General features: G+C 65.8%; 47 protein-coding genes, 1 tRNA gene and 1 riboswitch (1 of these 49 only partly in view). Of the genes, 21 read left to right on the top strand and 27 right to left on the bottom strand.

What is annotated here, in order from left to right:
* The first annotated feature begins 275 nt into the window (after nt 1-275).
* From QSV46_RS20170 to QSV46_RS20160, 3 genes are all read left to right on the top strand, one after another.
* The gene (locus QSV46_RS20170; RefSeq protein ID WP_314955205.1) at nt 276-1,343 is read left to right on the top strand and encodes an acyltransferase family protein; all 1,068 of its coding nucleotides are present in this window, start codon (nt 276-278) and stop codon (nt 1,341-1,343) included.
* Between the two features lie 92 nt (nt 1,344-1,435).
* Nucleotides 1,436-4,498: a DNA polymerase I gene (polA, locus tag QSV46_RS20165; protein ID WP_314955201.1), complete on the top strand. Its 3,063-nt coding sequence runs from the start codon at nt 1,436-1,438 to the stop codon at nt 4,496-4,498.
* A gap of 148 nt (nt 4,499-4,646) precedes the next feature.
* Nucleotides 4,647-5,282 carry a LysE family translocator gene (locus QSV46_RS20160; protein WP_314955199.1) on the top strand — a complete coding sequence of 212 codons (636 nt, stop codon included), beginning with the start codon at nt 4,647-4,649 and terminating at the stop codon, nt 5,280-5,282.
* Nucleotides 5,283-5,445: 163 nt separating this feature from the next.
* Here QSV46_RS20160 and QSV46_RS20155 read toward each other — a convergent pair whose 3' ends face one another.
* Nucleotides 5,446-6,072, bottom strand: a complete 627-nt coding sequence (locus QSV46_RS20155) for a glutathione S-transferase family protein (RefSeq protein ID WP_314955197.1) — start codon at nt 6,070-6,072, stop codon at nt 5,446-5,448.
* A 218-nt stretch (nt 6,073-6,290) separates the two neighbouring features.
* Between QSV46_RS20155 and pyrE the strand changes: the two genes are divergently transcribed.
* Together pyrE and QSV46_RS20145 are read left to right on the top strand one after the other, a co-directional pair.
* Entirely contained in the window at nt 6,291-6,854 is a 564-nt protein-coding gene (pyrE, locus tag QSV46_RS20150; RefSeq protein ID WP_314955195.1) for an orotate phosphoribosyltransferase, read from the top strand.
* Between the two features lie 257 nt (nt 6,855-7,111).
* The gene (locus QSV46_RS20145) at nt 7,112-7,894 is read left to right on the top strand and encodes a DUF2865 domain-containing protein (RefSeq protein ID WP_314955192.1); all 783 of its coding nucleotides are present in this window, start codon (nt 7,112-7,114) and stop codon (nt 7,892-7,894) included.
* Nucleotides 7,895-8,027: 133 nt separating this feature from the next.
* Here QSV46_RS20145 and QSV46_RS20140 read toward each other — a convergent pair whose 3' ends face one another.
* The 5 genes from QSV46_RS20140 to QSV46_RS20120 all read right to left on the bottom strand — a co-directional run bounded on the left by QSV46_RS20140 (nt 8,028) and on the right by QSV46_RS20120 (nt 14,400).
* Nucleotides 8,028-8,459, bottom strand: a complete 432-nt coding sequence (locus QSV46_RS20140) for a hypothetical protein (RefSeq protein WP_314955189.1) — start codon at nt 8,457-8,459, stop codon at nt 8,028-8,030.
* Nucleotides 8,460-8,578: 119 nt separating this feature from the next.
* Nucleotides 8,579-9,277, bottom strand: coding sequence for a ligase-associated DNA damage response endonuclease PdeM (pdeM, locus tag QSV46_RS20135; protein WP_314955187.1), 699 nt, complete (start codon nt 9,275-9,277; stop codon nt 8,579-8,581).
* Between the two features lie 123 nt (nt 9,278-9,400).
* Nucleotides 9,401-11,965 (bottom strand): ligase-associated DNA damage response DEXH box helicase, encoded by a 2,565-nt coding sequence (locus QSV46_RS20130; protein WP_314955184.1) that lies wholly within the window; start codon nt 11,963-11,965, stop codon nt 9,401-9,403.
* A gap of 163 nt (nt 11,966-12,128) precedes the next feature.
* A complete protein-coding gene (locus QSV46_RS20125) occupies nt 12,129-13,358 on the bottom strand; it encodes an ABC transporter substrate-binding protein (protein ID WP_314955181.1) in 1,230 nt (409 codons plus the stop codon).
* A gap of 115 nt (nt 13,359-13,473) precedes the next feature.
* Complete coding sequence (locus QSV46_RS20120) at nt 13,474-14,400, bottom strand: class I SAM-dependent DNA methyltransferase (RefSeq protein WP_314955178.1); 927 nt, start codon at nt 14,398-14,400, stop codon at nt 13,474-13,476.
* Nucleotides 14,401-14,533: 133 nt separating this feature from the next.
* Between QSV46_RS20120 and QSV46_RS20115 the strand changes: the two genes are divergently transcribed.
* The 5 genes from QSV46_RS20115 to QSV46_RS20095 all read left to right on the top strand — a co-directional run bounded on the left by QSV46_RS20115 (nt 14,534) and on the right by QSV46_RS20095 (nt 19,737).
* On the top strand, nt 14,534-15,571 hold the full coding sequence (locus QSV46_RS20115; RefSeq protein WP_314955240.1) for a ligase-associated DNA damage response exonuclease: 1,038 nt from the start codon (nt 14,534-14,536) through the stop codon (nt 15,569-15,571).
* Nucleotides 15,568-17,226, top strand: a complete 1,659-nt coding sequence (locus tag QSV46_RS20110; protein WP_314955175.1) for a cisplatin damage response ATP-dependent DNA ligase — start codon at nt 15,568-15,570, stop codon at nt 17,224-17,226. Before QSV46_RS20115 ends, QSV46_RS20110 begins: the two co-directional genes overlap by 4 nt.
* Before the next feature lie 124 nt (nt 17,227-17,350).
* Complete coding sequence (locus QSV46_RS20105; RefSeq protein ID WP_314955172.1) at nt 17,351-17,653, top strand: DUF6460 domain-containing protein; 303 nt, start codon at nt 17,351-17,353, stop codon at nt 17,651-17,653.
* Nucleotides 17,654-17,675: 22 nt separating this feature from the next.
* The gene (locus tag QSV46_RS20100; protein WP_314955169.1) at nt 17,676-18,410 is read left to right on the top strand and encodes an MBL fold metallo-hydrolase; all 735 of its coding nucleotides are present in this window, start codon (nt 17,676-17,678) and stop codon (nt 18,408-18,410) included.
* 1 nt (nt 18,411) lies between these two features.
* Entirely contained in the window at nt 18,412-19,737 is a 1,326-nt protein-coding gene (locus QSV46_RS20095) for an MATE family efflux transporter (RefSeq protein ID WP_314955166.1), read from the top strand.
* Nucleotides 19,738-19,862: 125 nt separating this feature from the next.
* Here QSV46_RS20095 and QSV46_RS20090 read toward each other — a convergent pair whose 3' ends face one another.
* Together QSV46_RS20090 and QSV46_RS20085 are read right to left on the bottom strand one after the other, a co-directional pair.
* A complete protein-coding gene (locus QSV46_RS20090; protein ID WP_314955163.1) occupies nt 19,863-20,960 on the bottom strand; it encodes a quinone-dependent dihydroorotate dehydrogenase in 1,098 nt (365 codons plus the stop codon).
* Nucleotides 20,957-21,301, bottom strand: a complete 345-nt coding sequence (locus QSV46_RS20085) for a DUF952 domain-containing protein (protein ID WP_314955161.1) — start codon at nt 21,299-21,301, stop codon at nt 20,957-20,959. The genes QSV46_RS20090 and QSV46_RS20085 overlap by 4 nt, the downstream gene beginning before the upstream one ends.
* A 293-nt stretch (nt 21,302-21,594) precedes the next feature.
* Here QSV46_RS20085 and QSV46_RS20080 point away from each other — a divergent pair, with 293 nt between their 5' ends.
* The gene (locus QSV46_RS20080; RefSeq protein WP_314955160.1) at nt 21,595-22,248 is read left to right on the top strand and encodes a helix-turn-helix transcriptional regulator; all 654 of its coding nucleotides are present in this window, start codon (nt 21,595-21,597) and stop codon (nt 22,246-22,248) included.
* 124 nt (nt 22,249-22,372) lie between these two features.
* Here QSV46_RS20080 and QSV46_RS20075 read toward each other — a convergent pair whose 3' ends face one another.
* The 5 genes from QSV46_RS20075 to QSV46_RS20055 all read right to left on the bottom strand — a co-directional run bounded on the left by QSV46_RS20075 (nt 22,373) and on the right by QSV46_RS20055 (nt 26,785).
* The gene (locus QSV46_RS20075; protein WP_314955158.1) at nt 22,373-24,016 is read right to left on the bottom strand and encodes a lysine--tRNA ligase; all 1,644 of its coding nucleotides are present in this window, start codon (nt 24,014-24,016) and stop codon (nt 22,373-22,375) included.
* Nucleotides 24,017-24,167: 151 nt separating this feature from the next.
* The gene (locus QSV46_RS20070; protein WP_314955156.1) at nt 24,168-25,103 is read right to left on the bottom strand and encodes a transporter substrate-binding domain-containing protein; all 936 of its coding nucleotides are present in this window, start codon (nt 25,101-25,103) and stop codon (nt 24,168-24,170) included.
* Nucleotides 25,104-25,346: 243 nt separating this feature from the next.
* Nucleotides 25,347-25,937, bottom strand: coding sequence for an SCO family protein (locus tag QSV46_RS20065; RefSeq protein ID WP_314955153.1), 591 nt, complete (start codon nt 25,935-25,937; stop codon nt 25,347-25,349).
* Nucleotides 25,938-25,961: 24 nt separating this feature from the next.
* Nucleotides 25,962-26,156 carry a hypothetical protein gene (locus tag QSV46_RS20060; protein WP_314955150.1) on the bottom strand — a complete coding sequence of 65 codons (195 nt, stop codon included), beginning with the start codon at nt 26,154-26,156 and terminating at the stop codon, nt 25,962-25,964.
* Between the two features lie 107 nt (nt 26,157-26,263).
* Complete coding sequence (locus QSV46_RS20055; RefSeq protein WP_314955148.1) at nt 26,264-26,785, bottom strand: hypothetical protein; 522 nt, start codon at nt 26,783-26,785, stop codon at nt 26,264-26,266.
* A 248-nt stretch (nt 26,786-27,033) separates the two neighbouring features.
* Between QSV46_RS20055 and QSV46_RS20050 the strand changes: the two genes are divergently transcribed.
* The 4 genes from QSV46_RS20050 (at nt 27,034) to QSV46_RS20035 (ending at nt 30,605) form a co-directional block, all read left to right on the top strand.
* Entirely contained in the window at nt 27,034-28,692 is a 1,659-nt protein-coding gene (locus QSV46_RS20050; RefSeq protein ID WP_314955146.1) for an FAD-binding dehydrogenase, read from the top strand.
* 3 nt (nt 28,693-28,695) lie between these two features.
* Nucleotides 28,696-29,613, top strand: coding sequence for an alpha/beta hydrolase family esterase (locus QSV46_RS20045; protein ID WP_314955143.1), 918 nt, complete (start codon nt 28,696-28,698; stop codon nt 29,611-29,613).
* Nucleotides 29,614-29,727: 114 nt separating this feature from the next.
* The gene (locus QSV46_RS20040; RefSeq protein WP_314955140.1) at nt 29,728-30,078 is read left to right on the top strand and encodes a RidA family protein; all 351 of its coding nucleotides are present in this window, start codon (nt 29,728-29,730) and stop codon (nt 30,076-30,078) included.
* A 161-nt stretch (nt 30,079-30,239) separates the two neighbouring features.
* Nucleotides 30,240-30,605: a nuclear transport factor 2 family protein gene (locus QSV46_RS20035; RefSeq protein ID WP_314955137.1), complete on the top strand. Its 366-nt coding sequence runs from the start codon at nt 30,240-30,242 to the stop codon at nt 30,603-30,605.
* 175 nt (nt 30,606-30,780) lie between these two features.
* Here the strand turns inward: QSV46_RS20035 and QSV46_RS20030 are convergent, their stop codons facing one another.
* From QSV46_RS20030 to QSV46_RS19980, 11 genes are all read right to left on the bottom strand, one after another.
* Nucleotides 30,781-31,629, bottom strand: a complete 849-nt coding sequence (locus QSV46_RS20030) for an amidohydrolase family protein (RefSeq protein WP_314955134.1) — start codon at nt 31,627-31,629, stop codon at nt 30,781-30,783.
* A gap of 2 nt (nt 31,630-31,631) precedes the next feature.
* A complete protein-coding gene (locus QSV46_RS20025; RefSeq protein WP_314955131.1) occupies nt 31,632-32,609 on the bottom strand; it encodes an aldo/keto reductase in 978 nt (325 codons plus the stop codon).
* A gap of 92 nt (nt 32,610-32,701) precedes the next feature.
* Nucleotides 32,702-33,634, bottom strand: coding sequence for a sugar-binding protein (locus tag QSV46_RS20020; RefSeq protein ID WP_026312292.1), 933 nt, complete (start codon nt 33,632-33,634; stop codon nt 32,702-32,704).
* Nucleotides 33,635-33,729: 95 nt separating this feature from the next.
* Entirely contained in the window at nt 33,730-34,800 is a 1,071-nt protein-coding gene (locus QSV46_RS20015; RefSeq protein WP_314955125.1) for an ABC transporter permease, read from the bottom strand.
* A gap of 11 nt (nt 34,801-34,811) precedes the next feature.
* Nucleotides 34,812-35,570, bottom strand: a complete 759-nt coding sequence (locus QSV46_RS20010) for an ATP-binding cassette domain-containing protein (protein ID WP_314955122.1) — start codon at nt 35,568-35,570, stop codon at nt 34,812-34,814.
* Nucleotides 35,571-35,582: 12 nt separating this feature from the next.
* Nucleotides 35,583-36,905 (bottom strand): xylose isomerase, encoded by a 1,323-nt coding sequence (gene xylA, locus QSV46_RS20005; RefSeq protein ID WP_314955120.1) that lies wholly within the window; start codon nt 36,903-36,905, stop codon nt 35,583-35,585.
* Complete coding sequence (gene xylB / locus QSV46_RS20000) at nt 36,906-38,360, bottom strand: xylulokinase (RefSeq protein WP_314955117.1); 1,455 nt, start codon at nt 38,358-38,360, stop codon at nt 36,906-36,908. It lies immediately after the preceding gene.
* 82 nt (nt 38,361-38,442) lie between these two features.
* The gene (locus QSV46_RS19995; RefSeq protein ID WP_314955115.1) at nt 38,443-39,486 is read right to left on the bottom strand and encodes a LacI family DNA-binding transcriptional regulator; all 1,044 of its coding nucleotides are present in this window, start codon (nt 39,484-39,486) and stop codon (nt 38,443-38,445) included.
* 89 nt (nt 39,487-39,575) lie between these two features.
* Nucleotides 39,576-40,040, bottom strand: coding sequence for a GNAT family N-acetyltransferase (locus tag QSV46_RS19990; RefSeq protein WP_314955112.1), 465 nt, complete (start codon nt 40,038-40,040; stop codon nt 39,576-39,578).
* A gap of 10 nt (nt 40,041-40,050) precedes the next feature.
* Nucleotides 40,051-40,632 carry an XRE family transcriptional regulator gene (locus QSV46_RS19985; RefSeq protein ID WP_314955109.1) on the bottom strand — a complete coding sequence of 194 codons (582 nt, stop codon included), beginning with the start codon at nt 40,630-40,632 and terminating at the stop codon, nt 40,051-40,053.
* Between the two features lie 222 nt (nt 40,633-40,854).
* Nucleotides 40,855-40,928 (bottom strand) — tRNA-Gly (locus tag QSV46_RS19980).
* Nucleotides 40,929-41,100: 172 nt separating this feature from the next.
* On the opposite strand from QSV46_RS19980, the gene QSV46_RS19975 reads away from it, so the two are divergent.
* The 5 genes from QSV46_RS19975 (at nt 41,101) to QSV46_RS19955 (ending at nt 44,065) form a co-directional block, all read left to right on the top strand.
* On the top strand, nt 41,101-41,679 hold the full coding sequence (locus tag QSV46_RS19975) for a methylated-DNA--[protein]-cysteine S-methyltransferase (RefSeq protein WP_314955106.1): 579 nt from the start codon (nt 41,101-41,103) through the stop codon (nt 41,677-41,679).
* A 9-nt stretch (nt 41,680-41,688) separates the two neighbouring features.
* Nucleotides 41,689-42,528, top strand: a complete 840-nt coding sequence (locus tag QSV46_RS19970) for an AraC family transcriptional regulator (protein WP_314955103.1) — start codon at nt 41,689-41,691, stop codon at nt 42,526-42,528.
* A 55-nt stretch (nt 42,529-42,583) separates the two neighbouring features.
* Entirely contained in the window at nt 42,584-42,943 is a 360-nt protein-coding gene (locus QSV46_RS19965; protein ID WP_314955100.1) for a VOC family protein, read from the top strand.
* 140 nt (nt 42,944-43,083) lie between these two features.
* Nucleotides 43,084-43,485 (top strand): SRPBCC family protein, encoded by a 402-nt coding sequence (locus QSV46_RS19960; protein WP_314955098.1) that lies wholly within the window; start codon nt 43,084-43,086, stop codon nt 43,483-43,485.
* A gap of 100 nt (nt 43,486-43,585) precedes the next feature.
* On the top strand, nt 43,586-44,065 hold the full coding sequence (locus tag QSV46_RS19955; protein ID WP_314955096.1) for a hypothetical protein: 480 nt from the start codon (nt 43,586-43,588) through the stop codon (nt 44,063-44,065).
* On the opposite strand, the gene QSV46_RS19950 is transcribed toward QSV46_RS19955, so the two are convergent.
* From QSV46_RS19950 to QSV46_RS19940, 3 genes are all read right to left on the bottom strand, one after another.
* Nucleotides 44,062-45,507 (bottom strand): MATE family efflux transporter, encoded by a 1,446-nt coding sequence (locus tag QSV46_RS19950; protein ID WP_314955093.1) that lies wholly within the window; start codon nt 45,505-45,507, stop codon nt 44,062-44,064. The two genes, QSV46_RS19955 and QSV46_RS19950, sit on opposite strands and share 4 nt — an antisense overlap.
* Nucleotides 45,508-45,676: 169 nt before the next feature.
* Nucleotides 45,677-46,729, bottom strand: coding sequence for a hypothetical protein (locus tag QSV46_RS19945; RefSeq protein WP_314955091.1), 1,053 nt, complete (start codon nt 46,727-46,729; stop codon nt 45,677-45,679).
* 195 nt (nt 46,730-46,924) lie between these two features.
* Nucleotides 46,925-48,061 carry a 2'-deoxycytidine 5'-triphosphate deaminase gene (locus tag QSV46_RS19940; RefSeq protein WP_409997183.1) on the bottom strand — a complete coding sequence of 379 codons (1,137 nt, stop codon included), beginning with the start codon at nt 48,059-48,061 and terminating at the stop codon, nt 46,925-46,927.
* Between the two features lie 79 nt (nt 48,062-48,140).
* A riboswitch (SAM riboswitch) is annotated at nt 48,141-48,220 on the top strand.
* Nucleotides 48,221-48,289: 69 nt separating this feature from the next.
* On the opposite strand from QSV46_RS19940, the gene QSV46_RS19935 reads away from it, so the two are divergent.
* Nucleotides 48,290-48,893: the 5' portion of an O-succinylhomoserine sulfhydrylase gene (locus QSV46_RS19935; RefSeq protein WP_314955086.1), read on the top strand. The gene runs 593 nt beyond the window's last position; 604 of the gene's 1,197 nt are visible here — the first part of the coding sequence; the start codon lies at nt 48,290-48,292; its stop codon lies off the right edge, out of view.

The following is a 48,893-nucleotide window of genomic DNA, read 5'->3' as shown; positions in this document are numbered from 1 at the left end:
TGACCGAAATCCGCAAAGCAGGCTCCGGACACCAGTCCCACATAGCCCGTTCCGATCATCGCGATTCGCATGAGAAACCCTGTTCAGCTTGGTTAACGAAACCCCAATGCGGGGCGGTTTAGCACTTTCCCGAGGCGAGGGAACAGTCCGCGCGCCAAAAACCGGCACGCGAATTGAACCGGTAAAGAAGTCGGAAACCACTGGGCTCCACACTGCTCCAGGATGGCTCCAACGCCAGCCAGAGCCGGGCGGAACACGCCTCGAAACGGGACACCATGGCACCATCAGGCACAATTGCCGCGAGCGGGGGCTCCAATGCCTCGGCTGCCGCGCGCGTCGACTGGGTCGACTACGCCAAGGGCATCTGCATCGTCATGGTCGTGATGATGCATTCGGTGCTGGGGGTCGAGCTCGCCGCCGGCCAGACCGGCTTCATGCACGTGCTGGTGGCCTTCGCAAAGCCGTTCCGGATGCCGGACTTCTTCCTGATTTCGGGGCTGTTCCTGCCGCTGGTGATCGACCGGGACTGGCGAACCTATCTCGACCGCAAGGTGGTGCATTTCGCCTATTTCTATGTCGTCTGGGTGACAATCCAGTTCGGCTTCAAGGCGCCCGCCTTCGCGGCGGAGACGGGCTGGCGCGACGTTGGCCTGCTGTATCTGGAATCCTTCATCGAGCCGTTCGGCACGCTGTGGTTCATCTACCTGCTGCCGGTCTTCTTCGTCGTCACGAAACTGACACGCAAGATCCCGCCGCTGGCGATCTGGCTCGTCGCGGCCGCGCTGGAGACCGCGAGCATCGCGACCGGCTGGACCGTGATCGACGAATTCTGCGCGCGCTTCGTCTACTTCTATTCAGGCTATCTGTTCGCACCTTACGTGTTCGGGCTGTCGGATCGCGCACGCAGCCATCCCGCGCTGGCAGTCGTGGCGCTCGCGGCCTGGGCGCTCGTGAATGCCGGCCTGGTCGTGATTGGCGCCAGCGAATGGAAGATCGTCTCGCTCGCGCTCGGCTTCGCCGGCGCGTGCGCCATCATCACCATGGCCACGCTGCTCGCGCGCGCGCAGTGGTTGAACTTTTTCCGTTTCTGCGGCGAGCATTCGATCGTGATCTATCTCGCCTTTTTCCTGCCGATGGCGACCACACGGACACTGCTGCTGCGCACGGGCATCATTCCCGACATCGGCACAATATCGCTGATCGTCACCATTTTCGGCGTGATCGGAGCGCTCGCGATCTGGCAGCTGGCGCTGCGGCTCGGCGGCAATTTCCTGTTCGAGCGGCCCGATGCATTTTGGATCGCGCCGAAGAAGGCGGGGCCGGTGTTGCAGGCGGCGGAATAGTGGGGAATCACAGCGGGGGATAGCTGCGCCACCACCCCAAAAATCCGCCTGCCTAGGCTGTCAAAACCCGCAAAAATTCATACATTGCGGCCATGCCCAAAACCGCGCCCAAGACATCCCCGAAGACCACCGCCGCAGCCGACACCAAATCCGCTGCTGACAAGCCTGCTGCCAAACCAGTCGCGGCGAAGGCAGCCGGCAAGGGCGACCATGTCTTCCTGGTCGACGGTTCCTCCTACATCTTCCGCGCCTATCACGCGCTGCCGCCGCTGAACCGCAAGTCCGACGGTCTTCAGGTCAACGCCGTGCTCGGCTTCTGCAACATGCTGTGGAAGCTGCTCCGCGAGATGCCCGAGGACAACCGGCCGACGCACCTTGCGATCATCTTCGACAAGTCGGAGATCACCTTCCGCAACAAGATCTATCCCGAGTACAAGGCGCACCGCCCGCCGGCGCCGGACGATCTGATCCCGCAATTCGCGCTGATCCGCGAGGCGGTGCGCGCCTTCGACCTGCCCTGCCTGGAACAAGTGGGCTTCGAGGCCGACGATCTGATCGCAACCTACGTGCGGCAGGCCTGCGAGCGCGGCGCGACCGCGACCATCGTATCCTCCGACAAGGACCTGATGCAGCTCGTCACCGACTGCGTCACCATGTACGACACCATGAAGGACCGCCGCATCGGCATCCCGGAGGTGATCGAGAAGTTCGGCGTGCCGCCGAACAAGGTCGTCGAGGTGCAGGCTTTGGCCGGAGATTCCACCGACAACGTGCCTGGTGTGCCCGGCATCGGCGTGAAGACCGCGGCGCAGCTGATCATCGAATATGGCGATCTCGACCAATTGTTGTTCCGCGCCGGCGAAATCAAGCAGCCGAAGCGGCGCGAGGCGCTGCTCGAGAACGCGGAGAAGGCGCGCATCTCGCGGCAGCTCGTCCTGCTCGACGACAAGGTCGACCTCGAGGTCCCGCTGGACGATCTCGCCGTCCACGAGCCCGACGCGCGCAAGCTGATCGCCTTCCTGAAGGCGATGGAGTTCACGACGCTGACGCGGCGCGTCGCGGACCATTCGCAGATCGATCCGGCCAACGTCGATGCCGATCCCGGCTATGCAAGAGGTGCCAGCGTGTTCTCGCCGCTGCCGCCCTCGGACGTCGTACCCGCGCCGGGCACCGGCACAGCGGCGCAAGCTGCGCCGGGTGGGCGCAACGCATCGGCGGGCAAGGAGGACAAGGCCGCGAGCCTCAAGGGCGCGCCGATCTCGCTTGCCGCCGCGCGCGAGGAAGCGCTGCGCAAGCTTTCGGTTGATCGGAGCAAGTATCAGGCGATCAAGACGCTGAAGGAGCTCGACGCATTCATCGCCCGCATCCACGATGCGGGTCAGGTTGCGATCGAGATCAGGGCGAACTCGATCGATCCGATGCAGGCCGATCTCTGCGGCATCGCGCTGGCGGTGGCGCCGAACGAGGCCTGTTACGTGCCGCTGGCGCACAAGCAGTCCGGCGGCGGCGCCGGCCTGTTCGACGCCGGCCTTGCGGCCGATCAGGTCAAGCATGCCGAGGCGATCGAGGCGCTGCGGCCGGTGCTGGAATCACCAGGCATTCTCAAGATCGGCTTCGACGTCAAATTCACCGCCGTGATGCTGGCGCAGCACGGCATCACCCTGCGCAACAGCGACGATGCGCAACTGATTTCCTACGTGCTCGATGCCGGCCGCGGCTCGCATGCGCTGGAGCAGCTGTGCGAGCGCTGGTTTGGCCACGCCATGCTGAAGGAGAGCGAGCTGCTCGGCAGCGGCAAGGGCAAGATCACCTTCGACCAGGTGCCGATCGACAAGGCGACGCCGCTGTCGGCGGAAGGCGCCGACGTGACCTTGCGCATCTGGCGCGTGCTGAAGCCGCGGCTCGTCGCCGAGCACATGACCACCGTTTACGAGACACTGGAGCGGCCGCTGGTGTCGGTGCTCGCGCGCATGGAGCGGCGCGGCATCTCGATCGACCGCCAGGTGTTATCGCGCCTGTCCGGCGACTTCGCCCAGACCGCCGCGCGCGTCGAGGCCGAGATCCAGCAGATTGCGGGCGAGCCGGTCAATGTCGGCAGCCCGAAGCAGATCGGCGACATCCTGTTCGGCAAGATGGGACTGCCGGGCGGCACCAAGACCAAGACCGGCGCGTGGTCGACCACCGCGCAGGTGCTCGACGAGCTCGCCGAGCAGGGCCACGACCTCCCGAAGAAGATCCTGGAGTGGCGCCAGGTCTCGAAGCTGAAATCGACCTACACCGACGCGCTGCCGACCTATGTCAATCCGCAGACCCATCGCGTCCACACCACCTACGCGCTGGCCGCGACCACAACGGGGCGGCTCTCGTCGAACGAGCCGAATCTGCAGAACATCCCGGTACGCACCGAGGACGGCCGCAAGATCCGCCGCGCCTTCATCGCAACGCCCGGGCACAAGCTCGTCTCCGCCGACTATTCGCAGATCGAGCTGCGGCTGCTCGCCGAGATCGCCGATATCCCGGTTCTGAAGCAGGCGTTCAAGGACGAGCTCGACATTCACGCCATGACAGCGTCCGAAATGTTCGGCGTGCCGATCAAGGGCATGCCGAGCGAAATCCGCCGCCGTGCCAAGGCGATCAATTTCGGCATCATCTACGGCATCTCGGCGTTCGGGCTTGCCAACCAGCTTGGTATCGCGCGCGAGGAGGCATCCGCCTACATCAAGAAATATTTCGAGCGCTTCCCGGGCATTCGCGCCTACATGGACGAGACCCGCGATTTCTGCCGGAACCACGGCTACGTCACCACGCTGTTCGGCCGGAAAATGTACTATCCCGACATCAAGGCTTCGAACGCTTCGGTGCGCGCCTTCAACGAGCGCGCCGCGATCAACGCGCGGCTGCAAGGCACCGCGGCCGACATCATCCGCCGCGCCATGACGCGGGTGGAGGACGCGCTGGCGGAGAAGCAGCTCTCGGCGCAGATGCTGCTGCAGGTGCATGACGAATTGATCTTCGAGGTGCCCGACGCGGAGGTCGAGGCGACGCTCCCGGTCGTGCAGCATGTGATGCAGGACGCGCCGTTCCCGGCCGTGCTGCTCTCGGTGCCGCTGCACGTCGACGCGCGCGCGGCGAACAACTGGGACGAGGCGCATTGAGCTGCCTCTTCACCTCTCCCCGTAAGAATGGGGCGAGGGAGCGCACCGGGCGCGGGGCGGCGAATCGAATTGTCCTCGGTACAATTGCGCGATAGCCCTCCAGCAGCTCGCATATTAAATCATCGCGTCTCCCGCACTCGGTTCGTCCATGCCCCACACCTCCGCCCTGCTCGGCTTCGCCCTCGTCTGCCTCGGCCTCGTGCTCACGCCCGGGCCGAACATGATCTATCTGATCTCGCGCTCGATCACGCAGGGCCCGGTGGCGGGCATCGTCTCGCTCGGCGGCGTGGCGCTGGGATTCGTGTTCTACATGCTGTGCGCGGCGTTCGGCATCACCGCGCTGCTGCTGGCCATTCCCTTTGCCTATGACGCGTTGCGCCTGGCCGGCGCGGCTTATCTGTTGTGGCTCGCCTGGCAGGCGGTGAAGCCGGGCGGGCGTTCGCCGTTCCAGGTAAAGACGCTCGCGATCGACAGCCCGCGCAAATTGTTCGCGATGGGGTTCGTCACCAACCTGCTCAACCCGAAGATCGCGATGCTGTATCTGGCGCTGCTGCCGCAGTTCATCGATCCCGCCGCCGGCAGCGTGCTGACGCAGTCGGTGGTGCTCGGCGCAATCCAGATCGCGATCAGCGTCAGCGTCAACGCCATGATCGCGCTCGCGGCCGGATCGATCGCGCTGTTCCTGGCGAGCCGGCCGAGCTGGATGCTGGTGCAGCGCTGGCTGATGGGGACGGTGCTGGCCGGGCTCGCGGTGCGGATGGCGGTGGAAGCGAAGAAGGTGTAGCGGACGCCGCCAAGCACACCCCGTCCGTGTCCCGGACGCGCTGCTGCGCAGAGCCGGGACCCAGAAAACCAGGAACGAGATCGGAGAGGCATGGGCCCCGGCTCTGCAGTGCACTGCTTGCGCGCTGCACTGCGTCCGGGGCACGCGATGCGAACCTAAGAGACTAATCCAGCTTCGCCTCCATGCCGCGCTTCACCGCGGGCCGCGCCATCAGGGCTTCGTACCAGCGCTTGACGTTGGGGAAGTCGGCCAGCTCAACCTTGTGGCGAGGGTGGCGCCAAGCCCAGCCCAGGATGGCAAAATCGGCCACCGAGAGGTCGCCGGCGACGAAGTCGTGGTCCGCCAGCCGGCGGTCGAGCACGCCGTAGAGCCGGCGGGTCTCGGCCATGAAGCGCTTCAGGCCGTAGGCGCGGTCCTGCTCGTTCTCCAGCGCGATGAAATGATGCACCTGGCCGGGCATCGGCCCGAAGCCGCCCATCTGCCACATCAGCCATTCGTAGACGGGAATGCGGCCCGCCAGCGATTTCGGCAGGAATTTGCCGGTCTTTTCGCCGAGGTAAAGCAGGATCGCGCCGGATTCGAAGATGCTGACGGGCTTGCCGTCGGGCCCCTCGGGGTCGACGATCGCGGGGATCTTGTTGTTCGGCGAGAGCTTGAGGAACCCTGGCGCCATCTGCTCGCCCTTGGTGATGTTCACCGGGACCACCTTGTAAGGCAGCCCCATTTCCTCCAGTGCGACCGAAATCTTGCGGCCGTTCGGCGTGTTCCAGGTGTGCAGCTCGATGGTCATGCCTTGTTTTCCTTCCCCCAAGACGCTTGGGTGCCAGTCGCTTGGGTGCCAGACGCTTGGGTGCCCGGCCTGGGCCCTCCACTACTCCAGAAGGTTGCACCCCCACAACCGGTGGAGCGGGATGGCCGATCCCTGTTGACGGGGGACGCCCCCTCTGGAATGTCGCGTCCGTCGCGGATAGATTCCGCCTTCACCAAAAATGCTCCCGAGGGACCGCCGTGTCGAAATCTGCCTCCCGCGCCCGCCTGTTCGAAATCATCCGCCGGCGCTCCTTCGGCCGCGGCGAGGTGACGCTCGCGTCGGGCCGCAAGAGCGATTTCTACTTCAACCTCAAGCCGACCATGCTCGACCCCGAGGGCGCGACCCTGCTCGCCGAGCTGACCTATGAGGCGCTGAAGGACGACAATCTCGATTTCGTCGGCGGGCTCGAGATGGGCGCGGTGCCGCTGGCCGGCGCGCTGGCGCAAATCTCCTGGATCAAGGGCCATCCGATCGCCGCGTTCTTCGTGCGCAAGAAGCCGAAGGAGCACGGCGCCAAGCTCGCGATCGAGGGCCTGCCCAAGGGCGAGACGCTTGCCGGCAAGCGCGTCGTGATCGTCGAGGACGTCACCACCACAGGCGGCTCGGCGATGAAGGCAGTGGGATCGGTGCGCGAGACCGGCGCCGAAGTGGTGCTGGTGCTGACCATGGTCGACCGCGAGGAAGGCGCCACCGACACGTTCGGCGCGGCCGGCCTGCCGTTCCGCTCGCTGTACAAGGCCTCGGAATTTTTGAAGGCGTAGGGCGGCGAAAGATTTCTCCGCCGTCATGCCCGGGCTTGACCCGGGCATCCACGTCTTTGCGCACGAAAGTTCGTGGATGGCCGGGACAAGCCCGGCCATGACGGTTTCGTCATTCAGGCCCCTCAACCGCTCATTTACCATCCCGCTCTATGGTGAATCATTCGCTGAGACCTGAGGGTCCCGGCCCGGTTCAGTAGCGTCGGGTGGAGTAAGCGTTGCGTACAGTCATGTCCCATGCGCGCCGGCGGCGTCGCGCGATGCTTGTGGCCGTCACCCTGGCAGCACCGCTGCTTGCGGCTCCGACCCCGGTTTCGGCCGAGGGCCTGTTCGACTTCTTCTTCGGCGGCATGCAGCAGCAGCGGCCGCAGCGTGGGGTGCCGCAGCAGGCGAGCTCCTATGCCGATCCCTTCACCGGCCAGCAGAACGCCGCAACACCGCAATATGTGCCGCCGACTCGTTCGGCCGCAGCCGGCGGCTCCGGGCCGGCCTTCTGCGTGCGCAGCTGCGACGGCAAATATTTTCCGTTGATGCGCGGCCTCGCCTCACCTGCGCAGATGTGTCAGGCCTTCTGTCCCGCCAGCGCGACGAAGGTCTATTTCGGCTCCTCGATCGACGGCGCCGCGTCGCAGACCGGCGAGCGCTACGCCGACAGCGAGAACGCGTTCGCCTATCGCAAGGCGCTGCGCGCCGACTGCACCTGCAACGGCCGCGAGCCGGTCGGCCTTGCCCCGGTCGACCTCGCGCTGGATTCCTCGCTGAAAGCCGGCGACGTGATCGCGACCACCGACGGCCTCGTCGCCTATACCGGCATCCGCGTCGGTAACGATCAGGCTGCCGACTTCACCCCGGTCGTCTCCTATCCCGGTCTCACCGCGCAGGTCCGCGCGCGGCTCGGCGAGATGAAGGTAGCCCCGGTGCGGGCGGAGACGGTCGCAACAGATGCTCCGGCCTCGGCCGAGATCGTGCGTGAGGCGCTGCCTGATGTGACGGTGCCAAAGACGACGGCGCAGAAGCCGGCGAAGCGGGCGGGATTGGATTAGCCCGGTCTCGTGTCCCGGACGCGGCACGGCATGAAATGACGCGACGCTGAGCCGGGACCCAGAATGCCGCAAAGACGGGCCCCGGCTCTTCAGCGCATCGCTGACGCATTGCGCTTTGTCCGGGCACGGGCGGCTACCTCCCGATAATCACCCCGATCACGTTCGGCGCCGCCAGATATTTCTCCTCGATCTCGGCGCGTGCGGCGGCGCGGTTTTCCGCCGTGAGCAGGCCGCGCTTCTCGGCCAGGATCATCCAGCAAAAGCCCCACCAGTCGGTCAGCATGCCCGTCTCGCCGATCAGGTCATAGCCCTGCTCCGCCGCGAAGATGCGCGCTTGCGCCTCGTCGAGCGTATCGAGGAACAGATGGTCCTCGGCCGAGAACAGATCGTCGCTGATGTCGTCGATGGTGTAGCCCCAGATCGACTGGCATACCGCGTTGAACTCGCGGTCGAACTGGTCGTCATCGACCCTCTGGCGCCGCGCCGCCTGATGCAGCCGCGACAGCGAGCGCGCGAAATCGGCGATCCGGGTGAGCGCGAATTGATCGAAGGCAATGGTGGACATGTAGTCCTCGCAAAGTCTGATAGACGCTAGATATGGTGTCGGCAGCGCGCCGAATCACAATGATATATCAAAGACTTGCTAAAGTGTTCTAAATTTGTTCCGAAGCGATGCCGGGATTTTCAGTAACAGCGCGACGCCGCAATGGCGTGGACGCGGCGGTCACCGAGCAGATGGGCAACAAAGCCGTCCCTCGGGAAGATTTTCGCGAAGGCGGCGTCGCGGATGCTGAGGCCGCCGGCATAGGCACCGAAGGCGGGCATCACGGCGCGCATGCCGTCACTGGCAAAGCAGCGGCGCTCCATCGAACGGCCGCGCGCGGAGACGCGGGCCTTGGGATGGAGATGGCCGGCGATCTCGCCATGCGCGCCGGTCGGCTCATGGCGGAAGGTGATCGGGCCGATTGCGACCTCGTCGGCGATGGTGCCGCCGAGATCGCGCGGCAGCATCGGATCGTGATTGCCCGAGATCCAGATCCAGTCGCGGCCGCTCTGGAGCGCGGCGACGGCATCGCGATCGTCCGGCGACAAGCGCTCGTGCGCGGTGCGATCGTGAAAACTGTCGCCGAGCGCGATGACGGTGCGAGGATCATGGCGGGAGATGACAGCAGCAAGACGGCTGAGCGTTGCCAGCGTATCGTAAGGCGGCAGCAGAACGCCGCGCGTGGCGAAGCTCGAGCCCTTTTCCAGATGCAGGTCGGAGAGGACGAGCAGGCGCTGCTCGTCCCAGAACAGGGCACCGGAAAGATCGGCGTAGAGCGAAATACCTGCGACGTCGACGCAGCGCGTCGTCGTCACCGAAAATGCCACTTGCTCCGTCATGGCCGGGCTTGTCCCGGCCATCCACGTTCTTGCCGCAGCAAGAAAGACGTGGATGCCCGGGTCAAGCCCGGGCATGACGATGAGGAGAGATTTACGCCGCAAAACTTCATTCTTGTTGGCTGTCTACGACATCGCCTCTTTGACGAGCTCGTCGGCCGCTTCCGCCAAAAGCTCGTCTGCTGCTTCGCCATAGACTGACTCGCGGCCGATTTCCAGCATCACGGGCACGGCGAGCGGGGAGACGCGGTCGAGTTCCCGGTGCGTGATGCGGCCCTGGATGCGCGTGAGCATGTCGCTGAGCCGGCGCAGATCGAGCAGGCCGGTGGCAGCATCCGCTCGCGCGGCGCGAAGCAGGACATGATCGGCCTGGTGCTTGCGCAGCACATCGTAGACCAGATCGGTCGAGAACAGCACCTGGCGGCGGCTCTTCTCTTCGCCGGTATGCCGCCGCGCGATCAGGCCGGAGATGATGGCGCAGTTGCGGAACGTGCGCTTCATCAAGGCGGATTCGGCGAGCCAGGCTTCGAGGTCGTCGCCGAGCATGTCGGGGTCGAACAGCGCGTCGAGGTCGATCCTGCCGTCGCGGATCATGAAGGACAGGTCGCCGAGCGCCCAGACCGCGATCGCATATTCGTTGGCGACGAAGCCGAGCGGCCGGGCGCGCATCCGCTCCAGCCGGCGCGTCAAGAGCATGCCGAGCGTCTGATGCGCGAGGCGTCCTTCGAAGGGATAGCAGACGAGATAATGCTTGTTGGCGCGTGGAAAGCTTTCGACCAGCAGTTCACGCACCGCGGGCACGTGCGAGGCGTCCCTTTGCTGGGACAGCCAGTCGCGCACCTGCTCCGGCAAGCCACCCCATGCGCGCCCGTCGTCGAGCAGACGGCGCACGCGCTCGGCAAGATAGGTCGAGAGCGGGAACTTGCCGCCCATATAGGACGGCACTTTCGGATCCTTGTCATGCGCGCGCGAGACGTAGACCTGATCCTCGACCAATGTTTCGTAGCGCACCACCTCGCCGCTGAACACGAACGTGTCGCCGGGCGAAAGGCCCTCGATGAAGGCCTCCTCGATCTCGCCAAGCAATCGGCCGCCGCGCGCGATCACGCCTGTCGAACCCGCACCTCCGCCGCGCGAGCGCACCAGCCGCACCTTCAGCATGTCGTCCTCGACGATGGTGCCGACATTCATGCGGTAGCTCTGCCGCACCTTGGGATTGGCGACGCGCCAGCGGCCTTCCTTGTCCTGCTTGATGCGGGCGAAGCGCTCATACGTCTTCAGTGCGTAGCCGCCGGAGGCGACAAAATCGACGACGTCGTCGAAATCCCGGCGCGACAGATCCGCGTAAGGCGCAGCGGTGCGGATCTCGCCATAGAGTTCGTCGCTCAAGAAGGGCTCACCGCAGGCGCAACCCAGCACATGCTGGGCCAGCACGTCGAGCGCACCGGTGCGCAAAGGCGGCGTATCCTGCGCGTTTTCGGCAATGGCATCGATGGCCACACGGCACTCCAGCACCTCGAAGCGGTTGGCCGGCACCAGCACCGCGCGCGAGGCTTCGTCGAGACGGTGGTTGGCGCGGCCGATGCGCTGCATCAGGCGCGAGGAGCCTTTTGGCGCGCCGATATTGACGACGAGATCGACGTCGCCCCAGTCGACGCCGAGATCGAGCGAGGAGGTGCAGACCACGCCGCGCAGTCTGCCCGCCGACATCGCATCCTCGACCTTGCGGCGCTGCGCGACATCGAGCGAGCCGTGATGCAGCGCGATGGCCAGGTTGTCATCGTTCATGCTCCAAAGGTTCTGGAACAGCATCTCGGCCTGGCTGCGGGTGTTGACGAAGACGAGCGTGGTCTTGTTGGCCTTGATCAGCTCGTAGATCTCGGGAAGCGCATGGCGCGCGCTGTGGCCGGCCCAGGGCAAGCGTTCGCGCGTATCCAGCATCTCCACCAGCGGCGGCGCGGCGCCGCCGGCGATGACGATGTCGGCGGATTTGGCCTTGTCCCTGGGTTGCGGCACCAGAAAGCGCGCCAGCGATTCCGGCTCGGCCACCGTCGCGGACAACCCGATCGCGCGCATCTGCGGCGCCAGCCGCCAGAGCCGCGCGAGGCCGAGCGAGAGCAGATCACCGCGCTTGGAGGTCACCAGCGCGTGCAGCTCGTCGAGCACGATGCGTTTCAGGGAGGAGAACAGGAACGGCGCGTCGTCGGAGGACAGCAGCAGTGCGAGTTGCTCAGGCGTCGTCAGCAGGATATCCGGCGGATAGCGCCGCTGGCGCTGCCGCCGGGACACCGGCGTGTCGCCGGTGCGGGTCTCGATCTTGATCGGCAGCCCCATCTCGGCGACCGGCCGCTCCAGATTGCGCGCGATATCGACGGCGAGCGCCTTCAGCGGTGAGATGTAGAGCGTGTGCAGGCCGCCGGTGCGCTGGAGGCTGCGGCCGGTGGAGACGACCGTCTTTGCCTGAGCCGTGGGCGCCGCGCTCAGCTCGATCAGCGTCGGCAAGAATCCCGCCAGCGTCTTGCCGGCGCCGGTCGGCGCGATCAGAAGCGCGCTGGCGTCCTCGCGCGCCTTCTCCAGCAGCGCCAATTGATGCGCGCGCGGCGACCAGCCGCGGGCCGAAAACCACCCCTGGAAACGGTCGGGCAGCAGCGCGGCGGGCTCGGCCGGGGATTTGAAGATGCGGGGCGGCACGGCATCACAGGTAAGCCGTGGGGGTGGGTTCGTCGAGGGGGTGGGAGGTCCCGTAGGGTGGGCAAAGCGGAGCGTGCCGTGCCCACCATCTATCCCGGGCCGCGAAGGTGGTGGGCACGCTTCGCTTTACCCACCCTACGGCTTTCGCGATTGCGGAGAGAGCCTACTCCGACATCGGCTTGTCGGAGATGTCCCAGTCCTTGCCGGTGAAGGTGGAGATGAAGAGCGTCTTCATCGGCGTGTAGTCCTCGGGCGTGTAGCTGTAATTCACGCCGTCCAGGAAATAGGGCGAGTGGAAGCCGTTGAGGTTCGAGGCCTGCTTCAGCACGTTGGCACGGGTGAGGTCGTCGCCGCAGCGGCGCAGGATCTCGCCCATGGTCGCGGCCTGGCCATAACCGGCGAAGGCAATGGTATTGTCGGGGTCGATCGCCGGCGTGTACTTCTTGCGCAGCTCCTCGAACGCCATCACGTCCGGATCCTTCTCCCATTTGGGCAGGCCGACCTCCTTGTTGTAGCGGATCGCGACGATGCCGGTGGCGTTCTCGAGCCCGGCGGCGTTGAGGATCGAGCGCCCCGTCGAGCCCGCCGATAGCAGTTGCAGCGGCTTCCAACCGAGCTCGGCCACTTTCCGGATCGACTGCGACGATGCCTTGCCGGTCGAGATGTTGTAGAAGACGTCGGCACCCGACTTCGAGAGGTTGATGAGCTGGGAATCGACGGTCGGCTCGGTGAGATCGTAGGTCTGCTCCATGATCACCTGGGCGGTGCCGCCGGCATCCGCCAGCACCTTCTTGAACGGACCCAGAAAGTCGCGGCCAAAATCATCGTTCTGATAGAGAATGCCGATCCTGGCGTTCGGCTTCGCGCTGACGACGTGCCGCGCCAGGATGCGCGCCTCGGTCGGATAGAGCGGCAGGCCCGCCATCGTCCATTTGAACTCTTTCGGGTTGTTCCACTTGGACGCGCCGGTGTTGAGCAAAAGCTGCGGCACCCCCTTCGTGTTCAGGTATTTGTGCACGGCGGTCTGCGGGGCGGTGCCGAGCGAGCCGTAGAGCGCCAGCACCTCCTCCTGCTCGACCAGCCTGCGCGTGGCCTCGACGCATTTCGGCGCGCTGTAGGCATCGTCCATGGTGAGGAATTTGACCTTGCGTCCGTTGATGCCGCCCTTCTCGTTCAGCATCTGGAAATAGGCCTCGCCGATGCGCCCGAGCACGCCATAGAGCGAGCCCGGGCCGGAATGCGGCACGGTCTGCCCGATCTTGATCTCGGTGTCGCTGGCGCCGGCATCGTATTTCTTCTCCGCAGCCCAGACATAGGGCGCGGGCAAAGTGGACGCGGCGATGGTGGCGAGCGCGCCGGCGCTGAAATCGCGCCGCGATGGATTGTTGGTCATTATTTGTCTCTCCCTGGTGCGCGCATTGTGCTGGCATCGCCGCGCGGCTCGCAAGTGAGAAGTCACGGCTTTGCGACGCAATGACGCTCAAATCGCAGGGTATTAGCGCCTAGACTCAAGTTTTCTCCGCGACCACGACGAGGCCGCGCACCGGCTCGTTATTCTCGATGCGCGGAGATGCCGGCTCCAGTGTCAGCAGCTTGAGGCCGGCGCTGGCAATGGCCCCGCGGACATATTCCGCGGCATGGGCATAGCGCAGGCCTTCGCCTAAAACGATGCCGCTGCCGTCATGCGTCTCCAGCGTGAAGGCGAGCACGCCGCCGGATGCGAGCACGCGCTTTGCCTCGGTCAATACCGGCGCGAGATCGGAGAGATAGACGAACGCGTCCGCGGCGACGACGAGGTTCGCGCATCCGTCGCCCTTGCCGCGCAGGCCCTCGATCATGTCGGCCACTTCGAGCTCGGCATAGAGACCGGTGGCGCGCGCCTCCTTGATCATGCCGGACGACAGATCGATGCCGATGCAATGATCGACCTGCTTTGCGAAGGCGGCAGCCGCAAGCCCGGTACCGCAGCCGAGATCGATGGCGCGCTTGAACAGGGCCGGCTTCCTCGCGGCGACGCGCGCGGCGAGCACCGCCTTGAAGATCAGCGATGGCGCGCGATAATCGAGATCGTTGACCAGTACGTGCTCGAAGCGCGGTGCGTATTGATCGAACAGCGCCTGCACATAGGCCTTGGGCATTTCGGACAATTGCTCGTCGCCGAGGCGAATCAGATGCAGGTGAGCGCCGTGCTGGTCCCCCGGATCGCACCGGCGCGCTTCGCGAAACGCCGCGATCGCCTGGTCGCGCTCGCCGAGCTGGCTGCGGATTTCGCCGAGCGTGAACCAGGCGGAGGTGAAGTTCGGTGCAAGCTCGATCGCCTGCTCCATGAGGTCGGCAGCTGCCGGCAGATCACCCTTGAGCTGGAGGTCGCGCGCGAACTCGAAGCGGCGGTCGGCCATGAGATCGCCGGAGGAGTGGAACAGACGCAGGGGCATTCGGAACCGGTTCGTTATTGCCGGGCTTGACCCGGCAATCCGTCAAAAAAAGGAACTGTTTAAGGGGATGGATGCGCGGGTCAAGCCCGCGCATGACGGGTGACTATCGGGCACCGGTGCCTATATGAAAACCATGCGTCCGCAAGACATCCTGCTGCCAGTTGCTGCCGGCCTGTGCTGCAAGCCCGGCGGCTTCCACATCGACCCCGTCCGTCCCGTGGAGCGGGCCGTGATCACCCACGGCCATTCCGATCACGCCCGCGCCGGCCACGGCGCGGTGCTGGCGACGCAGGAAACGCTGGACATGATGCGGCTGCGCTATGGCGACAACTTCGCCGGCTCGACGCAGGCGATCAGCTATGGCGAGGAGATCCGGCTCGGCGACGTCACGGTCAAGTTTCACCCGGCCGGTCACGTGCTGGGCTCGGCGCAGATCGCCGTGACCTGCAAAGACACCTGCATCGTCGCCTCCGGCGACTACAAGGACGCGCCCGATCCGACCTGCACGCCGTTCGAGCTCGTGCCCTGCGACGTCTTCATCACCGAGGCGACGTTCGGCCTGCCGGTGTTTCGGCACGGCGATGCCGCCGACGAGGTCAAGAAGCTGCTGGCATCGGTGGCGCTGTTTCCGGAGCGCGCGCATCTGGTCGGCGCCTATTCCCTCGGCAAGGCGCAGCGCGTGATCGCGCTGCTGCGCCAGGCCGGCTATGGCGCGCCGGTCTATCTGCATGGCGCGATGGAGACGATCACCGAGTACTATCAGAGCCGCGGCATCGACCTCGGCGAGCTCAGGCCGGTGAAGGGCGTGAAGAAGGCGGCGCTCGCCGGCACCATCACGCTGGCGCCGCCGTCGGCCACCTCAGACCTCTGGACAAGGCGCTTTCCCGATCCGGTCACCGCCTTTGCTTCGGGCTGGATGCGCGTGCGCGCCCGCGCCCGGCAGCGCGGCATCGAGCTGCCGCTGGTGATCTCCGACCACGCCGATTGGGATGGCCTCACCGCGACGATCGCGGCGACCGGCGCCGGCGAGATCTGGGTCACCCACGGCCAGGAGGACGCGCTGGTGCATTGGTGCAAGAGCCGCGGCTTGCGGGCACGGCCGCTCGATCTGGTCGGCTATGGCGACGAGGAGGAGAGCGAGACGCCGATTCAAGACGAGGCCGAAGCATGAACCGCTTCGCCGAGCTGCTGGATCGCCTCGCCTACGAGCCCGGCCGCAACAACAAGCTGCGGCTGATCACCGGCTATTTCCGCGAGGTCGGCGATCCCGACCGCGGCTACGCGCTGGCGGCGCTCACCGGCGCGCTCAGCTTCAAGCACGCAAAGCCCGCGCTGATCCGCGACCTGATCGCGGCGCGAACTGATCCGGTGCTGTTCGGGTTGAGCTACGATTACGTCGGCGATCTCTCCGAGACGGTGGCGCTGATGTGGCCGAAGGCGGTGGGGGTCCACAACAATCCACCACCGCCAACGCTGACCGAAGTCGTCATCACGCTGCGCACGCTTGGCAAGACCGAGCTGCCAAAACAGCTCGCACGCTGGCTCGACGAGCTCGGCGAGACCGGCCGCTGGGCGCTGCTGAAGCTCGTCACCGGGAGCTTGCGCATCGGCATCTCCGCGCGGCTGGCCAAGACCGCAGCCGCCGCGCTTGGCGACAAGGACCCGCACGAGATCGAGCTGATCTGGCCCGGTCTCGCGCCGCCCTATCTCGACCTGTTCGCCTGGCTGGAAGGCCGCGGCGAAAAGCCGGTCAATCGCGACCCGGCGCCGTTCCGTCCCGTGATGCTGGCGCATGCGATCGAGGACACCGATTTCGCCGCGCTGGATCCGGCCGATTACATCGCCGAGTGGAAATGGGACGGCATCCGCGTGCAGGCGGTGGCGGGACGCGACGACCGCGGACACATCACGGCGCGGCTCTATTCACGCACCGGCGAGGATATCACGGGAAGCTTTCCGGACCTCGTGCCATCGCTGCGGCTGCCGGGCGCGATCGACGGCGAGCTTCTGATCCTGCGCGAGGGTCGCGTGCAAAGCTTCAACGTGCTGCAGCAACGGCTCAACCGCAAGATCGTCTCGCCGAAGCTGATCAAGGAATTTCCGATCCACCTGCGCGCCTACGATCTGCTCGGCGACGATGCGAACGATCTGCGCGAGCTGCCGTTCGCGGAGCGGCGCGAGCGGCTGGAAGTCTTCATCGCAAAGCTCGACGATCCCCGCATCGACCTGTCGCCGACCGTCCCCTTCGCCAGCTGGGAGGCGCTGACCGCCGCGCGCGCCGAGCCCGCGAGTGCCGGCGCGGGCGAAGATGCCGACGCCGTCGAAGGCGTCATGCTGAAGCGGCGCGATGCGCCCTATCTGCCGGGACGGCCGAAGGGGCAGTGGTGGAAGTGGAAGCGCGATCCGCACATCATCGACGCCGTGCTGATGTATGCGCAGCGCGGCCACGGCAAACGCTCGTCCTATTACTCCGATTACACCTTTGGCGTCTGGACGGAAGGCGATGCCGGCGACGAGCTGGTGCCGGTCGGAAAAGCCTATTTCGGCTTCACCGACGAGGAGCTCCTGCTGATCGACCGCTTCGTCCGCCGCAATACCACCGAGAAATTCGGGCCCGTGCGCCATGTCGTGCACGAGCGCGACAAGGGGCTGGTGCTGGAAGTGGCGTTCGAGGGCCTGCAACGCTCGCCGCGGCACAAATCCGGCGTCGCGATGCGCTTTCCCCGCATCAGCCGGCTGCGCTGGGACAAGCCGCCGCGCGAGGCCGACCGGCTGGAAACGCTGGAAAAGATGCTGAAGACGGAAGCGGCGGAGATCGAGGCGTGAATTGCCGCCACAAAAGCGGCGTGCCCCGAATTAAACTCCCGTAACCCGATTGACGCCCCGTTGCGGGTTCCCCATCTGCCTCGCCGTGCCCTATAATGGGGTCGAATCCGCCAAGGAGTTTGAAATGGTCCAAGACGTCAGAGATTTGCCGGCCGGCCGCAACGACGGGCTGAACCGCTTTCTCGGCGGCTCTCCGCTGGCGGTCGCGTTTCGCCTGGTCCTGCTCTCGATCCTGGTCGGCGTCGTCCTGGCCACGATCGGCTTCGATCCCTGGAATATCCTCTACAGCATTCGCCTGCTGTTCCAGCGCATCTGGGATCTCGGCTTCGACACCGTCAACTGGCTGTGGCGGTACTTCCTGCTCGGCGCGGTGATCGTGATCCCGATCTGGCTGTTGATGCGCGTCTTCGGCGCGCCGCGCCGCTAGGACCCTTACGGAGTCGCAGCCGATGCAATTGCGCTTTGTCGGCTGCGGCGACGCCTTCGGTTCCGGCGGCAGGCTCAACACCTGCTTCCACATTTCGGGGCGCGAAGCCAATTTCCTGATCGATTGCGGAGCGTCGGCCCTGCCGGCGCTGAAACGGCTGGAGATCGACCGTAACGACATCGATCTCATCCTCATCACGCATTTCCACGGCGACCATTTTGCCGGCCTGCCGTTTTTCCTGCTCGACGCGCAGTTCTCGCGGCGGACGCGGCCGCTCACGATTGCCGGCCCGCAAGATATCGAAATGCGGCTTGCCAACGTGATGGAAGCACTGTTCGAGCATTCCTCGAAGACCAGGCAGCGCTTTGAGCTGAACGTCGTCGAGCTTACGCCCGGGCAAAGCCGAGGCTTCGGCGTGGTGAATGTGACGCCCTACCCGGTCGTGCACGGCGAATCCGGCGGACCCTTCCTTGCCTATCGCGTCGCGGCCGAGGGCCGCACGCTCGCCTACAGCGCCGATACCGAATGGACGGAGACGCTCATTCCGCTGGCGCATGGCGCGGACCTTTTCATTGCGGAAGCCTATATGTACGAGAGGGTGGTCAAGAACCATCTCAGCCTGACGACTTTGGAACAGCATTTGCCCGCCATCGGCGCCAAGCGGCTTGTCCTCACCCATATGAGCGACGACGTGCTGTCGCGCCTCGACGACGTCGACCATCTCGCCGCCGAAGACGGCATGGTGCTCGTGTTCTGACATGCACGCGCCAATTCCCCTCAAGATTGGCTCCCGCCAGGTGTTCGCCATCGCAGGTCCCGCGATGGTCGCGAACCTCACCACGCCGCTGATCGGCGTGGTCTCGACCACGGCGATCGGCCGGCTCGACGATGCCGCCCTGCTCGGCGGCGTCGCGATGGCCTCGGTCGTCTTCGATTGCCTGTTCTGGCTGTTCGGCTTCCTGCGCATGAGCACGCTCGCCTTCACCGCGCAGGCGCTCGGCGCCGGCGAGACACGTGAGCAGACCGTGATCCTGGTGCGCGGCTTCATCGTCGCCGGCTTGATCGGGGCCGCACTGATCGTGCTGCAATTGCCGCTCGCCGCCGCGCTGTTCCACCTGATGGGCGGCAGCGAAGGCGTCACGGGCGCCGCAAAAACCTATTTCATGATCCGGATCTGGTCGTCGCCGTTCGCGCTCGCCAATTACGTTATCCTCGGCTGGCTGATCGGCCAGGGCCGCGCCAATCCGGCGTTGTTGCTCCAGGTCGTCATCAACCTCGTCAATATGGTGGCGACCATCATGCTGGTGCTGGTCTACGACACCGGCATCGCGGGTGCAGCGATCGCAGCGCTGCTGTCGGAAGCCGTCGGGTTCGGTCTCGGCCTGATCGTCTGCCGCCGATATGCCGACGGTGGCTTCGCCGTGCCGTACGCAGCGCTGTTCGACCGGGCCAAGCTGATGCGGCTGCTGTCGGTGAACTCCGACATCCTGATCCGCACCGCGGCGCTGATCGCCACATTCCTGTTCTTCACGGCCAAGGGTGCGCGCGCCGGCGACGTGACGCTGGCGGCGAATTCCGTGCTGAACAATTTTCTCCTGGTCAGCGCGTTCTTTCTCGACGGTCTCGCCAACGCGGCACAGCAGCTCTGCGGCCGCGCCGTTGGTGGCCGCGATGCCAGGGGGTTTGCGGATTCCACAAGGCTGGTTCTGCTCTGGGGCCTCGGCTTCGCGCTGATGGTCGCGGTGCTGTTCGCCCTCTCCGGTCCCAACCTGATCGACTTCATGACGGCCAACGACGCCGTCCGCCGCGCCGCGCGCGAATTCCTGCCGTTCATCGTGCTGGCACCTATCCCCGGCGTGTTCGCCTTCGGCTTTGACGGCATCTATATCGGCGCGACCTGGGCGCGCGAGATGCGTAATCTGATGCTGGTCTCACTTGCGATCTTCCTCGCCGCCTGGTGGTCGCTGCAATCGTTTGGCAATGCCGGACTGTGGAGCGCGCTGATCGTCTCCTACCTGTCGCGCGGCGGCCTGCAGGGCGCGCGCTATCCGGCGCTGTACAGGGCGACCTTCCCGAAATCGTAGCTCTCGTGTCCCGGACGCGCTGCAGCGTGAAACGCTGCTGCGCAGAGCCGGGACCCAGCAGGCATGGGTCCCGGATCAGCAGCGCACCGCTACGCGCTGCGCTGCATCCGGGGCACGAGACCGCCTCACATCCCCGGCCAGTCTTCCGCCGTGAGCGTCGCAGCATCGGCACCGACGATTTCTGACAGCGAATCGCGCCCCGTGCGGAGCAGCGTCGAGGTGAGGTCGCGCTTGATCTCGTCGACCAAGCCGAGGCCCTTGTAGACCAGCGACGAATAGAGCTGGACCAGGCTTGCACCCGCGCGGATCTTCGTCAGCGCCGCGCCGCCGGAGTCCACGCCACCCACGCCGATCAGCGGGAATGCACCCTCGACGCGCACATAGGTCTCCGCGACCATGCGCGTCGACAGGCGGAACAGCGGCCGGCCGGACAGGCCGCCCCCTTCCTTCGCGCGCGTCTCCTCGCGCAGCGTGCTCGGCCGCGCGATGGTCGTGTTCGACACGATCATGCCGTCGACCCGGCGCGAGCGCGCCACCTGCACGACGTCGTCGAGCTGGGCGAGGCTCAGATCCGGCGCGATCTTCAGCAGCACCGGCGTGTCGCCGGCCTTCTGCCGCACCCGCTCGCGCGCGTCGATCACGCGTGCGAGGAGATCGTCGAGCAGCGCGCCTTCCTGCAGATTGCGCAGGCCCGGCGTGTTCGGCGAGGAGACGTTGACGGTGAAATAGCTCGCGACCGGCGCGAAGATCTCGATCAGCTTGACGTAGTCGCCAACGCGATCCGGTGAATCCTTGTTGGCACCGACATTGACGCCGACGATGCCGCCATGCTGTGCGCGCGCCGCGAGCCGGCGCAGCGCGATGTCCGCGCCGTCATTGTTGAAGCCCATGCGGTTGATGACGGCCTCGTCGCGCTCGAGCCGGAACAGCCGCGGCCGCGGATTGCCGCTTTGCGGCAGCGGCGTCACCGAGCCGATCTCGACGAAGCCGAAGCCGAGCCGGAGCAGTGCATCCGGCACCTCCGCGCTCTTGTCGAAGCCCGCGGCCATGCCGATCGGATTGGTAAAATTGAGCCCGAAGGCGCGCACCGCGAGCTTGGGATCGTCAGCGCGCGGCTTGACCGGCGGCAGGAAGCGCAGCCCCTGGATCGCCAGACGATGCGCGTCCTCCGGATCGAGCCAGCGCAGCACCGGCAGCGAAAGAGCGTCGAAGGCGCGGATCACGGGGCAAGCTCCGGAACGTCGTGGCCGCCGTCGGAGCGCATGTTGAGGTTCGTCACCGCGATCACCGCGCCGAGATCGAGCTCACTATAAAGGTGCGGAAACAGCTCGTCATTGCGCGAACGCTCCCAGCGCAATTCGCTGCCGAGCGCATCGCCGTCGACCTCGACCAGGAACAGCGCACGCTGCCCGGAATAATGCTTGCGCAAGGTCTCTGGAACCTGGGCGGCGGTCGAGAAATGGATGAAACCGTCGCGCGAATCGTCTTCACTGCCCCGGTAGACACCCTGCCGTTCCGCCTCGCGCCAGGCCGAGGCCGGACAGATTTTGTAGATCTTGACCACCGCTTCCGCAGCCCTGTTTGCTCGTTGAGTCTTTTGGGTTTTTTCGTCTCGTGCGGGTCCTCGAAACCCGGGCGCGACCGTAAAGGCCACCTCCTCCGAACTCAAGACTTAGAGCCATTTCCGTTGCGATGAAATCGGAACGGAGCTCCAAATTCTTGTTTTGGCGGGTTTTCTCGACGCGGACCGGTATCCGCTTGGCTTGCAAGCGCTTGTGCCCCGCCCCCTTGCGCGGAAAACAGAAAGCCGGTTGATTTGAGGATAGTTTTCCTGAGTTGCGACGGGCTGGACCTCCCATGGTCAAGCAGGCCAAAGCGCAGAGAATCCTGTCTCACGGCCAGATCTGGGTTGCGCTGGATCGGCTGGCGGCGCGTGCCGGCCTGTCGCCATCCGGCCTTGCCAAGCGCGCCGGGCTCGACCCCACCACCTTCAACAAGTCCAAGCGCGTCACCGCCGACGGCCGCGAACGCTGGCCCTCGACCGAATCGATCGCAAAAGCGCTGGCGGCGGCCGGCGCCTCGATGGACGCTTTTGCCAGACTGATCGACGACGATTCCGGCGACAGCCGCTCTGTGCCGCTGCTCGAGCTGGCCGAGGCCGGCACGAGCGGCGCTTTCGACGAAGCCGGCTTTCCGTCCGGCAGGGGCTGGACCGAATTTAAGCTTCCGGCTGCCGAGGACAGCCGCAGCTTCGCGCTGGAGATCTCCAGCGATGCGCTTGCGCCGGTTTATCGCGACGGCGACATCATCCTGGTCTCGCCCGGCACGCCGATCCGCAAAGGTGATCGCGTGGTGGTCAAGACCCGGGCCGGCGACGTGACCGTCGCGACGCTGAAGCGCCGCTCGGCCAGGGCACTGCAGTTGCAACCGCTCGATCCGTCGCAGGCCGAGCGGACGACGGCGGCAAGCGACGTCGCCTGGATCGCGCGGATCGTGTGGACGAGCCAGTGAGCTTGTTCCACTGTCATTCCCCGCGAAAGCGGGGAATCCAGTACGCCGCGGCCTATCGACTTTACAAGGGCTGCCCTCTCGAACACGGGATCACCGCCTTCGCGTGATAACAGCGAGAATGCGGCTACGCGCTCCGCGCCAGCGCGCCGTCGATCATGTTCACCGCGTTCTGCACGCCATAGACGGCAACGAACGAGCCGAAGCGCGGGCCCTTCTCCTGGCCGAGCAGGACCTGGTAGAGCATGTTGAACCAGTCGAGCGTGACGCCGGGACGGCCGTCCTTGCCCTTCTTGACCTGGTCGAGGAACGGCTCGCGGCGGCCGATCTCGTAGACGACGTTCTGGATATCCTCCGCGGAAGCCTCCTGCGGAAGCTGCGACAGCGCATCGCGCAGATCCTGCAACGCGGCGCGCTCAACCTCGGTCGGTTCGCGGAACTGCTTCGTCGGCGCGACGAAGTCGCGATAATAGTTGATGGCGTAGCCGACCATCGCATCCAACTTCGGATGCGTCTGCGGGCTCACGCCGGGACGATAGCGGCCGATAAATCCCCACAGCGTCTCGGCATTTTCCGCGTTCGACGACGACACCAGCGTGAGCAGCAGTTGGAAGGTGACGGGCATGTCGCCTTTCGGCGGATGGCCGCTATGGACGTGCCAGACCGGATTACCGAGCTGCTGCTTGGCATCCTGCTTCGAAAAGCCGTCGATGAACTGCTGGTAGTCGTCGACATTGCGCGGGATGACGTCGAAATAGAGCCGCTTGGCCGCCTTCGGCTCGCGGTACATGAACAGCGACAGCGATTCCGGCGAGGCGTAGCGCAGCCACTCGTCGATGGTAAGGCCGTTGCCCTTCGACTTCGAGATCTTCTGCCCCTTCTCGTCGAGGAAGAGCTCGTAGTTGAAGCCTTCGGGCGGCGTGGCGCCGAGTGCCCTGGCAATCGCGCCGGACAGCTTCACGGAGTCGATCAGGTCCTTGCCGGCCATCTCATAGTCGACGCCGAGCGCGACCCAGCGCATCGCCCAGTCGGCCTTCCACTGGCACTTGACGTTGCCGCCGGTGACGGGCGTCTCGACTTCCTGGTTCGTATCCGGGTCGACATAGGTCACCGTGCCCGCCGCGACGTCGCGCCGGATCATCGGCACCTGAAGCACGACACCGGTGGTCTTGCTGATCGGCAGGAACGGCGAATAGGTCACGCGGCGATCGGGGCCGAGCGTCGGCAGGATGATCGCCATCACCTTGTCGTAGGCGGCGAGCATCTTGAGCAGCGTCGCGTCGAAGCGACCTGACGTGTAGTAGTCGGTCGAGCTCGCGAACTCGTAGTCGAAGCCGAAATGATCGAGGAAGGCGCGCAGGCGCGCATTGTTGTGCGCGCCGAACGACGGGTAGTCGTTCGAGAACGGATCCGGCACCCGCGTCAGTGGCTTGCCGAGATGCGCGGCCAGCATCTCCTTGTTGGGGACGTTGTCGGGCACTTTCCGAAACCCGTCCATGTCGTCGGAGAACGCCAGCAGGCGTGTCTTGATCCTGTCCTCGGTCAGCACGCGGAAGGCATGGCGCACCATCGAGGTGCGCGCGACCTCGCCGAACGTGCCGATATGCGGCAGGCCTGACGGACCGTAGCCGGTCTCGAACAGCACCTCGTCCTTCGGGCTTTTCTTCAGCCGCGCGACAATGGCCTTCGCCTGCTCGAACGGCCAGGCGTTGGATTGTTCGGCGAGGATGCGAAGATCGCTCGGGCTCATGCTGGGATCGATAACGGACATCAAGGGGCCTCCGGGGCGCGGAAAATAGCGATTTCCGGGCAGAATGCAAAAATGGGCTTGATCGTCATTCCGGGGCGATGCGCCAGCATCGAACCCGGAATCTCGAGATTCCGGGTTCGCGCTTCGCGCGCCCCGGAATGACAATCGATGGCTAAAACGGGCTCACCGAAAAATACCGCAGCCACAGATCGGTGTAGCGGCCTTTTTCCCAGACGCGGAACATCGCCCAGTTCAGGGCCTGGCGCAGCACGTCGTTGCCCTTGCGCACGGCGATGCCGATGCCCTCGCCGAAGAAGCGGCTCTCGACAAAGGGACCGCCGGAGAAGGCACAGCAATCCCCGGAATCGGTACCGTTGATCCAGAACGCCAGCGAGATGGCGTCGCCGAAGATGAAATCGACCTCGCCCTTGCGCAAGCCGCTACGCATGGCGTCGTCATTGGGATAGGGGTGCAACTCGGCGTCGGTGAACATCGCCTTCAGATAGGCCTCGTGCGCGGAGCCGGCGATGACGCCGACTTTCTTGCCTTCGAGATATTCGGGGCGGATCTCCGGCATCACCGCGTCCTTGCGCGAGGCAAAGCGCGCCGGCACGCGGTAATAGGGATCGGTGAAATCGACGCGGGCGCGGAGCTGCGGGCTCACCGCCATCGAGGCGATGATGGCATCGCCCCGGTTGGAGGAGAGCGCGTCGACCAGCGTCTCGAAGCGGCGCATCTGCACCGTGCAGGTCACCTTGATCTCCTCGCAGAGCGCGCGGGCGAAATCGACGTTGAAGCCGGCCGGATTGCCGTCGGCACCGGTGTAGTTGAACGGCGGATAGTCGGTCTCGGTCAGGAAACGGACCACGGTCAGGCGCGACAGGTCCGGCCGCTCCGGCCGCCGCCGCGGGTCCCAGAAACCAGGCACAGCCTGAGGGGCCGCTTGGGGTGCGACCTGAGGTGTGGCTTGGGGCGCCGCGGGAGGCTGCTTGGCCGGCACCTGCGCCTCCGCGGCGGGCAAGCCTGCGAGCAGGCAGACGCCGACGACCAGCCCCGTCAGCAAGCCACGGCCAGATTTGAACGATTTCGCCTGTTGCGATGGAGCCATCGGCCGGAAATGAACGAATTTCGTTGGGATCGGAGGGCCTTATAGACCATCCCGCCGGGAACGCGAGCGGGGATTGTGACTACGCGGTCGTCATGCCCGGGCTTGTCCCGCCTGCGCGGCCGAAGCCGCTTCGGCGAGGCGAAGGCCCGGGCATCCACGTGCTCCGTCCCGCACTCCAAGACGTGGATGGCCGGGTCAGCCCGGCCATGACGATGTGGATGCGGCTTCGTCTGGACGAGGCTTTCAGAGATACCGCTTCAAATCTGCCGCGGCCTCTTCCGGGGTCCGCTTCAGGTTGAACGGCGAGACGAAGCGGCCGTCGCGGTCCATCAGGTAGATCAGCGCCGTGTGGTCCATGGTGTAGTCGCCGTCCTTGGTCGGAACCTTCTTGGCATAGACCCGGTAGGAGGTGATCACCTTGGCAATCTCGGCGGGATCGCCGCTGAGGCCTTCCAGATGCGGGTCGAAGCTCGACAGATAGTCCTTCATGGTCGCGGGCGTATCGCGCTCGGGATCGACCGAGATGAAGACGGCATTGACCTTGTCGGCATCCTTGCCCATCGCGCGCAGCACTTCCGAGATCTCGAACAGCGAGGTCGGGCAGACGTCGGGGCAATGGGTGTAGCCGAAGAATATCAGGGTCGGCTTGCCCTTGAGATTGTTGTCGGTGACGGCCTTGCCGTTCTGGTCGGTGAGCTGGAACGGCCCGCCGATCGAGGCGGGCTGCGCCACCTTGCTGACCCCGCCCATGGCCCAGAACATGATCAGGAGCCCGACGACGAGACTTGCAGCAAACGCGGTTGCGATCACCAGCGGACGGGCGGCGGAGCTCATGGGCGAAAAACTTCCTGTCGCGGGTCAGAAGCAGGCGGCAAAGCCGGTCCTGATCATTTCGAAGAACACCTGGCTGCCGTAGTGGAACCACAACGCCAGCGCGCCGAGCACGACAAGTCCGCCGGCACCTGCGCCAGCCAACAGCAGCACGGACGGCGTCCGGGCGGCAGTGGGCGAATTGTCCTGTAACTGATAGGCCGGATGCACTGGTTGAGCCATGGCAATGACCAGGGAGAAGACCCCGGTTCCCAGGCATTCAGATAGGCTTTGGCCCGCCCCCGGGCAAGGCGCCGCCGGCGGACCAGAAGATCGTCAGGCCGAGAATGTCAGCGCAGGAGCTGGCCCCGGGCGGATTCGAGCTGGTCCGCTGGCGGGAGAGGCCGGCGCGACGGCTTGATCGCCGAGGCTTGCGCGTCCAGGTAGCAGGGCTTGTACATGGCCTGGAGCTGCCTGCCCTTCAGGAACAGCATGTGCGGGGTGAGGCCGCCGCGCTGCATGATCCAGCGTTTCACCTGCGACGGATACATCGCGTAGAGCATCTGGGTCGCTTCGGCATTGGTGACGGCCCGGCCGTTGCTCCCGAAATCCCAGGCGGCGTGGAAGCCGAGCGTGGCGTGCGAGGTCACGCAGATGCGGTCGCGCGGAATCGCGCCAAGGACAATGGTGCAGGCGGAAGCGCACAGGCCGTCGATGATGACGGTTTCGCCCGACTGGCGCAGATCCTGGTACTTGTCGACGTAGGTTCCAATCCGGCCGCCGCGGTCATCCGCAATTCGAACCACCGCGTGAGAAGCCCCCATGCAAGCGATCAGAAGAACCGCCGCAAGCAACCCCGTCAGAACCTTCATTGTCCCCCGCCCCAGTCGAACTCGAATCTGCGTGTCAGGTGGTGATGCACAGCCAGCGTCTGTCGTAACCAAGGTTTTGTCTAGGCAGGCCGGCTCGCTCAAAACAAATTCAAATCCAGTGTTGCGCCCGCGCTGCACTCGGCCAGTCTCTATCCCAAAGTGGAACAAGTTAACGATGTCTTGCGCGCTCACTCTTGATCTCAGCTACAACCGCTGGCTTCAATCCGGGCAACTACCGGGGGAAACTCATGGCTGAGCAGGCGGACGTCATCGTCGTCGGCGCCGGACTATCGGGACTTGTGGCCGCAACCGAGATCGCCGACGCCGGCAAGCGCGTGATCGTGGTCGACCAGGAGGGTGAGCAGTCGCTTGGCGGCCAGGCGTTCTGGTCGTTCGGCGGGTTGTTCCTGGTCGATTCGCCGGAGCAGCGCCGGCTCGGCATCAAGGATTCCTTCGACCTTGCCATGCAGGACTGGCTCGGCACCGCCAGCTTCGACCGCGACGATGATTTCTGGCCGCGCCAATGGGCCGAGGCCTATGTGGCGTTCGCCGCCGGCGAGAAACGCGACTGGCTGCGCGCGATGGGCCATCGTATCTTCCCCGTGGTCGGCTGGGCCGAGCGCGGCGGCTATGACGCGATGGGACACGGCAATTCGGTGCCGCGCTTCCACGTCACCTGGGGAACCGGGCCCGGCATCGTCGAGCCGTTCGAGCGCCGCGCGCGCGAAGCGGTCAAAAGCGGACGGCTCACCTTCAGGTTCCGCCATCGCGTGGATGCGCTCTCCATCACCGACGGCACGGTGGATGGCGTCAGCGGTGCCGTTCTTGCGCCCGACACGATCGAGCGCGGCAAGAGCTCCTCGCGCAATGTGGTCGGCGAGTTCGCGCTGAAGGCGCAGGCCGTGATCGTGGCGTCCGGCGGCATCGGCGGCAATCACGAGTTGGTGCGGCAGAACTGGCCGAAGCGGCTCGGCGAGCCGCCGAAATTCATGATCTCTGGCGTGCCCGAGCACGTCGACGGCCGCATGATCGGCATCACGGAGAAAACAGGTGCACGGCTGATCAACCGCGATCGCATGTGGCATTATGTCGAAGGCATCCAGAATTGGTCGCCGATCTGGCCGCGCCACGGCATCCGCATCCTGCCGGGCCCGTCCTCGATGTGGTTCGACGCCACGGGCACCCGATTGCCGCCGCCGCTCTTCCCCGGCTCCGACACGCTCGGCCAGCTCCAATACATCATGTCGACCGGCTATGATTATTCCTGGTTCGTCCTGACCCAGAGCATCATCAAGAAGGAATTTGCGCTGTCGGGGTCGGAGCAGAATCCCGACCTCACGGGAAAAAGCTGGCGCATGACCTTGCGCCGCGCCACCAACAAGGGCGCGCCGGCGCCGGTGGAGGCATTCAAAAGCCATGGTGCCGACTTCATCGTGCGGGACAAGATCGAGGATCTCGTTGCCGCCATGAACAAGCTCGCCGGTGGCGACCTCCTCAAGCTCGAACACATCAGGATGCAGATCGAGGCGCGCGACCGCGAGATCGCCAACCCCTATGTCAAGGACGCGCAGGTGATGAACATCCACAATGCGCGCCGCTATGTCGGCGACAGACTGATCCGCACTGCTTCCCCGCACCGGATTCTCGATCCCGCGCAAGGGCCGCTGATCGCAGTCAAGCTCAACATCCTGACCCGCAAGACGCTGGGCGGCTTCGAGACCGATCTTGATTCCCGCGTGTTCGGCGGCGAGGGCAGCGTCATTCCCGGCCTCTACGCGGTCGGCGAAGCCGCCGGCTTCGGCGGCGGCGGCGTGCACGGCTATCGTTCGCTGGAAGGAACCTTCCTCGGCGGCTGCCTGTTCTCGGGACGCAACGCGGGCCGCGCCGCGGCGAAGGCGGTAGGTTAGGTCATGCGAAGGTGGGGGCAGATCTGGGCGTTTCTTGCGGCGTTGGCCGCGGCCTCGGTCGCATCCGCCGATACGATCGACGTCGATGGCGTGAAGCGCTCCTACACCGTGCAACTGCCGGCGACGCGGCTTGTACCGCTCGTCGTCGTGCTGCACGGCAAGACCCAGCGCGGCGCCGACATGGTCACGCGGACGGCGTGGCCGCAGGTCGCAAAGCGCGAAGGTTTCGCCGTGGTGTTTCCGGACGGCCTCAACCATGCCTGGGCCGATGCAAGGACCAGGGCGGGACCTGCGCTGCGCGGCCCGCCGCCAGGCACCGACGATGTCGCCTTCATCGCAAAGCTCGTCGAGAAGCTGGTGACGAACGGTACGGCCGACCCGAAGCGCGTCTATGTCGCCGGCATCTCCAATGGCGGCGCGATGGCGATGACGCTCGCTTGCGCCCGCGCCGATCTGTTTGCGGCGGGCGCGAGCGTGATCATGAATCTCACCGACGAAGCCGCAGTCACGTGCCATCCGTCGCGGCCGCTGCCGATGCTGCTCATGAACGGCACGGCCGACCCCCTGGTGCCTTACGAGGGCGGACGCGGATCGAGCTATTTTGCCGCAGACGGGTTCTGGTCGACCGAGGAGACGCTGGCGTTCTGGCGCAAGCTCAACGGCTGCGAGACCGATGACGCCGACGTGACCGAATTGCCCGACCGGGTGCCCGCGGACCAGTCCACGGTCACGCGGATCTCGTCACGCTGCCCGAGAGGGCACGACGTCGTGCTCTATCGCATCAACCATGCCGGCCACCGCGTGCCCGGCTTCTCTGCCGATGCCCGCTTCCCGAAGGTCGCAACGAGTATGCTGGGGCCGCAGAACGGCGACATCGACGGCGCCGAGACCATCTGGTCGTTTTTCAGTCAGTTTCCATGAAGTACGCATGTATGCCAGGCAACGCATGCGTGCCCGGCAACGCATGCGCGCCCGGGGTGGCACAGGGCAAGGCGCTGGGCTAGACAGGGCCGCCATTCCAGCAGGAGATCCCCAATGAGCATTCAACGTCTCGAAACCGGCCCGCGCATGAGCCAGGTCGTCGTGCACGGCAACACCGTCTATCTCGCCGGTGTCGTCGCGAGCAACGCCGCCGGCGAAAGCGTGACGAAGCAGACCCAGGACATCCTGGCGACCATCGACAGCCATCTCGCCAAGGCCGGCACCGACAAGTCGAAGCTGCTCTCGGCCACGATCTACATCACCGACATGAAGACCTTCGGCGAGATGAACGCAGTGTGGGACGCCTGGGTCTCGCCCGGCAACACCCCGGCCCGCGCCACCGTCGAGGCCAAGCTGGCGGCGCCGCAGTACACCGTCGAGATCATGGTCACGGCCGCGAAGTAATCGTCGCGAATAATCCGCATGCGAATGGGGCGCGATGAGAGCATCGTTGCGCTCCATTTTTTTTTGCGCGCGCCGATGACCTCCGAGGTAATCGATCTGCACGCGTGAACCTTCGATAGTCAGGTCAGCCGAACAACCCGGCGCCATCGCAGGAGACCACCATGACCGATCCCATCACCATCGCCCGCCGCTACATCGATCTCTGGAACGAGCGCACGGCGAGCCGCCGGCGCGAGCTGCTGAGCCAGAACTGGACGGCGGATGCAAGCTATGTCGATCCCCTGATGAAGGGCGACGGCCCTGACGGCATCGACGCGCTGATCGCGGGCGTGCAGCAGCGCTTTCCGGATTTCAAGTTCAAGCTGATCGGCGAGCCCAACGGCTATGGCGACCATGTGCGCTTCTCGTGGGGACTTGGCCCTGAAGGTGTCGACAGCCCGATCAAGGGTACCGACTTCGCCGTGCTGAAGGATGGCCGGATCAGGAGCATCACTGGATTTCTCGACCAGGTGCCCGCGGGGGCATGAGGGGCGCCTAGAATTCCAAATTCGTCATGCCCGGGCTTGTCCCGCCTGCGCGGTCGAAGCCGCTTCGTCGAGGCGAAGGCCCGGGCATCCACGTTCCTCGTGCAGTTGGCGACCAAGTTCGTGGATGGCCGGGACAAGCCCGGCCATGACGATACGGAAACGCCGGTGTGTCACCTCAACCAGCCGCCAACCGATACGCAGCCTTCGCATTCACACCAAACGCCTTCTCGCGCACGTTCGCACCCAGCCTCATCAGGCACGCCTCCAGCGCGCCCTTGATCTCGCCGTAGCTGCCCGCGAGCAGACACACCGGCCAGTCCGAGCCGAAGATCAGCCGGTCCCCGCCGAAGCAATTCGCGGCGTGCTCGACGAACGGAAACAGCCGCTCCGCATCCCAATCGTTCCAGACCGCCTCCGTCGCCAGCCCTGAGACCTTGCACCAGACATTGCCGCAAGTCCCGAGCGCGGCGATGCGGTTGGACCATTCGGCGCTGCCGCCATCGGCGATCGGCGGCTTGGCGGCGTGGTCGAGCACGAAGTGCGCTTGCGGAAAGGCCTGCGCGGTTGCGATCGCGGCCGGCAACCCCCGGCTGCGAACGAGGAAATCGTAGGCGAGATCGCGGGCGAACAATGCGGTAAGACCGCGCTGGACGTCCTCGCGGAGCAGCCAATCCGGATCGGCCTCGTCGTGGACCTGATGGCGGATGCCGACAAGCTTGTCGCCGCCGGGCGCGGCGAGCAGCCGGTCGAGGGTTTCGCCGACCGAACCGTCGGTCAGATCGACCCAGCCGACAACGCCGATAACGGATGGCGTCGCATGCGCGATCCGCAAAAATTCCTCGGTCTCCTCCAGCGCGGAGCGGCACTGCACCACGATGCTGGCGTCGATGCCGTTTGCTTTCAGGAGCGGCGCGAGATCGGCAGGGCCGAAGGCGCGGCGGATCGGCGCGAGTTCCGGCGCGTCCATCCAGGGATAGTCGGCCCGCGCCGGATCCCAGAAATGCTGGTGGGCGTCGATGATCATGCCTACGTTCCACCCGGCAGCGGCGCCCGCGCATCGACGATGTTTTGTGCGCGCAGTTCCTGCCAGAACGCCGCCGGCACTGCCATCTCCGACATCGCGATGTTATCGGCAACTTCCGCGGCATTGCGCGCGCCCATTACGGCGACCGTCACGGCCGGATGGGCCATGCAGAATTGCAGCGCGGCGGCCTTCAGCTCGGTGCCGTGCTTGCGGCTGAGCGCGTCGAGCGCCAGCGCACGTCCAACGAGCGCCGCATCGGCGTCCTGATAGTTGAATTTGGCGCCGAGACGCGGATCGGCCAAGATGCCGCTGTTGTAGATGCCGCCGAGCAGGATGCCGATGCGTTTCGCCTGGCAGAGCGGAAACAGCGCGTCCAGCGCGCCCTGATCGAGCAGCGTGTAGCGACCGGCGAGCAGGAAGCAATCGACCGGCACGGCCTCCGTGAAGCGAACGGGCATCTCCGACTGGTTCATGCCGGCGCCGATCGCCTTGACGGTACCGTCGGCGCGCAGCTTCTGCAGCGCGCGGAAGGCGCCGGCCACGGCCTCGTCGTAATGATCGTCGGGATCGTGCACCAAGAGGACGTCGACCCGGTCGAGCCCGAGGCGACCCAAGCTCTCTTCGACCGAGCACATCACGCCGTCATAGCTGAAATCGAACAGCGGGCGCTCGCGCGGCGTGCCCTTGTAGTGCTCGTCCTCGGCGGCAGCGCCGTCGGGCGCGCGTAGCAGGCGGCCGACCTTGGTCGAGATCACGTAGGATTCGCGCGGCTGTTGCCGCAAGAATGCGCCCACCCGCCGCTCCGCGAGGCCGAAGCCGTAGAGCGGCGCGGTATCGAAGAAGCGGACACCGAGCGACCAGGCGCGCGCGATCGTTGCCTCCGCATCGCCGTCGCTGACAGGGCTGAACAATCCGCCGAGCGGGGCGGAACCGAGGCCGAGTGAGGTGACATCGAGAGAGCCGAGCCGCGACCGCTTCATTCTCATTTCCTTGTGGCAGTCCAAATCATCTCTCCCGCTTGCGAAAACCGCAAGCGGGAGAGGCACGCAGGAGCGCGGGGCTGGCGGCGCTCCTACTTCAACATCTGGGCGACGTTGTCCTTGGTGACGAGGTCGAGGCCGGTGTAGACGATCTCGGGCACCTTCTCGCCCTTCTTGATGGCAAGCAGCGTGTCCATCGCCTTCTCGCCCATCTCGAACGGACGCTGGCCGACCAGCGCATTGGCATAACCGTCGCGCAGCAGCTCGAGCTGCATCTTGAGCGTATCGGCGACGACCAGCGTGAACTTGCCGGAATCGATGTCCTTCTTGTTCCTGGAGGCGAAGGCCTTGAAGCCTTCGGGGGCGAACATCGGCCAGCCGCCGATGGGAACGATGGCGGCGAGATCGGGCGTTGCGGTGCGCATATCCGTCATCTGCTGGACTGCCAGCGCGGGATCGTCGTTGCAGAACGTCGGCGAGCCCGCGACCTCGGTCCATTTGGAGCCCTTCAGCGCCTCGCGGACGCCGTCGACGCGCTCGGCGAGATTCTTGGCGCCGGGACCGCCCGAGACCATGGCGTATTTGCCGCCGTCGGGCCGCAGCTTCAGCAATTCCTTGCCGAGCGCGACGCCGAATTCCTTGTTGTTGGTGCCGATATAGGCGATGCGCTTGGAGCCGGGTGCATCGGCGTCAAACGTGATGACGGGGATGCCGGCCGCGGTCGCCGCCTCGATCGACTTGGTCATGGCCGCGACGTCGGCGACCGAGATGGCGAGGCCGTCGACTTTCTGGGTAACGAAGTCCTGGATGATCTGGGCCTGCGTCGCCGGCTCGTGTTCGACCGGCCCCTTGTAGATGCACTCGATGTTGCCGAGCTCCTTGGCGCGCTTCAGGCAGCCGTCGCGCGCGAAGTCGAAGAACGGATTGTTCATCGCCTTGGGCACGATGACGAAGCGGTAGTTCGCGGCAAACGCCGGCGTCGCCATCATCGCAACCGCGATGCCGGCAAGAAGAAGTTTCCTCATTGTCTCCTCCACCCTTCTCTGGCCCCCATCCTGTCGAGAATGTCCGGGAAGCGGACAGGCGGCATTTTCGTTGCCTTCCCGGAACGACCTCAATTTCAGATCATCCGCGAGCGCACACGGTCGACCAACACGGCCAGGATGATAATCACGCCCACCAGCGTCTGCTGCCAGTAGGAGGAGACCTGTGCCAGCACGAGACCGTTGCGGATCACTTCCAGCAGCACACAGCCGACGATGGCCCCGAGCGGGCCACCGATGCCACCGGCCAGATTGGCGCCGCCGATGACGGCCGCCGCGATCACGTTGAGCTCGTAGGACGTCGCCATGTTGGCCGGCGCCGATCCAAGCCAGCCGGAGATGATGATGCCCTGGAGGCCGGCTGCGAGCGCACAGATCACGTAGACCTCGATCTTCACCCGCACCACCGGGATGCCGGTCAGTTCGGCCGCCTTCTCGTTGCCGCCGAGCGCAAAGACGTGGCGGCCGAACGAGGTGTGGTGCAGCACCACGGCCATCGCCAGCGCGAGCACCACGAGATAGATGAAGGGGACCGGGACGCCGAGCACGTCGCCCGAGGTGAGCGCATAGAAGTAGTCCGCGTCCGGCCCGCCCGGAAAACTGCCGCGTCCATTGGAGACGACATAGCCGAGCCCGCGCACGATCGAGAGCATGCCGAGCGTGGTGACGAAGGGCGACAGGCCGAGCACGGCAATGCAGAAGCCGTTGACGAGGCCTGCGATCAGGGCGACGCCGAGGCCCGCGAGAAGCGAGACCAGCAGGATCAGGCCCGGGACATTGGCGAGCACGGTTTTGCCGTCGGCCGCCATGTACACGAACAGCGAGCCCGCGGGGGATCCGGGCGTCGACAGCTCGGTCATGACCATCGAGGTGATCATGGCGGAGAAGCACATCATCGAGCCGACCGACAGATCGATGCCGCCGGTGATGATCACGAAGGTGACGCCGAGCGTGGCGATGGCGATGAAGGAGAAATTCTTCGCCACGTTCTGGATGTTGCCTTCGGTGAAGAAATAGGGGCTGGCGAAATGCATGATCACCAGCAGCACCGCGAGCGCGAGCAGGACATAGCCGGTCTGGGTGGCGAAGATGCCGCGCTGCCACCACCTGATCCGGCCGACATTGGTGAAGCTGATCGGAGATTCCATGGGCATGGCCCTCACGCCGCCTCCTTCGCGCCGGTGATGAGGGCGGTGACTTCCTCAGGGCTGGTCTGTAGGATCGGCTTGTCCGCCCGCTTCTCGCCGCGGCGCATGACGATCACGCGGTCGCACACCGCGAACACGTCGGGCATGCGGTGCGAGATCAGCATCACGGCGACGCCCTGCTCCTTCAGCCGGTGAATCAGGCCGAGCACCTGCTCGACCTGGCGGACCGAGATCGCGGCGGTCGGCTCGTCCATCATGACCAGCCGCGCATTCGAGAGCCGCGTCCGCGCGATCGCGACCGCTTGTCGCTGGCCACCGGACATCTGCTTGACGAGATCGTCGGGGCGTGTCTCCGAGCGCAGTTCGCCGAACAATTCCAGCGCGCGCGCCGCCATCGCCTTGTGGTCGAGCAGAGCGAGCGGGCCGAATCTGCGCTTCAGCTCGCGGCCGAGAAAGACGTTGGCGGCCGCCGTCAGATTATCGGCGAGCGCGAGATCCTGATAGACTACCTCGATGCCGACTGCGCGGGCATCGACCGGCCGGCTGAAATGGACCGGGCTGCCGGCAAAGCGGACCTCGCCACGCGTGGGGCGGAAATTGCCGGCGATGATCTTGACCAGCGTCGACTTGCCGGCGCCGTTGTCGCCCATCAGGCCGACCACCTCGCCCGGGAGGACCCGCATGTCGACCTCGTGCAGCGCGCGGATCGCACCGAACTCCTTGCCGATGCCGGTCAGCTCGAGAACCGGCGTTGCTTCAGCACTGTCCATCAGCGGTCGTCCTTAGAGGTAGCGGTTGACCAGGGATTCCAGATATTCCTGCCGGCCCGAGCGCGGCTGCGGGTCGAAGCCGGGGCTGAGCGCACGGCCCGCGAGATCGGCGAGCGAGCGCTGGCCGCCGAGAATGGCCCGCCCTTCGGGACCGGCCCATCCCTCGTAGCGTTTTGCGAGCGGCGCGGTGAGGGCGCCGGCATCGAGCATATCCGCCGCAGCAAGGAACGCGCGCGCACAGGCATCCATCGAGCCGACATGGGCATGGATCAAATCGTCGGGGTCGATCGACTGCCGCCTGATCTTGGCGTCGAAATTGAGCCCGCCCGTGGTGAAGCCGCCGCGGTTCAGGATCTCGTGGAACACCAGCGCCAGCTCGCCCACGTTCATCGCGAACTGATCGGTATCCCAGCCGAGCAGATCGTCGCCGCGGTTGATGTCGAGCGAGCCGAACACGCCGAGCGCCTCGGCCAGTGCGACCTCGTGATGGAAGGAGTGGCCGGCGAGGATGGCGTGGTTCTGCTCGATGTTGAGCTTGACGTCCTTGAGGAGGTCGTAGCGTTCGAGGAAGCCGTAGCAGGTGGCGACGTCGAAATCATATTGATGCTTGGTCGGCTCCTTCGGCTTCGGCTCGATCAGGATCGGCCCCTTGAAGCCTATTCTGTGCTTGTGCTCGACGACGAGCGAAATGAAGCGGCCGAGCTGGTCGAGCTCGCGCTTGAGATCGGTGTTGAGCAGGGTCTCGTAGCCTTCGCGCCCGCCCCATATCACGTAGTTCTGGCCGCCGAGCCGATGCGTCACCTCCAGCGCGGCGCGGACCTGGCCGGCGGCATAGGTGAAGATCTCGGGGTCCGGATTGGTCGCGGCGCCCGCCATGTAGCGGCGATGCGTGAACAGGTTTGCGGTGCCCCAGAGCAGGCGGACTTTTGCCGAGGCCATTTTCGCTTCAAAGAGATCGGCGATCGCATTGAGGTTCGCGACAGATTCGGCGAGCGAATTGCCTTCAGGCGCCGCATCGACGTCGTGGAAGGTGAAGAAGGGCACGTCCAGCAGGCGGAACAGCTCGAAGGCGACATCGGCCTTGGCGCGCGCCTGCGCCATCGCATCGGTGCCCTGGTGCCATGGCCTCAGGAAGGTCTCGCCACCGAACGGATCTCCGCCGGGCCAGCAGAACGAATGCCAGTAGCAGACCGCAAAGCGCAAATGGTCCTCGAGCCGGCGGCCATGCACGAGCCGGTCCTTGTCGTACCAGCGAAATGCGGGCGTATTTCCCGCCTCCTTGCCGGCAAAGGCGACCGGCGTGCTTGCACCGAAAAAACTGGCGGACGCGTTCACTTAGGCAGACTCCTTCAATGCGGGATACAGCGCGCGCCAGCGCCGATAGGCCTCGTCGTAGGCCGCGGCGATCGACGCGCGGGGCGTGAAGCTCGCGAGCCGCCGCGGACGGACGCAGATCTCGACGGGGTCCTCGCCCGTGGCAGCGATGCGGCCGAGCCGCGCGGCGCCGAGCGCCGCCCCGACCTCGCCCTCCTCGACGCGGTGGACGGGAATGCCGAGCACGTCGGCGCAGATCTGGGCCCAGAGCGGCGAGCGCGAGCCGCCGCCGACGAGGTCGAGTTCGTTGATCGGCCCGCTCGCCGCGCTCAGCGCCGCCAGATTGTCGCGCGCGGCAAAGGCGACGCCTTCGAGCACGGCCTGGACGATCTCGCCGCGCCCGGTCGCGCCGCGCAGGCCGACGAAGGCGCCGCTGGCGGCGGCATCGTTGTGCGGCGTGCGCTCGCCATCGAGATAGGGCAGGAATTTTATCGGGCTCGGCGCATCGACGCGCTCGCCGAGCGGCGCCAGCAGGGCTGCGGCCGGCGCCTCCATCACGCCGGACAGCCAGGCGAGCGAGGCCGCCGCCGACAGCATCACGCCCATCTGGTGCCAGCGGCCGGGCAGCGCATGACAGAACGCATGAACGGCCGAGGCCGGCGCCGGCGCAAAGCGATCGGTGACGCGGAACACCACGCCGGAGGTGCCGAGCGACAGGAAGGCATCGCCGGGCGCGATTGCGCCGAGCCCGATGGCGCTCGCGGCGTTGTCGCCGGCCCCGCCGGCGACCACAACATCCGCGGCCATGCCCCAGCGCCGCGCGACGTCCGGTGCGAGCACCGCGCTGACCTCGCTGCCCTCGACGAGGAGCGGCATGTGGTGGAGATCGAGCCCGGTGGCATGCAGCAGCAGGGCCGACCAGCGGCGCAGTCCGACATCGAGCCACAGCGTGCCCGCGGCGTCGGACATATCCTCGACCATTTCGCCGGTGAGGCGATAGCGCACATAGGCCTTGGGCAGCAGCACCTTTGCCACGCGCTCGAAGATTTCCGGCTCGTGCCGCGCGACCCAGAGCAGCTTCGGCGCGGTGAAGCCGGGCATCGCCAGATTGCCGGTGATGCTGTGCAGCGACGGGCAGCGCCGCTGCAGCGCCGCGCATTCGGCCTGCGAACGGCCGTCGTTCCAGAGAATCGCCGGCCGCAACGGCCGTCCATCCTCGCCGAGCAGCGTCGCGCCATGCATCTGACCCGACAGACCGATGCCCCGCACCCGGGCAACCTCGTGTGGGTGACGAACGGCGATGTCGTCGACCGCGCCGATCGCCGCATCGACCCAGGAATCGGGATCCTGCTCGGACCACAGCGGCACGGGATGCGACAGCGCAAGCTCGCGCGCCGCCGTCGCGACAATCGCGCCAGCTTCGCTCACGAGCACCGCCTTCACACCTGATGTGCCGATGTCTAGTCCGAGATCCACGTCGTCCTCCCATTCACCCCGTCGCGGCATGCGATCTTGCGTCGCCTTTCCTCCAACGGGCCGTTTCGATAATCGCCTGCTGCTATGGCAGATTGTCCCGCATCACGATGTCGATCCTGATCTTCTCCTGTTCGCGCAAGATCGGCTCGCCGCGGGCGAGCGCGAGCAGCACGCGCACGGCGGCGCGCGCTTCATGTCCCGGGTTCTGCGAGATTGCGGCATCCATCACGCCCTGCAACAGCAGCCGCCGCGTCAGCGCGGTGACGTCGTGGCCGACGAACACGACCTGCTTGTCGCGGCCGGCATCGCTCAACGCCTTGGCGACGCCTTGCGTGCCGGCGCCGACGTTATAAAGCCCGACAATGTCAGCATGCCTGGCCAACAACCGCGCCAGGAGCTGCTCCGAGCGGTCGTCCTCGTCGCGCCCTTCCAGCACCGGCAGCACGCTGAGATCAGGGAATTCCGACGCCATCACCTGGTTGAAGCCGAAGATGCGCTCGGCATGGTCGCGCAGGCCCTGCGAGCCCGCGACGATTGCGACCTTGCCGGATTTTTGGCCGACCAGCCGGCCGACCAGCGCACCGGCGCTGCGCCCCGCGGCGATGTTGTCGATGCCGACATAATGGTCACGGCGCGACGACGGCACGTCCGAGACCAGCGTGACGACCTTGGTGCCGGCATCGACGAGATCGTTGATGGCGGCGCGAACGCCGGGATGGTCGAGCGCAACCACGGCGACGCCGTCGTAGTCGGCCGACAGCCCCTCCAGCGCGCCTGCGAGCACGGACGGGTCGAACACGTCGGTTGCGACCATCTCGACGCTGAGGCGGCGGGCTGAGAGCCAGGCGGACATCTCGCCGAGATAGGCCTCGATCTGCTGCATGAACGGGTTTGGTCCGGAGGGCATCACGAAGGCGAAGCGACGGGCGCGGCCGCGGGCGAGCTCGGCGGCGGCGACGTGCGGCTGGAAGGCGTTGCGCTCGATCGCCGCCTTGACGCGCCGCACCGTGTCCGGCCGCACCCCCGGACGGTTATGCAGAACGCGGTCCACCGTCGCGAGGCTGACGCCGGCCTCGCGGGCGATGTCCTTCAGCGTCAGCGCGGTCGCGGTGAGGGTCTCGGCCATGGCTGAAGGCTAGCAGAGGTATTTTGAGGTACGCAACTCATTTTGAGGGCCATGACGGCATTTTGGAGTCCGGATCGCTCGCGGCGCGCTCAGCGGCCGGTCAGATCGAGCGTGAGGAACAGGCTGTTGGGATCCTCACAATAGCCCTCGAACGGGCCGCAGTCGACGAAACCATGCGCGTGGTAGAGCGCGTGCGCCGGCTTGAAATAATCCCACGAGCCGGTCTCGAGGCTGAGCCGCGTCATGCCGCGCGCGCGGGCCTCCGTGATGATGTGGCGGAGCATCTGGCCGCCAAAGCCGCGCCGGCGCGTGGTCTGGACCGTGTGCATCGACTTCACCTCGCCATGATCCGCCGAGAGCGTCTTCAGTGCGCCGGTCGCGACCAGCATCTCGCCATTCCAGCCGGTCCAGAACGCGACATCCGCCGCGCGCAGCCCTGCAAGGTCGAGCGCATGCGCGCTGCCCGGCGCGGTCTGCGCCCGCGCAGCCGTGACGTGATGGTCAAGCAGCGCGATGATGCGGGGATCGAACGTATCGCCGGTGCGGATCTGCATCGCCAGGGTCTCACATCTTCCCATAGGACGCGCCGCGCCGCGTGATGATGACGTAGCGCGCGTCCTGTCTGGTTTCGTTCTCGAAAGTCACCGCGCGCATCACGTCAAAGTCGAGACAGTCGCCATCGCGCAAGCGCACGGTCTTGGCGTCGATATGCACGCAGACCGCGCCCTCCAGCATCAGCAGCTGCTGGGTGAAGGCATTGCGGCCCCACGGGCTGTAGGAGACGCGCGCGCCGGCCGGCAGGTCGACGACAATGATCTCGATGCCGCTCGCAGCATCCGGCGGCGAGGCATGACGCCGCCGGTAGCCGCTGTCGGGATCGCGCCAATGCGGCTGGTCGGCGAGCCGCGCCAGCCGCTCCGGCGGCTTCTCCGCAAGCGCGACGACGTCGCTCAGCGTGACATCGAGCGCCGCGCAGAGCTTGTTGAGCAGCGCGGCCGTCGCGCTGCTCTGCGCCCGCTCCACCCGCCCGATCATGGCCCGGCTGACGCCGGAGCGGCCTGCGAGTTCGTTCAGCGTCATGCCCGCCTGCGTCCTCAGAGTCTTCAAGCGACGACCGATCGCACGGTCGAGTTTTTGCTGGTCCATGGCCTCTGATCCGAACATTGCCGGCTGACCGCGCCCCGCAAAGGTCAAAGCAGCTTAGCGCGAGAAGCGGCGAACGCGGGAAGCGAGCAGCTAATATATTAGAAACTTGGTGCGGCGCGCGACGGCGAACATCGGCCCTTCTCCGCTAAGGCTTCGAAGGGCATCCTGCTTTCGCGCTGCTGAAATATCAAAGTCCTGCGAAGCGCCTGGCGCGAAGCAGGATGGAGCGGGCGAAGGGAATCGAACCCTCGTATGCAGCTTGGGAAGCTGCCGTTCTACCATTGAACTACGCCCGCGGATGCGCAGCTTGCGCCCGCCCTGATTAGCCGAGACGGCGCCGCCCGCCAAGCGGTTTGGCGCGGCCGGCCGGACCGTTGTTAACGTCTCGTCAAGATTCCAGGTGCGCCGGATTGTGGCGGTGTTATGGTTGCCGGTCTGGGAGAGCGTACATTGCGTGGGGGCGTGTGTATGGTGGGGCGTGGTTACGCGATATTCGACACGGCCATAGGGCGCTGCGGCATCATCTGGAGCAGCACCGGAATCGTTGCCGTGCAATTGCCGGAGGCGCGGGAGATCGACACCCGCCGCCGGATTTTTGCAGTCCATCCCGAGGCGCGCGAGCAGCAGCCTCCGCTCAACGCCGAACTCGCGATCGAGGGCATCGCCGGCCTGCTGCAGGGCAACGATCCCGATTTCTCCGAGGTCAGCCTGGACGCGGGCGGTGTGCCCGGCTTCAACCGCCGGGTCTACGAATACACCTGCACCATCCCGCGCGGGGAGACCCGCACCTATCATGAGATCGCCAAGGCACTTTCCGCCTCCGGCGCCGCGCATTCGGTGGCGCAGGCGATCTCCAGAAATCCCTACATGCTGATCGTGCCCTGCCACCGGGTGCTGGAGGCCGGCAACTACACCGACCGGCTTTCGCCCTATGGCGGGGTGATCTCCAAGCGGCGGCTACTCTCGCTGGAGGGCGCTCATCCGATCGCCAGCAAGACGCTGTTCGACGTGCTGCTGCCCGTTGCCCCGCCGAGGCCCTCCACCTAGATAGGTGGCATGGACGGAACCACGCTGCTGACCACGCGCTCGATGACGGTCTCCGAGTTTCGCTGCGATGCGGGGCCGGACGACCGGCCGTTTGCGGAGTGCCGCACCGGCCATTCCATCGCCTATGTCCGTGCGGGCAGCTTCGGCTGCCACTGCCGCGCCGGCTTCTTCGAGCTGGTGGCGGGCTCGATGCTGGTCGGCGCGCCCGGCGAGGAATACACCTGCACGCATGAACATGTCAGCGGCGACGTCTGCCTGTCGTTCTTCCTCGATGAAGACCTGGTCGACGCCCTCGGCGGGCGGCGCGAGGTCTGGCAGGTCGGCGCGACGCCGCCGCTGCCTGAGTTGATGGTGCTGGGCGAGCTCGCCCAGACGGCGGCAGATGGCAACAGCGACATCGGCCTCGACGAGGTCGGCCAGATCCTGGCTGGCCGGTTCGTCGACGTCGTCTCCGGCAAGGCACACAAGCAGGCGACGCCGACCGCGCGCGATCGCCGCCGCGCGGTCGAGGCCGCGCTGTGGATCGACGCCAACTCGCATGCCGAGGTCGACCTCGAACAGGCAGCAAAGCAGGCTGGCCTCAGCCCGTTCCACTTCCTGCGGCTGTTCTCGGCCGTGCTCGGCGTCACCCCGCATCAATATCTGGTGCGCTCGCGGCTGCGGCATGCGGCGCGGCTGCTGACAGATGATGACATCGCGGTCACCGACATCGCCTATGACGTCGGCTTCGGCGACCTCTCCAACTTCGTCCGCACTTTTCATCGCGCGGCCGGTGTATCGCCGACCAGGTTCCGCCAGGCCTCGAAGGGGAAGCGCAAGATTCTCCAAGAGCAACTCGCCCTCAACTGACTAGGGTCGTCTCCGGCGCGCCATCGCACGGCGCGCATTGGAAATGGAGACCATCATGTACGACCATATCGGACTGCGCGTTGCCGATCTCGACGCCGCCACGCGCTTCTACACCGCGGTGCTGGCCCCGCTCGGCTACGTCCTGTGCTCCAGCGGCGACGGCTATGCCGGCTTCGGGCCGAAGGGTGAGCCGGCGCTGTGGCTGCACCTGACCAAAGGACGCAAGGCCGATGGCGCGCACATCGCGTTTCGCGCCAAGGACCACGACGCGGTCAAGGCGTTTCACCGCGAGGGCTTGAACAGCGGCGGCCGCGACAATGGCGGCCCCGGGCCGCGCAAGGACTACAGCCCGACCTATTATGCGGCGTTTTTGATTGATCCCGACGGCAACAATGTCGAGGCGGTTTGTGCGTGAACCACAGCCGCCTGCGAGATCTCGTAGGTGGGCAAAGCGCAAGCGTGCCCACCAACTGTTCGCGACAATGCCGATGAATGGTGGGCACGACGCTATGCTCCTTTGCCCACCCTACCAATACTGCATTTGAGGAAACTCCCATGGCCTCCATCCACAACGACATTCCCCTCAACGCCTCCGCGCGCGACGTCTGGGACGCGGTGCGTGATTTCGGCGCGCTACCTCAGCGGTTGGCGCCGGGCTTCGTCACCGCCTGCACGCTCGATGGCGATGCGCGCATCGTCACGTTCGCCAATGGCTCGGTGGCGCGCGAGGTGCTGGTCGATTGCGACGACGCGCGGCAGCGGCTGGTCTATGCTATCAACAACGAACGGCTGAAACATTACAGCGCCTCGGTGCAGGTGATCGCCGAGGGTGAGGCGAGCTGCCGCCTCGTCTGGATCATCGACATGCTGCCGAATGAGCTCGCGGCCTATGTCCAAGGGCAGACCAAAGACGCCGTCGCCGCGATCCACCGGGCGTTCCCGGCTGCCGCTGCGTGACAATTCTCACAGAGCACAGTCTGCGCCCGCCGTAACCATGGCTGCGTGCGTCCGGTTGGCCCCGCTCTCCCGGCGGAGCCACGCACGTGAGGAGCATGCCATGAGAGGTGCGGATAAGGTGATCTGCCAGGCAGCCGCCGTGCTGCTGCTGTTTTCGGTCGCGAGCACGCCGGCAAAGGCGCAATTCCTCGGCGGCGGAGGCGCCGGCGGCGAGGACATGATGACCCAGATGGCGCCGATGCTGGAGATGATGAAGGCGAAGATGGGCAAGCGCCGCTTCGCCATGCTGATGCAGACCATGGGCCTGATGATGAGCCGCATGATGGAGAATGGCGGCGGCGGGCTTGGCGGTCTCGGCGGCGGCAATCTTGGCGGCGGCTTCGGTGCGCCCAACTACGGCGGCTACATGCCGATGGGCGGTGGCGGCTATATGCCGAGCGGAATGGGCAGCATGGGCGGCGGCGACATCACGGGCATGCTCGGCGCGGGTGGCGGCGACATGATGGCGATGATCCCGCAGCTGATGCGGCTCGCCAATGTCGGCGGCGGTGGCGGCCATCGCCGCCACAGGCATCGCTAATCGGCGGCTGCCGACAGAGCCGGCCTGATCGCAGGCTTGGTCTCGCGCGGTCCCCAGCGCGTCAGCACCACGCTGGAGCAGGAGAGCAGGCCGAGCACCACCATCGAGCTCGCGGCCAGCCAGAAGAAGCTCTGCGCGGTGGCATCATGCGTCGACAGCCACCAGCCGCAACCGGCGATGTAGATCAGCCGCGCGGTCTGCGCCAGCACCGGCCCGATCACCTTTGCGGCGGCCTGCGACGAGAAATACATCGTGGTTGCAAGGCCGAAGAAGGCGTAGAACGGCGCCACCGTCGACAGGTATTGGTGACTTGTTGCGCGCACGGTGGCGCTGTCGGTGAACATGTTGACCCAGAGATCGGGGAAGATCGCAACGAGGCATGCCGGCGCGCCGACCGCAACGAAGGCGGCGGCACTCGCAATCCAGGCGATGCGCCGGGCGCGCGCGATACGGCCGGCGCCGATCGCCATCCCAACCATTGGCACGCAGGCGATGCCGAACGAGAACGCGATCGACGTCAGCAGGAATTCCAGCCGCGCACCGATGCCGTAACCGGCGAGGATCGCGGTGCCGAACTTTGCAAGCATGTGGGTGAAGATCGAGATCGTCAGCACCGATTGCAACGGCGAGAAGCAGGCGATGGCGCCGACCTTGAGGATATCGAAAAACATCGCCCATTGAATACGAAGCCCGCGCAGCTTCGGCACGATGCGCGCGCGGCCGGAGAACAGGTACCAGCCCATCACGCAGATGTTCATGGCATAGGCGATCAACGCGCCGGCGGCGACGCCGCGCATGCCGAGTTGCGGCATGGGCCCGAGCCCAAGGCCTAGCGAGCCCCCGAGCACGATCTGCCAGACCGCGGAGTTGAGGATCAGCAGCGACGGCAGCTTCATATTGCCGGTGCCGCGCAACACGCCCGCCATGGTGTTGAGCAGCCAGGGCAGCACCGCGCCGCCGAAAAACACCTGCGTGTAGGCAATCGCATGCGTCAGCACGTCGCCGCGGCCGCCGAGCATCTCGAGCACTTTTCGCCCGAAGATCAGCATGCCCAGCATGAAGACGAGGCCGAAGGTGATGCCGATCAGCAGCGCATGCATGGCGAGCGTGCCGGCGCGCTCGCGGTCACCGGCGCCGAGCGCGCGTGCGATGGCCGAGGCCACCGCGCCGCCCATGGCACCGCCCGACATCGTCATGGTCAGGATCACTGTCGGAAACACCAGCGCCATCGCGGCCAGCGCTTCCACGCCGAGGCGTCCGATATAGGACGTCTCCGCGATCACCACGCAGGTGCCGGCCGACAGCGCGACCACGTTGGGCCAAGCGAGGGAGAGCAGCGTGTGCAGGATCGGCCCGTCCGTCAGCGCGCTTCGCACGGCACGCGGAGGCGGCGGCAGCGGACGCTCTTGTTCATCGACCGGGATTTCGGCGATGTCGGACATGTCCTCTCCCGGGGCACGAGCGCCATTTTGCGGCGCGGCAATGAGTAGGTGTGCCAATGAATTTGTTCGCGCAAAAGGCGCAGGGTTCAGCTTGTTAGCACGACAATTGCCGATTCCTCCCGCGCCTGATGCAGGCGTGCCCTGCGACAGCGCATTTCAGTGGGTGGAATTACTCGATCACCCAAATGAGCGGCGCACGGCCGCTTGGGATCGGGCGCAGATGCACGCCGATATGCCGGCCGCATCCGGCAGCGAGCCCTTCGAACAATCCCTCCAGCACCTTGGCACAGGCGCGGTGATAGTCGCCGACGTCCTCCATTAGCTTCCAGCTCTGCTGCTCGATTTCGAAGCTGCCTTCGGATTGCGTGGTCTCGGCGACATCATCCTGCGCCGCGAACAGCGCGTTGAGGAACGATGCGAATTCATTCGCACCGCCACGGCTCGTCGCCAGCGCCGCCGCAACCTCGTCGAAATACTGCATGCCGATCAGCTTGCCGGTGAGGTGCAAGAGATAGCCGGCATCTTCCGGACCGAACAGCTGCACCATCACGGGCGCGGCGGTGCGCACATATTCCATCGCGTAGTTGCGATAGGCCTTTTCGAGCCTCGATTTTGGCCAGCTCGAAACAGGTAGCGCCGGCGCGTTCTTGGCGTCGAACAGCGGGGCCTCCAGATGCCGCGCGAACACCAGGCGCCGGTCGAGCTCGAGCGGATGGTCGTACTGATGGTAATAGCCTTCGAGCCCGTCCTGGCCGTCCACGCTCTGCTTGGTGCAGACGAAGCCGAGGCGGAGATCGCCGAGCGCGGCGCCGTTGTTGGCGTGCCAGCCGCGCAGCATCGCTCGGCTGACCTCACCCGGCACGCCGCAGATCGCGGTACCCTTCCAGATCCAGCGCGGCGGCGGATAGCGGATCCAGGCCTTGGTGTCGCTCTCGTACATGTATTCGACATGCACGCCCCCGATCCAGTTGGAGAGATAGTGATATTGCGCGGCGGCGACCGCCGGCGGCAAATGGCTGAGGCCGAGCTTTTGGAGCCCCGGCAGGAAGCGCTCCTGCTGCTGGCGGAGGAACACCCGGAAGACGAACTCGGCGGCATCCGCCGTGCCGCGCCGCGTGACGACGGTGAGGATGAGGCCGGTGAAGTAAGCGTGATAGAGGTCGGCGACCGCGCGCCAGCGCTTCCATTGCGCTTCCTGCGCGAGGTCTGCTGCGGCGGTCATGTTCGCTCCCGATCGCTGTTTTGATCGAGTGTGTCATCGCGGATGGGGCGACGCAACACGCCACAAGCTCGGTGTCATCGCCCGGCGAAGACCGGGCGATCCAGTACTCCGAGACGGGAACGATTAAATCGTAAGGCCGCGGCGTACTGGATTCCCCACCTTCGCGGGGAAGGACGGCGGAGGACGGGGATGCAGCTACGCCCGGAAATGCTTGCTCAGCTTCAGGCCCTGCGCCTGGTAGTTCGAGCCGATGCGCTGGCCGTACACGGCGTCGGGGCGCGCCAGCATCTTCTCGTAGACGAGGCGGCCGACGATCTGGCCATGCTCGAGGATGAACGGCACCTCGCGCGAGCGCACCTCCAGCACGGCGCGCGATCCCAGCCCGCCCGCACCGGCATAGCCGAATCCGGGATCGAAGAAGCCGGCATAGTGCACGCGGAATTCGCCGACCAGCGGATCGAACGGCACCATCTCCGCGGCGTAATCGGGCGGCACCTGCACCGCCTCTTTCGAGGCGAGGATGTAGAACTCGCCGGGATCGAGGATCAGGCTGCCGTCGGGGCGCGCTGACATCGGCTCCCAGAAATCTTCGACCGCGTAGCCGGAGCGGCGGTCGACGTCGACGACGCCGGTGTGACGCTTGGCGCGATAGCCGACGAAGCCGCTGGCCTTCTCGCCGGACAAATCGACGGAGACCGCGACGCCGCCGGAGAGATCGGCATCGTCGATATCGACGAGACGCTCGGCGGCGTGCAGGCTGTCAAGCTCGTCGGCATTGAGGATGGCATCGCCGGTGCGGAAGCGCACCTGCGACAGGCGCGAGCCCTCGCGCACCAGCACCGGAAACGTCTTCGGACTGATCTCTGCATAGAGCGGACCGTGATAGCCGGCGCCGATCATGTCGAAGCGGCGGGTGCCGTCGGCGATCACGCGGGTGAAAACGTCGAGCCGGCCGGTGGAGCTTTTCGGGTTCGCCGCCGCGACGATCTCCGGCGGCAACGCCAGACTTTCAAGCAGCGGCACGATGTAGACGCAGTTGGTCTCCAGCACCGCGCCGTCGGCGAGGCTGAACTCGTGCAGCTTCAACTCGTCGATACGCTCGGCGACGGTGGCGCCGGGCCCGGGCAGGAAGCTGGCGCGCACCCGATAGGCGATGTCGCCGAGGCGCAAATCGAGACTCGCCGGCTGGATCTGACTTTCGACGAAGTCGTAGGCGGGCAGGATGAGCCCCGCCTCCGCCATTGCCGCGATCATGCGGTCGGGCAGGATACCATTGGCGTCGGCAGCGACCGTGAACGTCAATCGGGGGTCCTCGTCAGGGGGCAGGTACATCCGGACATGCGGAAAATACAGCTTTTTACGGCTATCCGATGGACGTCTTGACGGAAAGAGCATTGCGGAATATGAGCATGACTTATCCCGTGGTGATTTGAGCCGGCCGGCTTGCAGCCACGTTAAATAAGTCGCTAAACAGGCCGGGGACCTCTGTGATCCCGGCCCGTGGTTTTATCCAGGCCGGTTTTTTTGTGACCATTTTCAGGTGGTCACGCAGGAGGTCCTATGTCGAAGTCCCCGGCGTCCGCCGCGCACTACCGTCCCGAAACCCGCCTGGTCCATTCCGGCACCCTGCGCTCGCAATATGGCGAGACGTCGGAGGCGCTGTTCCTGACCCAGGGCTACGTCTACAACAGCGCCGAGGAGTGCGAGGCGCGGTTCAAGGGCGAGGACCCCGGCTTCATCTATTCGCGCTATTCCAACCCGACCATCGCGATGTTCGAGCGCCGCATGATCGAGCTCGAGGGCGCCGAGGCGGCCCGCTCGGCGGCGACCGGCATGGCCGCGGTGACGACCGCGATCCTGGCGCCGCTGAAGGCCGGCGACCATTTGGTGGCCTCGCGCGCGCTGTTCGGCTCGTGCCTCTACGTCGTGCAGGATCTGTTGCCGCGCTACGGCATCGAGACCACGCTGGTCGACGGCGCCGACCTCGACCAGTGGCAGCGGGCCTTGAGGCCGAACACCAAGACATTCTTCCTGGAGAGCCCGACCAACCCGACGCTTGACGTGCTCGACATTCCCGGGATCGCCGAGATCGCGCACAGTGGCGGCGCGCGGCTCGTCGTCGACAACGTGTTCGCGACCCCGATCTGGCAGAGCCCGCTCGCGC

This window comes from Bradyrhizobium cosmicum (assembly GCF_032290525.1).
In the GTDB taxonomy this organism is placed as follows: domain Bacteria; phylum Pseudomonadota; class Alphaproteobacteria; order Rhizobiales; family Xanthobacteraceae; genus Bradyrhizobium; species Bradyrhizobium cosmicum_A.
Note: the sequence above shows the minus strand (reverse complement) of the source record. Positions and strands in the feature narration are given on the sequence as shown.

What these genes read in the sequence shown, in the direction of transcription:
- QSV46_RS19945 (WP_314955091.1), bottom strand. Translation starts at nt 46,729, where the DNA reads ATGACCGCCGCAGCAGACCTCGCGCAGGAAGCGCAATGGAAGCGCTGG.
- QSV46_RS20060 (WP_314955150.1), bottom strand. Translation starts at nt 26,156, where the DNA reads ATGGCTCAACCAGTGCATCCGGCCTATCAGTTACAGGACAATTCGCCC.
- QSV46_RS20115 (WP_314955240.1), top strand. Translation starts at nt 14,534, where the DNA reads ATGCGTCCGCAAGACATCCTGCTGCCAGTTGCTGCCGGCCTGTGCTGC.
- QSV46_RS19970 (WP_314955103.1), top strand. Translation starts at nt 41,689, where the DNA reads ATGGACGGAACCACGCTGCTGACCACGCGCTCGATGACGGTCTCCGAG.
- QSV46_RS20025 (WP_314955131.1), bottom strand. Translation starts at nt 32,609, where the DNA reads ATGAAGCGGTCGCGGCTCGGCTCTCTCGATGTCACCTCACTCGGCCTC.
- QSV46_RS19965 (WP_314955100.1), top strand. Translation starts at nt 42,584, where the DNA reads ATGTACGACCATATCGGACTGCGCGTTGCCGATCTCGACGCCGCCACG.
- QSV46_RS20100 (WP_314955169.1), top strand. Translation starts at nt 17,676, where the DNA reads ATGCAATTGCGCTTTGTCGGCTGCGGCGACGCCTTCGGTTCCGGCGGC.
- QSV46_RS20020 (WP_026312292.1), bottom strand. Translation starts at nt 33,634, where the DNA reads ATGAGGAAACTTCTTCTTGCCGGCATCGCGGTTGCGATGATGGCGACG.
- QSV46_RS20145 (WP_314955192.1), top strand. Translation starts at nt 7,112, where the DNA reads ATGCTTGTGGCCGTCACCCTGGCAGCACCGCTGCTTGCGGCTCCGACC.
- QSV46_RS20170 (WP_314955205.1), top strand. Translation starts at nt 276, where the DNA reads ATGGCACCATCAGGCACAATTGCCGCGAGCGGGGGCTCCAATGCCTCG.
- pdeM (WP_314955187.1), bottom strand. Translation starts at nt 9,277, where the DNA reads ATGACGGAGCAAGTGGCATTTTCGGTGACGACGACGCGCTGCGTCGAC.
- QSV46_RS20055 (WP_314955148.1), bottom strand. Translation starts at nt 26,785, where the DNA reads ATGAAGGTTCTGACGGGGTTGCTTGCGGCGGTTCTTCTGATCGCTTGC.
- QSV46_RS20105 (WP_314955172.1), top strand. Translation starts at nt 17,351, where the DNA reads ATGGTCCAAGACGTCAGAGATTTGCCGGCCGGCCGCAACGACGGGCTG.
- QSV46_RS19960 (WP_314955098.1), top strand. Translation starts at nt 43,084, where the DNA reads ATGGCCTCCATCCACAACGACATTCCCCTCAACGCCTCCGCGCGCGAC.
- polA (WP_314955201.1), top strand. Translation starts at nt 1,436, where the DNA reads ATGCCCAAAACCGCGCCCAAGACATCCCCGAAGACCACCGCCGCAGCC.
- QSV46_RS20040 (WP_314955140.1), top strand. Translation starts at nt 29,728, where the DNA reads ATGAGCATTCAACGTCTCGAAACCGGCCCGCGCATGAGCCAGGTCGTC.
- QSV46_RS19995 (WP_314955115.1), bottom strand. Translation starts at nt 39,486, where the DNA reads ATGGCCGAGACCCTCACCGCGACCGCGCTGACGCTGAAGGACATCGCC.
- QSV46_RS20155 (WP_314955197.1), bottom strand. Translation starts at nt 6,072, where the DNA reads ATGACCATCGAGCTGCACACCTGGAACACGCCGAACGGCCGCAAGATT.
- QSV46_RS19950 (WP_314955093.1), bottom strand. Translation starts at nt 45,507, where the DNA reads ATGTCCGACATCGCCGAAATCCCGGTCGATGAACAAGAGCGTCCGCTG.
- QSV46_RS20160 (WP_314955199.1), top strand. Translation starts at nt 4,647, where the DNA reads ATGCCCCACACCTCCGCCCTGCTCGGCTTCGCCCTCGTCTGCCTCGGC.
- QSV46_RS20125 (WP_314955181.1), bottom strand. Translation starts at nt 13,358, where the DNA reads ATGACCAACAATCCATCGCGGCGCGATTTCAGCGCCGGCGCGCTCGCC.
- QSV46_RS20010 (WP_314955122.1), bottom strand. Translation starts at nt 35,570, where the DNA reads ATGGACAGTGCTGAAGCAACGCCGGTTCTCGAGCTGACCGGCATCGGC.
- QSV46_RS20080 (WP_314955160.1), top strand. Translation starts at nt 21,595, where the DNA reads ATGGTCAAGCAGGCCAAAGCGCAGAGAATCCTGTCTCACGGCCAGATC.
- QSV46_RS20050 (WP_314955146.1), top strand. Translation starts at nt 27,034, where the DNA reads ATGGCTGAGCAGGCGGACGTCATCGTCGTCGGCGCCGGACTATCGGGA.
- QSV46_RS20035 (WP_314955137.1), top strand. Translation starts at nt 30,240, where the DNA reads ATGACCGATCCCATCACCATCGCCCGCCGCTACATCGATCTCTGGAAC.
- QSV46_RS20110 (WP_314955175.1), top strand. Translation starts at nt 15,568, where the DNA reads ATGAACCGCTTCGCCGAGCTGCTGGATCGCCTCGCCTACGAGCCCGGC.
- QSV46_RS20140 (WP_314955189.1), bottom strand. Translation starts at nt 8,459, where the DNA reads ATGTCCACCATTGCCTTCGATCAATTCGCGCTCACCCGGATCGCCGAT.
- QSV46_RS20045 (WP_314955143.1), top strand. Translation starts at nt 28,696, where the DNA reads ATGCGAAGGTGGGGGCAGATCTGGGCGTTTCTTGCGGCGTTGGCCGCG.
- QSV46_RS19990 (WP_314955112.1), bottom strand. Translation starts at nt 40,040, where the DNA reads ATGCAGATCCGCACCGGCGATACGTTCGATCCCCGCATCATCGCGCTG.
- QSV46_RS20065 (WP_314955153.1), bottom strand. Translation starts at nt 25,937, where the DNA reads ATGAGCTCCGCCGCCCGTCCGCTGGTGATCGCAACCGCGTTTGCTGCA.
- QSV46_RS19975 (WP_314955106.1), top strand. Translation starts at nt 41,101, where the DNA reads ATGGTGGGGCGTGGTTACGCGATATTCGACACGGCCATAGGGCGCTGC.
- QSV46_RS20120 (WP_314955178.1), bottom strand. Translation starts at nt 14,400, where the DNA reads ATGCCCCTGCGTCTGTTCCACTCCTCCGGCGATCTCATGGCCGACCGC.
- QSV46_RS20095 (WP_314955166.1), top strand. Translation starts at nt 18,412, where the DNA reads ATGCACGCGCCAATTCCCCTCAAGATTGGCTCCCGCCAGGTGTTCGCC.
- QSV46_RS20075 (WP_314955158.1), bottom strand. Translation starts at nt 24,016, where the DNA reads ATGTCCGTTATCGATCCCAGCATGAGCCCGAGCGATCTTCGCATCCTC.
- QSV46_RS20070 (WP_314955156.1), bottom strand. Translation starts at nt 25,103, where the DNA reads ATGGCTCCATCGCAACAGGCGAAATCGTTCAAATCTGGCCGTGGCTTG.
- QSV46_RS19940 (WP_409997183.1), bottom strand. Translation starts at nt 48,061, where the DNA reads ATGTACCTGCCCCCTGACGAGGACCCCCGATTGACGTTCACGGTCGCT.
- QSV46_RS20015 (WP_314955125.1), bottom strand. Translation starts at nt 34,800, where the DNA reads ATGGAATCTCCGATCAGCTTCACCAATGTCGGCCGGATCAGGTGGTGG.
- QSV46_RS19955 (WP_314955096.1), top strand. Translation starts at nt 43,586, where the DNA reads ATGAGAGGTGCGGATAAGGTGATCTGCCAGGCAGCCGCCGTGCTGCTG.
- QSV46_RS20030 (WP_314955134.1), bottom strand. Translation starts at nt 31,629, where the DNA reads ATGATCATCGACGCCCACCAGCATTTCTGGGATCCGGCGCGGGCCGAC.
- QSV46_RS19985 (WP_314955109.1), bottom strand. Translation starts at nt 40,632, where the DNA reads ATGGACCAGCAAAAACTCGACCGTGCGATCGGTCGTCGCTTGAAGACT.